General features: G+C 69.7%; 52 protein-coding genes and 1 tRNA gene. 19 read left to right on the top strand and 34 right to left on the bottom strand.

Annotated elements, in window-relative coordinates:
* From E3T48_RS02100 to E3T48_RS02075, 5 genes are all read right to left on the bottom strand, one after another.
* Positions 1–348 (bottom strand): DUF7059 domain-containing protein (locus tag E3T48_RS02100; RefSeq protein ID WP_420898340.1); only part of this gene is annotated, 348 nt, incomplete at its 3' end.
* Positions 349–806: 458 nt separating this feature from the next.
* Positions 807–1598, bottom strand: a complete 792-nt coding sequence (locus E3T48_RS02090) for a carbohydrate ABC transporter permease (RefSeq protein ID WP_134522224.1) — start codon at positions 1596–1598, stop codon at positions 807–809.
* Positions 1599–1716: 118 nt separating this feature from the next.
* The gene (locus E3T48_RS02085; protein WP_134522223.1) at positions 1717–2985 is read right to left on the bottom strand and encodes a carbohydrate ABC transporter permease; all 1269 of its coding nucleotides are present in this window, start codon (positions 2983–2985) and stop codon (positions 1717–1719) included.
* 10 nt (positions 2986–2995) lie between these two features.
* Positions 2996–4243 carry a sugar ABC transporter substrate-binding protein gene (locus E3T48_RS02080; protein ID WP_134522222.1) on the bottom strand — a complete coding sequence of 416 codons (1248 nt, stop codon included), beginning with the start codon at positions 4241–4243 and terminating at the stop codon, positions 2996–2998.
* Positions 4240–5364: a LacI family DNA-binding transcriptional regulator gene (locus tag E3T48_RS02075; protein ID WP_134522221.1), complete on the bottom strand. Its 1125-nt coding sequence runs from the start codon at positions 5362–5364 to the stop codon at positions 4240–4242. Before E3T48_RS02075 ends, E3T48_RS02080 begins: the two co-directional genes overlap by 4 nt.
* 169 nt (positions 5365–5533) lie before the next feature.
* Here E3T48_RS02075 and E3T48_RS02070 point away from each other — a divergent pair, with 169 nt between their 5' ends.
* The gene (locus tag E3T48_RS02070) at positions 5534–7609 is read left to right on the top strand and encodes a glycogen debranching N-terminal domain-containing protein (RefSeq protein ID WP_134522220.1); all 2076 of its coding nucleotides are present in this window, start codon (positions 5534–5536) and stop codon (positions 7607–7609) included.
* Between the two features lie 226 nt (positions 7610–7835).
* Here the strand turns inward: E3T48_RS02070 and E3T48_RS02065 are convergent, their stop codons facing one another.
* From E3T48_RS02065 to E3T48_RS02050, 4 genes are all read right to left on the bottom strand, one after another.
* Complete coding sequence (locus E3T48_RS02065) at positions 7836–8969, bottom strand: FAD-dependent oxidoreductase (RefSeq protein WP_134522219.1); 1134 nt, start codon at positions 8967–8969, stop codon at positions 7836–7838.
* Complete coding sequence (locus E3T48_RS02060) at positions 8962–9855, bottom strand: class I SAM-dependent methyltransferase (RefSeq protein ID WP_134522218.1); 894 nt, start codon at positions 9853–9855, stop codon at positions 8962–8964. The genes E3T48_RS02065 and E3T48_RS02060 overlap by 8 nt, the downstream gene beginning before the upstream one ends.
* A 6-nt stretch (positions 9856–9861) precedes the next feature.
* Positions 9862–11133 carry a type III polyketide synthase gene (locus tag E3T48_RS02055; RefSeq protein ID WP_241986539.1) on the bottom strand — a complete coding sequence of 424 codons (1272 nt, stop codon included), beginning with the start codon at positions 11131–11133 and terminating at the stop codon, positions 9862–9864.
* A gap of 141 nt (positions 11134–11274) precedes the next feature.
* The gene (locus tag E3T48_RS02050; protein WP_134522217.1) at positions 11275–12129 is read right to left on the bottom strand and encodes a phosphatase PAP2 family protein; all 855 of its coding nucleotides are present in this window, start codon (positions 12127–12129) and stop codon (positions 11275–11277) included.
* Positions 12130–12235: 106 nt separating this feature from the next.
* Between E3T48_RS02050 and E3T48_RS02045 the strand changes: the two genes are divergently transcribed.
* Positions 12236–12451 (top strand): hypothetical protein, encoded by a 216-nt coding sequence (locus E3T48_RS02045; RefSeq protein WP_134522216.1) that lies wholly within the window; start codon positions 12236–12238, stop codon positions 12449–12451.
* 194 nt (positions 12452–12645) lie between these two features.
* Positions 12646–13584 (top strand): phosphodiesterase, encoded by a 939-nt coding sequence (locus E3T48_RS02040; protein WP_174844120.1) that lies wholly within the window; start codon positions 12646–12648, stop codon positions 13582–13584.
* Here E3T48_RS02040 and E3T48_RS02035 read toward each other — a convergent pair.
* From E3T48_RS02035 to E3T48_RS02020, 4 genes are all read right to left on the bottom strand, one after another.
* Complete coding sequence (locus tag E3T48_RS02035) at positions 13514–15337, bottom strand: stealth family protein (RefSeq protein ID WP_241986537.1); 1824 nt, start codon at positions 15335–15337, stop codon at positions 13514–13516. The two genes, E3T48_RS02040 and E3T48_RS02035, sit on opposite strands and share 71 nt — an antisense overlap.
* A gap of 220 nt (positions 15338–15557) precedes the next feature.
* Positions 15558–15986, bottom strand: a complete 429-nt coding sequence (locus E3T48_RS02030; RefSeq protein ID WP_134522215.1) for a DUF1761 domain-containing protein — start codon at positions 15984–15986, stop codon at positions 15558–15560.
* A 62-nt stretch (positions 15987–16048) separates the two neighbouring features.
* On the bottom strand, positions 16049–16525 hold the full coding sequence (locus E3T48_RS02025; protein ID WP_134522214.1) for a DUF488 domain-containing protein: 477 nt from the start codon (positions 16523–16525) through the stop codon (positions 16049–16051).
* Positions 16522–18540 carry a thioredoxin domain-containing protein gene (locus E3T48_RS02020; RefSeq protein WP_134522213.1) on the bottom strand — a complete coding sequence of 673 codons (2019 nt, stop codon included), beginning with the start codon at positions 18538–18540 and terminating at the stop codon, positions 16522–16524. Before E3T48_RS02020 ends, E3T48_RS02025 begins: the two co-directional genes overlap by 4 nt.
* A 107-nt stretch (positions 18541–18647) precedes the next feature.
* Here E3T48_RS02020 and E3T48_RS02015 point away from each other — a divergent pair, with 107 nt between their 5' ends.
* The gene (locus E3T48_RS02015) at positions 18648–19175 is read left to right on the top strand and encodes a hypothetical protein (protein ID WP_134522212.1); all 528 of its coding nucleotides are present in this window, start codon (positions 18648–18650) and stop codon (positions 19173–19175) included.
* A gap of 184 nt (positions 19176–19359) precedes the next feature.
* Here the strand turns inward: E3T48_RS02015 and E3T48_RS02005 are convergent, their stop codons facing one another.
* Together E3T48_RS02005 and E3T48_RS02000 are read right to left on the bottom strand one after the other, a co-directional pair.
* Positions 19360–20193, bottom strand: coding sequence for an aldo/keto reductase (locus tag E3T48_RS02005; RefSeq protein WP_134522211.1), 834 nt, complete (start codon positions 20191–20193; stop codon positions 19360–19362).
* 76 nt (positions 20194–20269) lie between these two features.
* Entirely contained in the window at positions 20270–21028 is a 759-nt protein-coding gene (locus E3T48_RS02000; protein ID WP_134522210.1) for a helix-turn-helix transcriptional regulator, read from the bottom strand.
* A gap of 88 nt (positions 21029–21116) precedes the next feature.
* Here E3T48_RS02000 and hrpA point away from each other — a divergent pair, with 88 nt between their 5' ends.
* A complete protein-coding gene (gene hrpA, locus E3T48_RS01995) occupies positions 21117–25133 on the top strand; it encodes an ATP-dependent RNA helicase HrpA (RefSeq protein ID WP_134522209.1) in 4017 nt (1338 codons plus the stop codon).
* A gap of 218 nt (positions 25134–25351) precedes the next feature.
* On the opposite strand, the gene E3T48_RS01990 is transcribed toward hrpA, so the two are convergent.
* The 4 genes from E3T48_RS01990 to E3T48_RS01975 all read right to left on the bottom strand — a co-directional run bounded on the left by E3T48_RS01990 (position 25352) and on the right by E3T48_RS01975 (position 29244).
* Positions 25352–26152 (bottom strand): amino acid ABC transporter ATP-binding protein, encoded by an 801-nt coding sequence (locus E3T48_RS01990; protein WP_277613511.1) that lies wholly within the window; start codon positions 26150–26152, stop codon positions 25352–25354.
* Positions 26149–27165, bottom strand: coding sequence for an amino acid ABC transporter permease (locus tag E3T48_RS01985; RefSeq protein WP_420898339.1), 1017 nt, complete (start codon positions 27163–27165; stop codon positions 26149–26151). Before E3T48_RS01985 ends, E3T48_RS01990 begins: the two co-directional genes overlap by 4 nt.
* 3 nt (positions 27166–27168) lie before the next feature.
* Entirely contained in the window at positions 27169–28056 is an 888-nt protein-coding gene (locus E3T48_RS01980) for an ABC transporter substrate-binding protein (RefSeq protein ID WP_134522208.1), read from the bottom strand.
* A gap of 336 nt (positions 28057–28392) precedes the next feature.
* Positions 28393–29244, bottom strand: coding sequence for a sulfurtransferase (locus tag E3T48_RS01975; RefSeq protein WP_134522207.1), 852 nt, complete (start codon positions 29242–29244; stop codon positions 28393–28395).
* Positions 29245–29311: 67 nt separating this feature from the next.
* On the opposite strand from E3T48_RS01975, the gene E3T48_RS01970 reads away from it, so the two are divergent.
* From E3T48_RS01970 to E3T48_RS01960, 3 genes are all read left to right on the top strand, one after another.
* Positions 29312–30520, top strand: a complete 1209-nt coding sequence (locus E3T48_RS01970) for an MFS transporter (RefSeq protein ID WP_134522206.1) — start codon at positions 29312–29314, stop codon at positions 30518–30520.
* Between the two features lie 40 nt (positions 30521–30560).
* Entirely contained in the window at positions 30561–31385 is an 825-nt protein-coding gene (locus E3T48_RS01965) for an aldo/keto reductase (protein WP_134522205.1), read from the top strand.
* 152 nt (positions 31386–31537) lie between these two features.
* On the top strand, positions 31538–31732 hold the full coding sequence (locus E3T48_RS01960) for a hypothetical protein (RefSeq protein WP_134522204.1): 195 nt from the start codon (positions 31538–31540) through the stop codon (positions 31730–31732).
* A gap of 7 nt (positions 31733–31739) precedes the next feature.
* Here the strand turns inward: E3T48_RS01960 and E3T48_RS01955 are convergent, their stop codons facing one another.
* A complete protein-coding gene (locus E3T48_RS01955; RefSeq protein WP_134522203.1) occupies positions 31740–32726 on the bottom strand; it encodes an aldo/keto reductase in 987 nt (328 codons plus the stop codon).
* Between the two features lie 44 nt (positions 32727–32770).
* Positions 32771–33664 (bottom strand): alpha/beta fold hydrolase, encoded by an 894-nt coding sequence (locus E3T48_RS01950; protein ID WP_134522202.1) that lies wholly within the window; start codon positions 33662–33664, stop codon positions 32771–32773.
* Between the two features lie 114 nt (positions 33665–33778).
* On the opposite strand from E3T48_RS01950, the gene E3T48_RS01945 reads away from it, so the two are divergent.
* The 3 genes from E3T48_RS01945 to E3T48_RS01935 are packed head-to-tail and all read left to right on the top strand — an operon-like array spanning position 33779 to position 37140.
* Positions 33779–34624 carry a DUF4349 domain-containing protein gene (locus E3T48_RS01945; RefSeq protein WP_134522201.1) on the top strand — a complete coding sequence of 282 codons (846 nt, stop codon included), beginning with the start codon at positions 33779–33781 and terminating at the stop codon, positions 34622–34624.
* Positions 34625–34634: 10 nt separating this feature from the next.
* Complete coding sequence (locus tag E3T48_RS01940) at positions 34635–35801, top strand: acyl-CoA dehydrogenase family protein (RefSeq protein WP_174844119.1); 1167 nt, start codon at positions 34635–34637, stop codon at positions 35799–35801.
* A complete protein-coding gene (locus tag E3T48_RS01935) occupies positions 35794–37140 on the top strand; it encodes a threonine/serine exporter family protein (RefSeq protein WP_134522199.1) in 1347 nt (448 codons plus the stop codon). The genes E3T48_RS01940 and E3T48_RS01935 overlap by 8 nt, the downstream gene beginning before the upstream one ends.
* 118 nt (positions 37141–37258) lie before the next feature.
* Here the strand turns inward: E3T48_RS01935 and E3T48_RS01930 are convergent, their stop codons facing one another.
* Positions 37259–37501: a hypothetical protein gene (locus E3T48_RS01930; RefSeq protein ID WP_134522198.1), complete on the bottom strand. Its 243-nt coding sequence runs from the start codon at positions 37499–37501 to the stop codon at positions 37259–37261.
* 190 nt (positions 37502–37691) lie between these two features.
* On the opposite strand from E3T48_RS01930, the gene E3T48_RS17375 reads away from it, so the two are divergent.
* Together E3T48_RS17375 and E3T48_RS01925 are read left to right on the top strand one after the other, a co-directional pair.
* Positions 37692–37814: a hypothetical protein gene (locus E3T48_RS17375; protein WP_255453709.1), complete on the top strand. Its 123-nt coding sequence runs from the start codon at positions 37692–37694 to the stop codon at positions 37812–37814.
* A gap of 144 nt (positions 37815–37958) precedes the next feature.
* Positions 37959–38828 carry an alanyl-tRNA editing protein gene (locus tag E3T48_RS01925; RefSeq protein ID WP_134522197.1) on the top strand — a complete coding sequence of 290 codons (870 nt, stop codon included), beginning with the start codon at positions 37959–37961 and terminating at the stop codon, positions 38826–38828.
* Between the two features lie 44 nt (positions 38829–38872).
* On the opposite strand, the gene E3T48_RS01920 is transcribed toward E3T48_RS01925, so the two are convergent.
* Together E3T48_RS01920 and E3T48_RS01915 are read right to left on the bottom strand one after the other, a co-directional pair.
* Complete coding sequence (locus E3T48_RS01920) at positions 38873–39532, bottom strand: CoA transferase subunit B (protein WP_134522196.1); 660 nt, start codon at positions 39530–39532, stop codon at positions 38873–38875.
* Positions 39533–39568: 36 nt separating this feature from the next.
* Positions 39569–40285, bottom strand: a complete 717-nt coding sequence (locus E3T48_RS01915) for a CoA transferase subunit A (protein WP_134522195.1) — start codon at positions 40283–40285, stop codon at positions 39569–39571.
* A gap of 176 nt (positions 40286–40461) precedes the next feature.
* On the opposite strand from E3T48_RS01915, the gene E3T48_RS01910 reads away from it, so the two are divergent.
* A complete protein-coding gene (locus E3T48_RS01910; RefSeq protein ID WP_134522194.1) occupies positions 40462–41265 on the top strand; it encodes an IclR family transcriptional regulator in 804 nt (267 codons plus the stop codon).
* Between the two features lie 27 nt (positions 41266–41292).
* On the opposite strand, the gene E3T48_RS01905 is transcribed toward E3T48_RS01910, so the two are convergent.
* The 5 genes from E3T48_RS01905 to galU form a co-directional block, all read right to left on the bottom strand.
* Positions 41293–41937, bottom strand: a complete 645-nt coding sequence (locus E3T48_RS01905; RefSeq protein ID WP_134522193.1) for a TetR/AcrR family transcriptional regulator — start codon at positions 41935–41937, stop codon at positions 41293–41295.
* A gap of 318 nt (positions 41938–42255) precedes the next feature.
* Positions 42256–42328: transfer RNA gene (locus E3T48_RS01900), tRNA-Ala, on the bottom strand.
* A gap of 107 nt (positions 42329–42435) precedes the next feature.
* Positions 42436–43428, bottom strand: coding sequence for a hypothetical protein (locus E3T48_RS01895; protein ID WP_134522192.1), 993 nt, complete (start codon positions 43426–43428; stop codon positions 42436–42438).
* Positions 43429–43499: 71 nt separating this feature from the next.
* Entirely contained in the window at positions 43500–44159 is a 660-nt protein-coding gene (locus E3T48_RS01890) for a GNAT family N-acetyltransferase (protein WP_134522191.1), read from the bottom strand.
* A 68-nt stretch (positions 44160–44227) separates the two neighbouring features.
* Complete coding sequence (gene galU, locus E3T48_RS01885; protein WP_134522190.1) at positions 44228–45121, bottom strand: UTP--glucose-1-phosphate uridylyltransferase GalU; 894 nt, start codon at positions 45119–45121, stop codon at positions 44228–44230.
* 34 nt (positions 45122–45155) lie between these two features.
* Between galU and E3T48_RS01880 the strand changes: the two genes are divergently transcribed.
* The 3 genes from E3T48_RS01880 to mscL all read left to right on the top strand — a co-directional run bounded on the left by E3T48_RS01880 (position 45156) and on the right by mscL (position 46644).
* Positions 45156–45734, top strand: a complete 579-nt coding sequence (locus tag E3T48_RS01880) for a 5-formyltetrahydrofolate cyclo-ligase (protein WP_134522189.1) — start codon at positions 45156–45158, stop codon at positions 45732–45734.
* A gap of 98 nt (positions 45735–45832) precedes the next feature.
* On the top strand, positions 45833–46165 hold the full coding sequence (locus E3T48_RS01875; protein WP_134522188.1) for an FmdB family zinc ribbon protein: 333 nt from the start codon (positions 45833–45835) through the stop codon (positions 46163–46165).
* Positions 46166–46176: 11 nt separating this feature from the next.
* Positions 46177–46644 (top strand): large conductance mechanosensitive channel protein MscL, encoded by a 468-nt coding sequence (mscL, locus tag E3T48_RS01870; RefSeq protein ID WP_134522187.1) that lies wholly within the window; start codon positions 46177–46179, stop codon positions 46642–46644.
* Between the two features lie 105 nt (positions 46645–46749).
* Here mscL and E3T48_RS01865 read toward each other — a convergent pair whose 3' ends face one another.
* Both E3T48_RS01865 and E3T48_RS01860 read right to left on the bottom strand, forming a co-directional pair.
* The gene (locus tag E3T48_RS01865) at positions 46750–46974 is read right to left on the bottom strand and encodes a hypothetical protein (RefSeq protein ID WP_134522186.1); all 225 of its coding nucleotides are present in this window, start codon (positions 46972–46974) and stop codon (positions 46750–46752) included.
* Positions 46971–50699, bottom strand: a complete 3729-nt coding sequence (locus E3T48_RS01860) for an AAA family ATPase (protein ID WP_134522185.1) — start codon at positions 50697–50699, stop codon at positions 46971–46973. Before E3T48_RS01860 ends, E3T48_RS01865 begins: the two co-directional genes overlap by 4 nt.
* Positions 50700–50838: 139 nt before the next feature.
* Between E3T48_RS01860 and E3T48_RS01855 the strand changes: the two genes are divergently transcribed.
* Positions 50839–51831: an adenosine deaminase gene (locus tag E3T48_RS01855; RefSeq protein ID WP_134522184.1), complete on the top strand. Its 993-nt coding sequence runs from the start codon at positions 50839–50841 to the stop codon at positions 51829–51831.
* A 25-nt stretch (positions 51832–51856) separates the two neighbouring features.
* Here the strand turns inward: E3T48_RS01855 and E3T48_RS01850 are convergent, their stop codons facing one another.
* On the bottom strand, positions 51857–52873 hold the full coding sequence (locus E3T48_RS01850) for a magnesium and cobalt transport protein CorA (RefSeq protein ID WP_134522183.1): 1017 nt from the start codon (positions 52871–52873) through the stop codon (positions 51857–51859).
* Positions 52874–52963: 90 nt separating this feature from the next.
* Between E3T48_RS01850 and E3T48_RS01845 the strand changes: the two genes are divergently transcribed.
* Positions 52964–53659, top strand: a complete 696-nt coding sequence (locus tag E3T48_RS01845; protein ID WP_134522182.1) for a 4'-phosphopantetheinyl transferase family protein — start codon at positions 52964–52966, stop codon at positions 53657–53659.
* A gap of 5 nt (positions 53660–53664) precedes the next feature.
* Here E3T48_RS01845 and E3T48_RS01840 read toward each other — a convergent pair whose 3' ends face one another.
* Complete coding sequence (locus E3T48_RS01840) at positions 53665–55014, bottom strand: M1 family metallopeptidase (RefSeq protein ID WP_241986534.1); 1350 nt, start codon at positions 55012–55014, stop codon at positions 53665–53667.
* Positions 55002–56402: Pls/PosA family non-ribosomal peptide synthetase (locus tag E3T48_RS01835; RefSeq protein WP_338145214.1), on the bottom strand; the 1401-nt coding region annotated here is incomplete at its 5' end. The genes E3T48_RS01835 and E3T48_RS01840, both read right to left, overlap by 13 nt.

Below are 56402 nucleotides of genomic sequence, written 5' to 3'. Positions count from 1 at the left end.
GGGCGTCGCGCCCGTGTCGCCCCCGGCCGTGTCGGGCGTCGCGCCCGTGTCGCCGCCGGCCACCAGTCCGAGCGCCTCGGCGCCCGTGACCCCGAGCGAGGGAAGGGCTGCCGCGAGATCGGCGCGCGCCACCGGCAGGCCGAGCACGAAAAGCCACGCCAGGGTCGCGGACGGTTCGGCCCTCCCGAGCTTCGCCCGGAGAGCCGTGAGCGCCCGCTGGGCCGGAACCCGCTGGTTGCGGCGGAGCGCGGCATCCGCTTCGCTCCCCCACAGCCCGGTCAGCGCCGAGACGGAGTAGTGGGCGGCGTCGAGGTCGGCTCGGAGCTGGTCGACGAGTGCAGAAGTCACTGACCTATTCAACTGCACCGGAACCCCACCCGGGCTCAGTCCCTCCAGCGGCTGTCCTGTGCATAACTCCTGCACATTCCGGAGCCGGCACCCGGCCGGCCCGGAATTCCGGGCCGGATTCCGGGGCGACTCCCGGATTGCAGTAGTTATGCACGGGTGGGGACGGAATCGCCGCGCCCGGTCGGCGGGAACGGCCGCCGGGGCCGGGACGGGAACGGCGGGACGGGAAGGGCGGGACGGGAAGGGGCGGAGGTCAGCGGCGCTCCTCCGCGATGCTGTTGCCGCCGTCCACGACGATCGTCTGCCCGGTCACGTAGGAGGCACCCGGCGAGGCGAGCCAGGCGATGACGGGCCCTGGCGAAACATGCGTGCCGCCTTGCGGATGCCGCGCCGCGCAGACCTCCGGCCCGTGTTGCTCGCGCCGACGGCAGGAGCAACACGGGCCGGAAGGCGGGGCCTCAGCCCTTCTCGGAGCCTTCGGTGGTGTTGGTGAGCCGCTTCTGGAAGACGAAGAACATGATCGCGATCGGGATGGTCATCAGCACGGCGGCCGCCATCTTGAGCGGGAACTCGTTGCCCGAGCCGAGCTGACCCGAGAACAGCGAGGCGATACCCGTCGTGAGGGTGTTCGTCTCCGGGCTCTGCCTGGACACGATGAAGTGGCCGAATTCGTTCCACGAGCCCTGGAAGCTCAGGATGAACAGGGTCACCAGGGCCGGCCGCGCCATCGGCAGCACGATCGTCCAGAAGGTGCGGAAGACTCCGGCGCCGTCGAGACGGGCCGCTTCCTCCACCCCGCTGGGGATCGACTCGAAGAACTGCTTCATGATGAAGATGCCGGCCGCGTCAACAAGCAGCGGCACGATCATGCCCGCGTAGCTGTCGTACATGCCGAACTGCTTGAGGATGAGGAAGCGCGGGATGAGGAGCACCACCCCGGGGACGGCCATCACGGCGACGAGGGACGCGAAGATGAGGCTGCGCCCGCGGAACCGCAGCCGGCTCAGCGCGTAACCGGCCAGGGAGTCGAAGAACACCCGGCCGAGGGTGATCGTGATGGTCACGAAGATCGTGTTCATCGTCCACAGCGGCAGCGGGACATCCGTGAACAGCCGCTCGAACGACGCGAACGACCAGATCTGCGGGATCAGCCGGAGCGGGTCGTTGGTGGCCTCGTCATCGGTCTTGAACGCCGAGGACAACGTGATCAGGAACGGGTAGATGTAGACGAGGGCGAGCACGCCGAGCATGAGGTAGCTGAGCCCCGCGCCGGTGCGGAGCCGCCAGCCGATCGATCGCTTGCGCGGCGTGGGGGCCGGCGTCGGCTCGGAGGCCGCTGCGGCCGGGGCCTGGGGGTGGTCACGGCGTTCATTTGTCTTCTCCGGCCTGGTTCGAGGAGGCGCTTCCGGTGGAGGGTGGCGTTCCGTTCGAGGATCCCCTGGCCGAAGCGGATGCCACGGTGGTCGCCGCGACGACGACGGCACGATCCGCGGCGATCGCCCCCGCCAGAGCTCTGCTCACTCTGCCCTTGTCCTTCCGATCCCGCAGAACATACCGCTGCAGGGCGGTGAGCAGGATGATGATCACGAACAGGATGAAGGAGATCGCCGCACCCTGACCCCAGTTCAGCTGCTTGAACGAGGTGTCGTAAGCCAGGTAGGCAGGGGTCAGCAGGGTCTTGCCCGGCTTGCCGCCGCCGGTGAGGTAGATCTGGTCGAAGACCTGCCAGGTGCCGATCAACCCGAGCGTGAGCACGGTGAAGAGGGTCGGCTTGAGCATCGGCAGAGTGACAGAGAAGAACTTGCGGAACGGGCCGGCCCCGTCCATCAGGGCCGCCTCGTCGACCTCGGCGCCGATCGCCTGCATGGCCGCGATGAAGAGCAGCATGAAGGTTCCTGACGTGGTGAACACGGCGAGCAGGATGATGGCGCACATGGCCACGCTCGGCCCGCTCAGCCAGTCCCACCAGCTGACCCCGAGCATCCCGCCGCCCGTGAGCGCGCCCGGTGCCGAGGAGACGCCGAAGGCGCCGAGGATGATGTGCAGCACGCCGCGCGGGTCGGCGAACCAGACCGGGCCGCTCGCCCCGAAGAACCCGAGGATCTTGTTGACGGCACCGGTGGCGCCGAAGAGGAACAGCCAGATCGCGGTGATCGCGATCGAGCTGGTCACCGAGGGGAAGTAGAACGCGGTGCGAAAGAAGCCGCGGCCCTTGAGGATGCGCCGGTTCACCTGCACCGCAAGGAACAGGGCGAGCGCGGTCTGCAACGGAACCACGAGCAACACGTAGTAGACGTTGTTGCGGATGGATGTGCCGAAGTCCTTCTGGGCGAGGCCCGGATCGGAGAGCACCGCCTCGAAGTTCTTCGAACCGACGAAGCTGACCTGCGGGTTCAGCGGTGAGCCGAGCCCGCTCCAGTCGCTGACGCTCACCCAGATGGCGAGGAGCACCGGCACGACCAGGAAGACCCCGATGATGATGATCGGCGGAGTGATGAACAGCCAGCCGTACTTCGCCTCGCCGCGATGCACGCTCGATCGAGACGTGCCACGGCGGCGATTCGGGGCAGACCCTGCCCCACCGGATGCCGTTCCGGCATCCGTTGTTGGATTGGTGCTGCCCCGAATCGCGCTCATGATGTCCTGCCTACTTCTTGTTCGCTGCGTCGAGGGCGTCCTGCAGGTTCGTCTGCAACGCGCTCAGGATCGCCTTGGGGTCGCCCGTGCTCAGGCCCTGCAACTGCGAGTTGAAGTCGCCGATCACGGTGGATGCGCCGGCGAACGCGACCGGACTGACCGCGTAGTCATTGCTCTTGACGAACGACGCGTTCTGCGGGAACGTCGTCGAGTAGACCTTGGCGGCCGACTCGGTCGAGGGGATGACCCCGAACGCGTCGGAGAACTTCAGCTGCTGCTCGTCGGCGGTGAGGAACTTCACCAGGCTTTCGGCGGCCGCAGTCGTCTTGGACTGGGCCGGGATGCCCCAGCAGTTGCTGAAGGTGAAGGTCGACTGTCCGCCCGGGCCGGCGGGAAGTTCAACGGCCTTGTACTTCAGGTCGGGGTAGTCGGTCTTGAGCCCGCTGATCCAGGGACCCTCGATGACCATGGCGGCCTTGCCCTTGCCGAGCGCCTCTCCACTCCAGCCGGAGTCCAGGTCGGCCGGGAACTTGAGCACGCCGTCGGTGAGGAGCTTCTTCACCTCGGTGAGTCCGGCGAGGTTCTCGGCCGAGTCGGCCGTGACCTTCTTGCCGTCCTTGGACAGCATCGATCCGCCGGCCTGGTTCATGAACGTGCCGATCCGGCCATATTCGGCTCCGAAGGACAGCCCGGCCGTGTCGGCCGTGGTGAGCTTCTTCGCGACGGTCTCCAGACCGGCCCAGTCGGTGGGGATGTCCGCGTCGGTGAGCCCGGCCGCATCCCACTTCTCGGAGTTGATGATCAGGCCGAGGGTGGAGAAGTCCTTGGGCTCGCAGTAGAACTTGTCCTTGTAGCTGAACGCGCTCTTCAGGGCCGGGTAGAAGGCGTCCTTGTTCGCGGCCTTGTCGGCGTAGGGCTCCAGGTACTGCTTGCTCGCGTAGGTCTGGAACTGGTCCCAACCCATGTAGAACAGGTCGGGCGGGCTGCCGCCGGCGAAGCCCTGGCCCAGCTGCTGGGTGAGGTCGTTGGCCGCGACGACCTTGACGGTCGCCTTGTTCGTGGTGCCCCAGGCCGTGGCCGCGTCGGTCACGGCCTTCGTCTCGGCGTCGCCGCTCGAGCCGATCAGCACCGTGAGCTTCTGCCCGGCAACGTCGCCGCCGGCGCTGTCACTGCCACCGGACGAACAGGCGGCCAGGCTGGCCAACAGTCCGCCGGCCACCAGGACGGCACCCCAGCGTGCTCCTCGTTGTAGTTTCATTGTGATTCCTTTCCATCCTTGTGATTGCCGACCGCATTCTTGGTTGCGGTGGGGGTCGATCCCGCGTCAGGGGCCAGCAGCCGCAGCGGCTGCCGGATGACGAGGTGAGGTGTGATGAGCCGGTGACGAGTGTCCCCGGCGTCGGCGTCGCGGTGCACGAGGTCTCCCCCGGTCTCGCCGAGCAGAAGTTCGAGGGCGCCGCCGGCGACCTCGTCCAGGGTCTGGTCGACGCTGGAGAGGCCGATGGCCTGACCGACGGGCGAGTTGTCGAAGCCGATGATCGGCAGTTCGCTCCGGCCGACGGATGCCGCGGCGATCATCGCGCCGAGGGCGAGCGTGTCGCTCGCGCAGACCAGTCCGTCGATCCGGTCGTCGCTCTCGAGGAGTGCCATCACGGCATCCCTGGCGTCCTCGAGGCGGTCCTCCACACTCAGGTTGAGGGCGGCGAGGTCGCCGTCGCCCGGGGCCAGGCGCTCCTCCACGGCGGCCTGCCAGCCGCGGCGACGATCGTCGCCGGTGCCGGAGAGGCTCGGCCAGCCGACGAAGCCGATCCGGGAGGAGCCCTGGTCGATCAGGTGAACGGTCGCCTCGCGCATCCCCGCGAAACCATCCACGTCCACCCAGAGGTGCCTGGGGTTGTTCATGTCGTTCGCGCCCCACGGCCGGCCGAAGGTGACGAAGGGAACATCGTTCTCCACCAGCCATTCGGTGCGCGGGTCGCCGTGGAAGGTGGCGGTGAGCACGAACGCGTCGACGTCGGCGCCGGCGCGCAGCTTGCGGATCTGCTCGATCTCGGCGGCCGGGTCGGCCGCGGTGAAGAGCAGGACCCGGATGCCGCGGGCATCCGCCTGCTCGGTCAGGGCGTGCAGGAATCGGTCCAGCAGCGCGCCCGAGATACCGTTGGTCATCGGGTCGAGCCGGATGGCGATGGTGGAGGACTTGCGCATCCGCAGCCGACGGGCCGAGGCGTGCGGCCGGTAGGCCAGCTTGCGGATGGCCACCTCGACGCGCTTGCGGGTCGCCGGCTTGACGATCGCCGGCGTGTTCAGCACGTTGGACACGGTCTGCCTGGACACCTGGGCGGCACGAGCGACGTCTTCAATCGTCGGTAACCGGTCCACGGTGCCTCCTTGCGGTAAGTGGTGATTTGATCGTTCAAAAGTTTGATCGTTCAAATCTTGAGTGCTACGTTACCTGAATACGCGAATCTGTCAACAATCAATCGCACATCGGGCCTCGAATGCAGTACTCCAGGGCTCATCGAATCAATGAGGAGTCGTGAATCCACGCATGTCCGAGACATCGAAGCACCGCCAGCAGCCCCTGCTCCACGACGAGCTGGTGGCGCTGTCCGCGCCCACCCAGGTCTGGTCCTCCCCCGACGGATCGATGGGCAGCCGCCCCCTGCACGGCGTCTACCATTCCGACACCCGCATCGTGGGCGCCCTCACCCTCCTCGTGGACGGCCAGGTCCCCGAGATCATCTCGCACAGCGTGACGGATGCCGCCACGCTCCGCTTCGTCTCCCTGCTGCGCCACCTCGACGGCCGCGGCGCCGACCCCCGGGTGCTGCTCAACCGGGTGCGCCAGGTGCGCGACGGCCGGGTGACCGAGACGATCGAGCTCACCTCCGCGATCACCGACCCGATCGAGACGACCGTGACGCTCGAGCTCACGCCGTCGTTCGACATCATCCACGACGTCAAGGGCGGCGTGCGGACGCCCGACGTCGAGATCGCGTCCCTGCTGGACGACGCCGGGGTGCACTACTCCTCCGGCGGGGTCACGGCCTCGTTCACCTCCGCCGACGCCGACCTCGTCGTCGACGCGAACGGGCTGACCACCGCCAGCTGGAGCGTCACGATCCCCGCCCACGGCAGTGTCAGTGTGAGCTGGGAACTGGCCATCGTCGACCCGTCGGCCGTTGTGCGCGGCGCGAGCGGGGCATCCGAGTGGGCCGGCGTGACGGCCCGCGCCGACGACTCCCGCCTCGGCGCCTGGGTCGACACCGCCCTCAAGGACCTCGCGGGGCTGCGGATGGTCACCCGCGACCAGCCGGACGAGGTCTTCCTCGCCGCCGGCGCGCCGTGGTTCTTCACCCTCTTCGGCCGGGACTCGATCTGGGCCGCCCGGATGCTGCTGCCGCTCGGAACCGGCCTCGCCGCGTCGACCCTGCGCGTGCTCGCCGCCCTGCAGGGCACCGAGACGGTCGCCGCGACCGCCGAACAGCCGGGCAAGATCATGCACGAGCTGCGCCCGGGCACCCTCGACATGCCCGGCGAGGAGACCTCCCTGCCCCCGCTCTACTACGGCACGGTCGACGCGACCGCGCTGTGGATCACCCTGCTGCACGACGCGTGGAAGTGGGGCATGGCGGACGCCGAGGTCGAGGCGCTGCTGCCCAACCTCGAAACCGCCCTGGTCTGGATGCGCTCCTACGGCGACAGTGACGGGGACGGCTTCCTCGAATACGTCGATTCGACCGGGCACGGCCTGGCCAACCAGGGCTGGAAGGACTCCGGCGATTCCATCCAGTGGCGCGACGGCCGCCTCTCCGAAGGCCCGATCGCGCTCTGCGAGGTGCAGGCCTATGCCTACCAGGCTGCCATCGGCGGCGCCGAGCTGCTCGACCATTTCGGCCGCTCCGGCGGCGCGGACTGGCGCGACTGGGCTGCCGCGCTGAAGGTCCGCTTCAACGAGGCGTTCTGGATCGAGTCACCGGACGGCGCCTACCCGGCGGTCGCCCTCGACGCGCACAAGCAGAAGGTCGACACCGTGACCAGCAACATCGGCCACCTGCTCGGCACCGGCATCCTCGACGAGAAGGGCTCGCGCCTGGTCGCGCAGCGCCTGATCTCCCCTGAGCTGAGTTCCGGCTACGGCCTCCGCACCATGTCCACGGATTCCACGGGCTATTGGCCGCTGAGCTACCACGGCGGCTCGGTCTGGACCCACGACACCGCGATCGCGATCGCCGGCCTCGGCCGGGCCGGCTTCGGTGCGGAGGCAGCCATCCTGATCGAGGGGCTGCTGCGCACCGCGGAGGGCTTCGACTACCGGATGCCGGAACTCCACTCCGGTCACTCGACCGAAGAGTCCGCCGCGCCGATCCCGTACCCCGCGGCCTGCCGCCCGCAGGCCTGGTCGGCCGCGTCCGCGGTCGCCGTCCTCGGCACGATCCTGGGCCTCGAGCCCGACGCCCAGGCCGGCGAGCTCGGGGTCTCCCCCCTGCCGATCGCCGGGGGGCTCGACGTGCGCGGCCTCGTCTTCGGCGGCCGCAGCTTCGAGCTCGCAACGGATGCCTCCGGCGCGGTGAGCCGCAACACGCTGCTCGGGGCGGCATCCGTCGCCGTCGGCGGCGCGTAGGCCACCGCGACCGCGACTCCCCGATGCTGCGCCGAAGTCTGGCGAGCCTCACCTGCGTAACTCCTGCTATTTCTGCCTGTGGCCGATCCCGGCCCCGGGATTTCGGGCGAGTCCGGTGCCGGGCGTTCGGATTGCAGGAGTTATGCATGAGACGCAGCGCTGAACCATGGGTCGGTGAGGAAGAGCGGGCGACCGGGTTGGCCGGGGTTCAGCCGGGGGTACCCGGCTAGAGCCAGCGCATCGTGAACGCGCGGGCGAGGATCGCGCTCGCCGGCGGCACCGCGAGCGCGCGCACGAGGCCGTTCCGCGCCCGGAGGCGCAGGCCGTCCGCCGGACGCCCCATCGCCATGTTGAAGCCGGCCTGCCGCGCGGCCATCCGGGCGCTGCGTCGGCGGCGACGGTCGTAGTCGGCGAGAACGGATGCCGCGGCATCCGGTTCGCGGATCGCCCGTTCCAGCGCGGGGGCGAGCTGCAGCGCGTCGAGCCAGCCGAGGTTCATCCCCTGGCCGCCGATCGGGCTGATCTGATGGGCTGCGTCTCCGACCAGCACGACCCGCCCGGCCACCAGCCGCCTGGCCAGTCGCTGCTGCACGGCGAAGGAGCTCGCGGCCGACTCCGACGGGGGCAGCTCGATGCCGGTGCGGGTGCGGACGAGGGTTGCAAGGTCACCGCTCGTCGCATCCGTCAGCAGAGCCGGGGTCATCGCCACCCACCGGCGCCGGCCGCCGGGCAGCGGGAACGACTCGACCACCCCGCCCCGCTCGAAGAACAGGACCGCCTCACCGCCGTGCTCGCCGGTGTCGGCGAAGTCGCTCATCAGGTAGGTTTCGCCGCCGGTGCGGGCGGTGCAACGGATGCCGAGCAGGTCGCGCACCAGGCTGCGGGCGCCGTCGGCCGCCACGACATAGCGCGCCTCGAGGGTCTCGCCCACATCGGGGGCGACGTCGAGTGCGACCCGGTCGCCCCGGTCGTGCACCCCGGTCACGGTCACGCCACCGCGGAACCCGCCCGGCCGGAGCTCCGCGAACCGGGCGCGCAGCACCGCCTCGGTCTCGTACTGGGGCAGCGAGATGACACGCTCATAGCGGTCGGCGGTCTCGGCGAACCTCAGCCGACCGAGGCGTCGCCCGCCGGACCGCACCTCGCCGCCGCTGATACGGACCGCGCCCTCGATGATCGTCTCCGCGACGCCGAGCTGCCGCAGCGCCCGGAGCGACGGCGGGTGGATGCCGATGGCCCGGGAACGCATCGACGGCTCACTCCGCTGCTCCAGCACCTCGACGTCGAGGCCGCGCACGGCGAGCAGCCCGGCCAGCAGGATTCCGACCGGCCCCCCACCGACGACGATGACGTCACGCATCCGCAGCCCGGGCGCCCGGCGCCCCGACCCCCGTTACTCCGGCCCCCGTTACCCCGGCCCCCGCACCCGAGGCTGCCCGCTCCCCGATCGAGATCGACCTTTCCGGTCGAGCCCGCCCGGTGTGCGGGGCGGGTTCGACCGAAGAGGTAGATCTCGGCGGGGAGGGCGACGCGGATGCCGGCGGGGACGGGGGCGGCGCCCAGCGCAGCACGAGGCGCGACGGCCGTTCCCGGCTCACCCGCCAGCCGGGAGGGACGACGGCGCGCAGCTCGGCCGCGGTGAAACTACGCCGGATCGAGGTGAGGCCGTCGTCTCGGATGAACGAGCGGCGGAAGAACGGCCAGGTGGCCAGGCCGAAGCCGAGGTAGGCGAAGCGGCTGCGTTCGATGTCGCCGTGCAGTACCCGGCCGGCGGCCAGCCGCTCAGAGTCGACGAGCAGGCCGCCGAGTTGCGCGGCGGTCAGGTGGTGCAGCACGTGGTTGGAGACGACGAAGTCGAAGCGCGCGCCCTCGCCGACCAGCTCGGAGCTCAGCGCCCGCCGGAACGTGAGCCTCGGCAACGGAGGCAGGCCGGTCGCGTAGGCGTGCGCCCGCGCATCCGGGTCGATCGCGGTCACGGCCAGTCGCAACCCGTCACGGGCAGCCCAACGAGCGAGCGAACGGGCGACGTCTCCGCCGCCCGACCCGACATCCAGGAGGGTGCGCTCCACGGTCGTGGACAGCGCCGGGCGGATCTCACGCCGGTAGATCTCGCGCCAGCCCGACACGACCGCGTTCACGAGCCGGAAGTTCGCGTAGGTGCGGTCGAGCCGCTCCCGGTCGCAATCCGGGTCGTCCATCAGCTCGACGGCGTCGCTCGCGCGCAGCCGCAGCGACGGGATGCCCACGGTCGCCTAGCCGGCGGTGACGGTCATCAGCCCGGACTCGACGGTGAGCCCCGGCCCGAACGCCATCGCGCAGACCCGCTCCCCGTCGGCCGTGGCCGGGGCGTCGAGGATGGCCTTGAGCACGAACAGAACCGTGGCGCTACTCATATTCCCGTACTGGCGCAGGGTCTCCCGGGAGGGCACGAGCTGCGCCTCGCTCAGCCCGAGCTTGGCTTCGGTCTTGTCCAAGATGCTGCGCCCGCCCGGGTGGATCGCCCAGTGCGCGATCGCCGAACTCAGGGTCGCTGCGGCGACCCCCGCCGGAGTCCCGGCAGACCTCCCGGCAGGCACGGCGGCCGGCGCCCCGATCGGCGTCGACCCCGGCCCGCCGACGGCTGCCCCCACCAGTTCACGCTCCGGCTCCGCGGCGGGCGGCGCCAGCTCGGCCATGAGCGACTCATCCCGGGCGAAGAGCGGCGCGAGGGCCGCTTCGATGTGTTCGTCGATGATGTGCGGCACATACGTGCTCAGCACCATTTCGAAGCCTTCGTCGCCGATCTTCCACGCCATGTCGCCCTCGCCGACCGGGGTGATCACGGTCTCGAACAGGTCGAGGTTCAGAGCCTTCTCCCCCCGCCGCGGAACACGGGTGCTCACGAGACCGGCCGCGGCGCCGTCGGAGAACAAGGACGACGCGACGATCGTGTCCGGGTCGTCCGAGGTGCGCAGGTGCAGCGAGCACAGCTCGGCGCTGACGACGAGCACGACCGCGTCCGGGTCGGCCTCGACGAACTGCTTCGCCGTGCGCAGGGCGGGCATCGACGCGTAACAGCCCATGAAACCGAGGTGGTAGCGCTGCGTCGCCGGGCTCAGCCCCAGTTCGCGCACGAGCATGTAGTCGGGCCCGGGGGCATAGAAGCCGGTGCACGACACGGTGACGACGTGCGTGACGTCGGCGGCCTCGATGTCTGGGCAGGCGGCGAGCGCCCGGCGCCCTGCCTCGACGAACAGTTTGGTCGCCTCGACGATGTAGAGCTCGTTGCGTACCCGGGTGCCCGGCATGAGCAGCCGCTGCGTGGCCGCGTCGAAGAACTGCGGGTCGGCGGTGTCCGAGTCGAGGGTGAGCTCGTCGATCACGGTGTGCCGACGATCGATTCCCGAGAGGTTGAAGGACGCCGTCACCAGGCGTTGGGCCAGGCGGCTCAGCCCCGGCTGGGCCGCGAACACGTCGCGCACCTGGTCCTGCACCAGGATTGTCGGGGGGACGACGGTCTGCAGCGCTCTGAGAGTGACGGGCATAGCTCCCAGTGTTACACGCACCCCCGCACCGGCACACCCCCATATACCCCCGTGATAGGCCCATAAACCGTGACAGGCCGGGAGGTTCCGCCTGGACGCATCCTGCAGGCCGCCGCGGCCCGGCGCCGCGGTGAGAGAGGGTCAGGGCAGGCGGGAGAACAGCCGGGTTGCGGTGAGCGCCACGGTGAAACCGGCCGCGATGATCGCCGACACCCCGCCGATGTACGCGATCGGCGGCCCGGGCGTCGATCCGAACGCCTGGAAGTAGGTGACCAGGAACGCCGACACGGCGACCACGAGGAACGGCACCAGGATCCTCAGCTGAATCCGGGCGCCGGCGGCCGGCGGAGCCTTCATGGTGGTCGGGTCGTCGCCGCGCCACACGGTCAGCGCGACACCGCCGGCGCACCCCCACACCGCGACGACGAGCAGGGCCGCGATCACGTCGCTCGGCCGGTGCCAGCCGTTCGCGAGGGTCGACACGCCCGCGATGAGCGCGAAGGACGTGCCCGCAAGGGCGGTCAGCCAGCGGGTCCGAGGGCTGGAGACGAGGAAGACGGCGAGGGCGGATGCGGCGGCCACGGTCGTATGCCCCGACGGGAACGAATTGCCCGCGTAGCCGTCGACCCCGAGGTCCGGCCGGGTCAGCAGCCAGCCCTTGAGCACCTGGGTGGTCAGCACCGCACCGACCGCCGAGCCGACCGCCACGATCAGAGTGCGCAGGTTGCGACGAACGGCGGTGAGGATGCCGGTGATCACCACTCCCGCGATCACGGACACCATCGGCAGCGCATCGAGCACCTGCTGGGTGAACGGGGTCACGCTGCGCCGGCCGAACTCCGCCCCGTCGAACGCGAGCTGGTCCATGGTCTGGCCGGCGAGGGTGCGCACCGAAAACAGGTAGATCACGATTAAGACCGCGATCGAGCAGAAAGCACCCACGACATAACGGAGGGGGCTGGTGGTCGACGTGGTGCGCACATTCCAGCTTCGCATGCCTGAGGGCACAACCCATCACCCGGCCCCCGGCATCCGCCCGTCGTTCGCGCACAGCGTGCGGAAAACCCCTTGACTCGGCGCTTCGGCGGCGTAGCTTGGGAGAATGTTCAACTGGCACTGGGGCCGGACACGGACCGGCCGGAAATCCGGGGGCAGGCACGGCTTCGGCCTGGGCGGCTTCACCGGACTCGAGGGCGACTTCGAGGCGGAACGTCGGCGCGCCGCCGACGCATCCAATGAGCAGATCGAGCCGTACGAGCAGGACGAGATCGACAGGCCGAGCCTGCCAGGCTCTGCCCCCGGCCTGACCCACCCCTGAGCCGCCCCTCCGCCGCGACCGCAGGCCCGTGTCCTCGAAGCGGAAAGCGGTCGGGCCCGGGGGTTTTCCTCCGGGCCCCTTCCGCGTCGTTCGCGTGGCGTACACCGGATGTTCAAGAACTACTGATCGAATATACGGAGTAGCGTCAGCGCACTCAAGGAAGAGTGCTCCGAGTACCAACGAATGGAAGCTCCGTGAACATTCGCACGGCCGAATACCCCAGTCCGGACCATTTCCTGCTTCACCTCAGTGACACGCACCTGCTCGCGCGCGGCGACCGCCTGTACGACCGGGTCGACAGTGCCGCGCATCTCGCCGGGCTGTTCGCCGAGGTCGAGGCCTCGACCGGGCGGCCGGAGGCCATCATCATCACCGGCGATCTCGCCGACAAGGGTGAGCCGGATGCCTACCGCATGCTGCGTTCCATCGTCGAGCCGGCCGCGGCCAGACTCGGCTCCCGGGTGATCTGGGTGATGGGCAATCACGACGACCGGTCGGCGTTCCGCACGACGCTTCTCGGCGAGCCGGCGTCCACCGCGCCGATCGACCACGTCGACTTCATCGGCGGACTGCGCGTGATCACCCTGGACACCTCGGTTCCCGGCCACCACTACGGCGCCGTGAGCGAGGCCCAGCTGGCCTGGCTGGGGCGGGAGCTCAGCGTGCCCGCGCCGGACGGCACCATTCTCGCCATGCACCACCCGCCCGTCCCCAGTGTTCTCGACCTGGCCGTCTCGGTCGAGCTGCGCGGCCAGGCCGCCCTCGCCCGGGTGCTCCGCGGCACAGACGTGCGCAGCATCCTCGCCGGTCACCTGCACTATTCGTCGACGGCGATGTTCGCCGGCATCCCCGTGTCGGTCGCGTCGGCCACCTGCTACACCCAGGATCTCAACGTTCCGGTCGGCGGCACCCGCGGGCAGGACGGCGCACGCACCTTCAACCTCGTGCACGTCTACGCGGACACGGTGCTGCACTCGGTGGTGCCGCTCGGCAGCTACCCCGCACTGGAGTACATCGACGCCGCCGAGACCAGCAGGCGGCTGGCCGACTCCGGCGTCGAGATCATGCCCGCGGGTACTCTGCCAGCGTTCCGTGAGCCGCCGATGACCATGCCGATCCGGGTTCTGAGCTAGTCGCCGACGAGCCGACGCTGAGCCGGCCGTTCGCCTGGCTTTCCCGCTCCCACGGCGCCACGATCGGGAAGTAGCGCTCCAGGAAGTCGGTCACGGCGGCGCGTCGCACGTCGTCGGAGATCTCGGGGAAGCTGCCGTCGTTGAGGCAGAACATGTCCTGGTCGCGGCGTTTGCGCAGCTTGTTCATCTGGCGCAGCGCCAGCTTGAGCGTGGTCTCGATGTAGAGCGACCGCGCCTTGGTCTGCTCCACCGCGCGCCCGGTCATCAGGGCGTAGTAGTGGTAGAGCGAATTCGTGACCGAGATGTCGGTCGCCGAGCGGAACCGGCTGGCCGCGGTGCGGGCGAAGTCTTCGGGGAACTCGGCCTCGAGTTCGCGCAGCACGCTCTTGCGCAGCGGTGCGGCCGTGTGCTCGAGGTGGCGCGTGGTGACCTTGCCGAACCGTTCGCGCAGCAGCGCCCGGTTGACCCTGGCCGCGTTCTCGAATCCGCTCCGGGTCGGGTCGTTGTCGCCGAGGCCGATCCGGGTGGACGCCTCGACGAACTTGGTGATGCCGCCCGGAGAGAAGAAGAGCTCAGGGCCGACCGGGCGGCCGAAGAACATGTCGTCATTGGAATAGAGGAAATGCTCGGACAGTCCGGGGATGTGGTGCAGCTGGCTTTCGACCGCGTGCGAATTGTGCGTCGGCAGCGCGCTGGTGTCGGGGAAGAAGTCCTCGCTGCGCATGATGGTGACGCGCGGATGCTCGGCCAGCCACTCCGGCGCGGGCGAATCCGTGGCGATGAAGATGCGGCGCACCCACGGCGCGAACATGTAGACGCTGCGCAGCGCGTACTTGAGTTCGTCGATCTGGCGGAACCGGGCGTCGGACTCGTCGCCCTCGCCGACGACGTAGGCCTGCATGCGCTTGGCCCGCTCGCGCTGGAAGTCGCTGGACGAACCGTCGACCCAGGAGAAGACCAGGTCGATGTCGAAGCTGATGTCACTGGCCAGGTCGTCGAACATGTGCTGCAGGGTGCGCCAGCTGCGCCCGAACAGGGCGATCGTGGTCTCGCGGGCCTCGCCGCGCGGCATCCGGGTGCGCATCAGCGAGTTCTCGACCGGCGCGACGATCTCGTCCTCACCGAAGTACCACAGCTCGAATTGGAAGGCGGTCTCCGCGCCGTAGCGGAGCCGCCCGATCGGCTCGATCCGTGGACGGTAGACCCGGAAGACGGATGACCCCCGCAGCGTCGCGAGGGCGCCGTCGGCGAGCAGCAGCGGCTGGGTCAGGTCCCCGTCGAGCGGCTTCGCGTAAAAGGGCTCATTGGCGAACGCGGCGGCGAGGATTCGGGTGAGCTGCTTGCGGCGTTTGCGGTCGACGGCGATGACCGGGCGGTCGTGGTCGCCGCGCACGAGCAGGAAGTCGATTCCGGCCAGGTCGAGCGCGCCGGCGACGGCGAGCAGGTCTTTGACCATGGATTCGCGCGGGGTGAAGTGGCCGTTGACCAGGGCGATCTCGCCCTTGCGCACGACGAGGTCATCACGGTCGAAGCGGCGGGTGCGGGCATCGACGGCACGGAGCACCAGCTCGGGCTCGTTGCTGAGCGAGAGGACCGGGATCGAGGCGGTCTCGGACACCGACCGGCTCCGGGGGGCCGCGCCGTCAAGGTTCTCGGTCGGCGTTTCGAGCATGGAGGGGCCGGTGGCGTCAGATTCGGTGCTGCGTCCGGTTGGGGCGTGCCGGTCGGCAGTGGGGCGATTGTAATCAGCCATGGTCCTCCTCTGGAATTGGGAACACTCGTCTGCCAGGTTCACCAGCGGGGAGAGTGCGTCCGGTTTTGTCGCACGACCGCACACCCGTCCTGAAACCGAGTGCGAAGCAGCCGGCGGAACGCGGTGGCGCTGCTCTCAGTGTACGTCGCGGGACGGGCCGGGAACGCGACCGGCGACGGCCCCGAAACGGGGCCGCCGCCGGTGTTCACCTCGGGCGGGACTACAGGGCGCTGATGCCGAACAGTCCGATGATCAGGGCCATCAGCAGCAGGGTGACCAGTTCGTGCGCAATGTTGAGCACGGTGAGGCCCCAGGGGCGACGGTCGAAGGCGTCGTGGGTGGCCATCCGTGCCGCCGTGAAGCCGGCCCAGAGGATGACCGAGGTCAGCAGGGTGTTGGCGAGGAAGCCTCCGCCATAGAAGTTCTGCGCGATCGCGGCTGCACCGGCCAGCACCCACGCGGTGATGAAGCTGACGATGACCGTGAGGATGAGCGGCGCCGCCGACCCGGTGCGCATGCTCTCCTCGTCATGGCCGACCGCCTTCATCCAATAGGTGCCGAAGGCCCGTCGGGAATACCAGATCGAGCCGACGACCATGCTGGAGGCGGTTGCGAGCAGCACCGCCCAGATGTTGATTTCGGGAACCATGGTGAATCCTCTCGGCCGGCTCCGTGGCTGGAGCGGTTGACGCGTGTGCTGTTGGCTCGATGCTATGGGGTCGGCGGTGTGCCGGCAGGGAGGCTCCCGGGGGAAGTCCGGGCGTGTTCGCCGGCGGGCGGACCGGCGGCGGGCGGACTGGCGGCGGGCGGGGCGGTGCGGGTGGCCTCGAGGTACTCGCCGAGAATCCGGGCGTGGTTCACGAGGGGGTCCCTGGCGCCGTAGACGAGGGTGATGGCCGTTCCGGCGCGCGCGTTCGCGGCGACCAGGCTCCGCAACCGGGCGACAGCGACGGCGGCCGTCGGGTCCACGTCGAGTTCAGCTCTGTACCTGACGGCGAATTCGTCGATCCGGTCGGGGTCGTGATTCCACCAGGTGCGCAGGCCGGGGCTGGGAGCGACGTCCTTCAGCCACTCGTCGAGGTCTGCCCGCGCCCTGGAGACGCCCCGCGGCCAGAGTCGGTCCACCAGCACCCGGCTGCCGTCGGCCGTGGACGGGGCGTCGTAGACGCGCTTGATCCGGATGGTCATGCGCCCATTGTCGTCCCGGACGGCCGCCCGGTCGAGCCCGGCGTCCCGGCTGGAAGGTCGGCCGGGTCGGTCACCGGCAGGCTGCAGACGACGTCCCGGCACACGTAGGCGGCGGCCACGCCTGCGCGGGCGGTGCGGTCTCGGAACAAGCCGAAACCGGCCTCGGCGAAGGCCTTCGCCTGGGCCTCGGTGACTGCGGCGACGAGACCGGTCGCCCGCAGACGCGCGGCGACGAGCAGCCCGCCCGGGTTCCGATCGAGGGCGGCGGGCGGCGAGACGGGCCGGACGGGACCGGTGTCTGCTGGGCCGCCGTCTGGCGAGACGACGACCAGTTGCTCGACCGGGGCCAGCAACGCCGCGCTCAGGCGCAGAGCCGCACCGAACGCAAGTGGACGGGCCAGCATGGGCCCTCCCAGCACCGCCATCGCGGACTTGGCCGCGGCCAGGTAGCGCGGTTCCGCGGTGAGCAGGTGGAGCAGCCAGGCCGCCCCTGCGATGGCCGTCAGACCAGACGGGTACGCGCCCTCCGACGGGTCGACGGCGAGGTCCAGGCCCTGCGCTGCCAGCACGGGGTCGGCGCCGTTCGGCGCCCGGAACGTAAGCGGATCCTGAGCCGGCGGCAACGTCGCGTCAACGAGGTGGCGCGCCGCGACGGCATAGCGCACCTCCCCAGTGGCCAGGGCGAGTTCGAGGAGGCCGCGTGCGAACATCCCGTAGTCCTCCAGGGTCGCCTGCGCTCCCGAGACGCGACCCGAGGTGGACGCCCGCACGAGTCGGGTGCCACCTGGTGCAGGGTCGAGCAGATGCTGGTCGAGAAGCTTGTCGGCCGCGCCCGTGGCTGCCGCCCGGAGGCTGAGGTCGTCGAAGGCGAATCCGGCCCGGGCGAGGGCCGCGATGGCGAGGCCGTTCCAGCCCGTGAGCACCTTGGCGTCGAGTGCGGGCCTGGGTTGCCGCTTCCGGGCGTCCTCATCGAGGGTGTAGTAGCCGCCTTCGACGCGCAGCCCGTCCACGGTGCTCTCTGAATCCTGCCCGCTGGCGAAGCCTGCGCCCGGCAGCGCCAGCACCGACGTGAGGAAGCGGGCGATTCCCTCGGCCACGGCGCGTGCCCACGGCTCGCCGGTGAGCTTCCACGCCTGCGTGTAGAGGTCGAGGAGCTGGGCGTTGTCGTAGAGCATCCGTTCGTAGTGCGGCTCGCTCCAGTCCCGGTTGACCGCGTAGCGGAAGAAGCCGCCCTCGATCGGGTCCCGCAGCGGAGAGGCGCCGAGCCGTTTGAGGGTGCGCAGGGCAAGTGACCTCCCCTCGGCCCGATCGCCGGCGGTGCCCTCGGCCCGGTCGCCGGCGGTCCCCTCGGCCCGGTCAGCCCTGTCGAGCAGGAAGCCGAGGACAGGCGCCACCGGGAACTTGGGGGCGTCTCCGAAGCCGCCGTGGACCGGGTCTTCCTGGGCGACCAGGGTGGCGGCGGCCGCGCCGATGGCGGTCGCGTCCGGGCGCGCTCCGATGGTCATTCCCTGCCGGGAGGCCGTGGCCAGCGCCTCGGCAACCAGGTCCGCGCTCTCGGTGACCTCCATGCGGCGGGTAGTCCAGGCATCCGTCACCGCCTCGAGCACCTGTCGGAACGACGGATGCCCCGACATCGGCTGCGGCGGGAAGTAGGTTCCGACGTAGAAGGCCCGGCCCTCCGGGGTGACGAACACGTTCAGCGGCCAGCCCAGGCCGCCGACGAACGCGCTGGCCGCGGCCAGGTAGGCGGCGTCGACGTCGGGGTGTTCCTCCCGGTCGACTTTGACGCTCACGAAGTGCTCATTGAGATAGGAGGCAAGGTCGGGGTCGCTGAAGCTCTCCCGCGCCATGACATGGCACCAGTGGCAGGTCGAATAGCCGATCGAGACGAGCACGGGAACGTCGCGCGCGCGAGCCTCCTCGAACGCCTCCGCACCCCATCCCTGCCAGTCGACCGGGTTGTCGGCGTGTGAGCGCAGGTACGGACTGATCGCATCGGCAAGTCGGTTGGGCATGCCTCCATTGTGCGCCGAGACCGCTTCCGGTGAGGCGGTCGGCACCCCGGCCACTGGATCTCCCGTTCGGGGGTGGTTAGGCTGGCACTGACAGTGGGGGGCTGCACGTGACGTTGAAGACAGTGGCCGGTCGCCTGGAAACCGCGGCCGAGACCGACCTGGGACTGGTGATCGCACTGCGCGCCGCCTACCGGGGCCGGCACGATGTGCAGGATGCGCTCTGGTGGCGGGCGCACCCGCTCAGCCGCACCCCGGGAGGCCGCCCCGATCCCCTCGTCGGCCTCGGCGCCGAGCAGGCCGCCGTGTACTCGCGCACCCGGATCGATGGACCGCTGAGCGAGGTCGCGGACCCCGACACCGGCGAGCCGGTCAGCGCCACCATCGGCGAGCACCGGCTGCGGGAGCTCACCCGGCTGCTGGCACAGGATGCCGCAGCCCTCGACCTGGTGCTGGTCAGCTTCCGGGCCTGGCCCGGTGCCGGCTACGAGAACGACGACCGGGACACCGACGTGGAGCCGAGGCGCGGGGCCCGCACGAACCGGCGCCCGGTGCGCGGCATCCTGCTCGTCGGCGCCGGAGCCACGGCGGGACTCCTCATCGGCGTGGCCACGACGCTGGCACTCCGTACCCCATAGCAGCCGAAGATCGAGACGACGATGAACATGATCAGGCGCCCGGCCTGGCCGAGCAGGTCGACCGGGTTGGGGGTGCCGAAGACGGCGCCGACGACGCACCGCTGGCGGGAATCAGCCATCGCGACCACCGCCGGCGCCGTCACGGTCACCGGCATATCGTTGGTAGCAGCTGAGGAGACTCGCCCTAGTTCACGTCGTTGGGGTGGGAGCTGACCCGGCCCGCGCGCTCCAGGGAGGAGATGGTGGCGAGCTCGGTGCGGCTGAGCTCGAAGTCGAAGACGTCGAGGTTCTCGATCATCCGCGCACGCCGGTTCGACTTGGGGAAGAGTATGTTTCCGGTTTGCAGGTGCCACCGGATCACGACCTGCGCGGGCGTCTTCCCGTGCGCCTCTGCCGCGACCGCCACGACGGGCTCCTCGAGGAGCGGGTACTTGCCCTGGCCGAGCGGCCCCCAGGCCTCGACCGCGATTCCCTGCGCCCGGGCGAACTCGGTCAGCTCGCGCTGCTGGTGCGCCGGGTGCAGTTCGATCTGGTTGACGGCCGGCACGATGTCCGTCTCGATGAGCAGGCGGTCGAGGTGCGGCACGAGAAAGTTGGAGACGCCGATCGAGCGGGCCCGGCCGGACTCGCGGATCTGCTCGAGCGCCTTCCAGCTTTCGACGTAGCGGTCTTTCGCGGGCGTCGGCCAGTGGATCAGGTAGAGGTCGACATAGTCCAGGCCGAGCTTCTCCAGACTCTCGTCGAACGCGTCGAACGCGGACTCGGTGCCCTGCCGGTCGTTCCACAGCTTGGTCGTGACGAACAGGTCGGCGCGGGAGATTCCGGATGCCGCGAGCGCGAAACCGACTCCCTCCTCATTGCCGTAGATGGCGGCGGTGTCGATGTGCCGATAGCCCACCTGCAGCGCGTCGGAGACGATGCGCTGCGTCTCCTCCGGCTCCACCTTGAACACGCCGAAACCGAGCTGCGGAATGGTGTGGCCGTCATTGAGGGTGAGGGTGGGAACAGGAGTCTTCATGGCCCCACCCTAGGGGCCGCGCCCGAACGGAGAGTGAACGCGGCAACTCCCCCGGCCACTCCGGCGACGCACCCGGCTACTCCCGAGACGCACCCCCGGCGGACGGCCACGAACCACGCAGCCGAACCTGGCACAGCTCCGGGCCCACGAAGGGGAGCAGCAGGGTGCCCTCCGGGTCGTGTCCGAGGTCCCGGACGATGCCCCGGATGAGGCCCAGGTGGACGGAGCAGATCACCTCGGGGGACGCCCGGGCGTCGGCGCGGAACGGGCAGGCCACGAGGTTGATGACGGTAGCCTCGACCGCGCCACCAGCGACAGCGACAGCATCTGAATCGCCCGCGCCTGCGTCGTCCTCCTCACCGGCCTCATCCGAAACCTCCACAACGGGGTCGAAACCCAGCCGGTCCAGGATCTGCAGGAGGGGCAGTGCGCCCTCGCCGGCGCGCCCGGCGAGCTCCCCGGCGAAGGCGTCGGCCCAGTGCTCGCCGGCCCGAATCGACCTCGCCCGCCCGCCGTCGACATCCTCAGCCAGAGCGCCGGCCAGGGCCTGGCCCAGGTCGTGCCTGGCCGAGTCCTCCCGGGCGGCCGGACCGATGCTGAAGAGGATGCGCGGCCGCCCGCGTGTGCCGGCCCGCTCCACGGAACGCCGGATCAGCCCGGCGCCCTCGAGCTGTTCGAGGTGGAACCGGGCGGTCGTGATATGCATTCCGACCCGAGTCGCCACGGCGGCCGCATCGAACGGATTGGGTGACCCCATGAGCAGTTCGAGCACCTGCCGGCGCGCGTCGGAGGCGAGGGCGGCGTGCCGTCCTCCGTGCCCAACCTCCGGGTTCATGCATTGATGCTAACATCGTGCGGTTAAAGTGGGGCACGGCGGGCGGCGCACCCGGACGTCGCACGGCTTGGAATACGATGGAAGGCTCATGATCCCCGTCGTCATCACCTTCCCGCCCGAGCTCCCGGTCAGCCAGCGCCGCGAGGATATCGCGCGCGCCATCCGGGACAACCAGGTGGTGATCGTCGCCGGAGCGACCGGCTCAGGCAAGACCACCCAGCTGCCGAAGATCTGCCTCGAACTCGGCCGCACCAGCATCGGCCACACCCAGCCGCGCCGCCTCGCCGCCCGCACCATCGCCGAGCGAATTGCGGAGGAACTGGGCCAGGAGGTCGGCCAGACCGTCGGCTACCAGGTGCGCTTCACCGACCAGGTCGGGCCGGAGACCCGGATCAAGCTGATGACCGACGGCATCCTGCTCAACGAGATGCACCGCGACCGGATGCTGCGCAAGTACGACACGATCATCATCGACGAGGCGCACGAGCGCAGCCTCAACATCGACTTCCTGCTCGGTTACCTGCGCCAGCTCCTGCCGCAGCGCCCCGACCTCAAGCTCATCATCACCTCGGCCACGATCGACCCGCAGAGCTTCGCCGAGCATTTCGCGGCCGCCGACGGCACGCCGGCCCCGATCATCGAGGTTTCCGGCCGCACCTACCCGGTCGAGATCCGCTACCGCCCGCTCGTCGCAGAGGCGATGGACGACGACGAACTGACGGATGCCGCGCCCGCCGTCGACCGCGATTACATCGAGGGCATCTCCGCCGCGCTCGACGAGCTCGACCGGGAGTCCAGCGGCGACGTGCTCGTCTTCCTCAGCGGTGAGACCGAGATCCGTGACGCGGCCGACGCCCTGCAGGGCAAGTTCGCCGCCGCCGGGCGCGGCAGCCCCACCGAGGTGCTCCCCCTCTACGGCCGGCTCTCCGCCGCCGACCAGCACAAGGTGTTCCAGCGCTCGGCCGTGGCCGGGGTGCGGCGCCGGATCGTGCTCGCGACCAACGTGGCCGAGACCAGCCTGACCGTTCCGGGCATCCGTTATGTCATTGACGCCGGGACCGCCCGGATCAGCCGGTACAGCGTGCGCTCGAAGGTGCAGCGGCTGCCGATCGAGGCGATCAGTCAGGCCTCGGCGAACCAGCGCTCCGGCCGGAGCGGGCGCACCAGCGACGGCATCGCGATCCGGCTGTATTCGGAGGAGGACTTCACCCGGCGGCCCGAGTTCACCGAGCCGGAGGTCCTGCGCACCAACCTCGCCGCCGTCATCCTGCAGATGATCTCGCTCGGCCTTGGCGACATCGCCGCGTTCCCGTTCCTGACCCCGCCCGACTCCCGCGGCATCAAGGACGGCCTCGACCTGCTCGCCGAGCTCGGCGCGGTCGCCCCGGGCACCGGCGGTGGCAAGGCGAGCGGCGGCGTCAGTACCGACAAGACCGCCAGGCTCACCCGGATCGGCCAGCAGCTCGCGAAGCTGCCGATCGACCCCCGGTTCGGCCGGATGGTGGTGGAGTCGAAGACCCAGGGCACCAGCCGCGAGGTGATGGCGATCGTCGCCGGGCTCACCATCCAGGACCCGCGCGAACGCCCGCTCGAACGCCGCGCCCAGGCCGACCAGCAACACGCCCGGTTCGCGGACCCGACCAGCGACTTCCTCGGCCTGCTCAACCTCTGGAACTACCTTGAGACCCAGCAGAAGGAGCTCGGCTCCAGCGCCTTCCGGCGCCTGTGCAAGAACGAGTTCCTCAACTACCTGCGGGTGCGCGAGTGGCAGGACGTCTACAAGCAGCTCCGGCAGATGGCGAAACCGCTCGGCCTGGCTGTGTTTGACTCCAAAGCTGGCGGAGAGGCGAGCGTGAACCCCGACGGCATCCACCGCTCCCTGCTCGCCGGGCTGCTCTCGCATCTCGGCCTCAAGGACACCGCCAAGAAGGACTACATCGGCGCTCGCCAGCAACGCTTCGTGATCTTCCCCGGTTCATCCCTGGCGAAGAAGCAGCCGAACGCCGTGATGAGCGCCGAACTGGTCGAGACCAGCCGCCTGTTCGCCCGGATGAACGCCGTCATCGACCCGGCCTGGGCCGAACCGCTCGCGGGCGACCTCTGCAAACGGAGCTTCTCGGAGCCGCACTGGGAGAAGAAGCAGGGCGCGGTCGTCGCCTACGAGCGGGTCACCCTCTACGGGGTGCCGATCGTGCCGCGCCGCCGCATCCAGTTCGCCCGAGTCGACCCCGCGTACGCCCGTGACCTGTTCATCCGGCACGCCCTGGTCGAGGGCGAGTGGGACCTCGACCGGGTCGACCAGCGGGTCACCGCGTTCGACCGGGCCAACAAGAAGCTGCGCACCGAACTGGCCGAGCTGGAGGAGCGCACCCGGCGGCGGGACATCCTGTTCGACGACGAGGCCGTGTTCGAGTTCTATCAGACGCGTATCCCGGCGGATGTCTGTTCCACCCGAACCTTCGAAACCTGGTGGCGCTCGGCCAGGGCGGCGACCCCCGACCTGCTCACGATGACGGCCGAAGCGCTCGCGCCCGAGGACGCGCCGGAAATCGACGAGGCCGTCTTCCCGCCGGTCTGGCACCAGGGCGACCAGCGGTTCAGCCTCCGCTACCGGTTCGAGCCGGGCGAGGAGGACGACGGCGTCACCGTGCAGATCCCGCTGGCGCTGCTGGCCCGGCTGTCCCCTGCCGGCTTCGACTGGCAGGTGCCCGGGCTCCGCGCCGAGCTGGTCACCGCTCTGATCAAGTCGCTGCCGAAGAGCATCCGGCGCAACGTCGTGCCGGCGGCCGACTGGGCGGCGCGCCTGCTCACCGAGCTGCCGCCCGCCCCCTCGCTGGTCGAGCCCTCGCTGGTCGAGCCCCCGGTGGTCGAGCCCGTCGAGACCAGACGCCCGGTGGTCGAGCCCGTCGAGACCAGACGCCCGGTGGTCGAGCCCGTCGAGACCAGACGCCCGGTGGTCGAGCCCGTCGAGACCAGACGCCCGGTGGTCGAGCCTGTCGAGACCCCCTTCACCGAGACCCTCGCCGCCCTGATCCAGCGGCTGACCTACGTTCCGGTCACCGCGGGCGACTTCGACCAGGACCGGGTGGCGGCGCACCTCAGGATGACGTTCCGGATCGTCGACGAACGCGGCCGCCCGCTGGCCTCGGGCAAGGATCTGCGGGAGCTGCAACGCCGCCTGGGCAGCCGGGCCCGCGAAAGCGTGGCGAAGGCATCCGCGGCCACCCCCGCCAACGCGATCGAGCGCACCGGGCTGACCACCTGGGATTTCGCGGAGCTGCCCCGCTTCATCGACACCAAGCAGGGCGACAACACGATCCGCGGCTACCCGACCCTGGTCGACGAGGGCCAGTCGGTGGCGATCCGGATGATGAGCACCGAGGCCGAGCAGGCCCGGACCCTGCCCGGCGGGGTGCGCCGCCTGCTCCTGCTGGCCACCCCCTCGCCGGTCGCCTACGTGCAGCAGCACCTCACCGGGGCCGAAAAGCTCAGCCTCGCCACCAGCCCGTACCGGTCGACCCAGGCGCTGTTCGACGACTGCCTGGCCGCGAGCGTCGACGACGTGCTGTTCCGGGTGAAGCCCGGCGGGCAGGTGTTCATGAAGGCCGAATTCGACACCATCCGGGACCGGGTCTCCGGCGTGGTCATGGACTCGATGTTCGAGGCCGTCGGCCTTCTCGCGCGCATCCTCACGGCGTCCCGGGCCGCAGACAAGGCACTCAAGGCATCCACCAGTATGGCCCTGCTTCCGGCGTTGACGGATGCCCGCGCCCAGCTGGCCGGGCTGGTCTACCCCGGCTTCGTCAGCGCCACCGGCCTCGCCCAGCTCCGGCACCTGCCGCGCTACCTCGGCGGGATCAGCTCACGGATCGTGAAGCTCGGCGACAACCCGAGCCGCGACCGGGTCTGGATGAACGAGAGCCAGGCTGCGACCACGCGGTACACGGATGCCGGCGGCCGGATCCCCCTGGCCCCCGACTCCCCGGCGAACCTGGTGCGCGCCCGCTGGATGATCGAGGAACTGCGGATCAGCCTCTTCGCCCAGGAGCTGAAGGCCGCGGAGTCCGTCTCCCTGCAGCGCATCCACAAGGTGCTCACGAGCTGACCTTCTCCCGGCCGCTCGCCCGTCCCTCCTTTCGCACCTCGCCGAGCTCACCTCGCCGAGCTCACCTCGCCGAGCGCACCTCGCCGAGCTCACCTCGCCGAGATCGACCTTTTCGGTCGAACCCGTCACGTGCGCGAGTCGGTCTCGACCGAAAAGATAGAACTCGACGAGATCTAGTCGGACGAGATCGCCAGGCATCCGCTGACCGGATCTACCGGCTACAGCACCTTGGAGAGGAACGCCTGGGTGCGCCGGTGCTGCGGATTGGTCAGCACCTCGTCGGGGTCGCCGGCCTCGACGACCACCCCGCCGTCCATGAAGACGAGCGAATCGGCCACCTCCTTGGCGAATCCCATCTCGTGGGTGACCACGATCATGGTCATGCCCGACTTGGCCAGGCCCTTCATCACGTCGAGCACCTCGCCGACGAGCTCGGGGTCGAGAGCGCTGGTCGGCTCGTCGAAGAGCATCAGTTTGGGCTCCATCGCGAGTGCCCTGGCGATGGCGACCCGCTGCTGCTGGCCGCCGGATAGGTGCGCCGGGTAGTAGTCGGCGCGTTCGGCCAGTCCCACCCGGGCGAGCAGGTCGCGCGCGGTCTGCTCGACTTGGGCCTTGGGCAGTCCCTTCACCCGGATCGGCGCCTCCATCACGTTCTGCAGCGCCGTCATGTGCGGGAAGAGGTTGAAACGCTGGAAGACCATGCCGATGTCGCGGCGCTGCTTGGCCGCTTCCTTCGGCGCCATCTCATAGAGCTTGCCGTGGGACTCGCGGTAGCCGATCAGTTCACCGTCGACGCTCAACCGACCCGCGGAGAGCACCTCGAGGTGGTTGATGCAGCGCAGGAAGGTGGACTTGCCCGACCCGCTCGGGCCGACCAGGCACATCACCTCCCCGCGCTTTACCTCGAGGGAGATGCTCTTGAGCACCTCGTTCGAGCCGAAGCTCTTCGAGACCTGCTCGGCCAGCACCATCGGCACCTCCGGGCGGGATTGCGCCATCGGCACGTTCATGGCGCTCATCGCGTACCTCCAGGTGCGTTTTTCGGTGGAACGATCACTGCGGGCGGGTCGGAACCGACGACGGGCATCACGCCCGTGAATGCGCCAGTGGCCGTGCCTGGGTCCTTCTTCTCCGTCTGGCGGTCGCCGACCCCGCGCGCGAACCTCTTCTCGAGGAAGTACTGACCCACCATCAGGATCGAGGTGAAGAGCAGATACCACAGTGACGCAACGATGAGCAGCGGGATCGGATTGAATGTTTCGGCGGAAATGTCTCTGGACCGGGTGAACAGCTCCGTACTGAGCGGCACCGCGGTGACCAGCGACGTGGTCTTCAGCATGCTGATGACCTCGTTCCCGGTCGGCGGGATGATCACCCGCATCGACTGCGGCAGGATGACCCTGGTCATCGTCTGCGCCCAGCTCATGCCGAGTGCGGTGGCCGCTTCCTCCTGGCCGCGGTCCACCGCGAGCAGTCCGGCGCGCACGATCTCCGCCATGTAGGCGGCCTCGTTGAGTGACAGGCCGATCACGGCGATGGTGAACAGGCTCAGCAGGTCACCCGTCTGAAACGACAGCCACGGCTCGGTGAACGGGATTCCGATGTCGATCCTCGAGTAGATCAGCGAGATCAGACCCCAGATCGTCAGCTGCACGTAGACCGGTGTGCCGCGGAAGACCCAGAGATAGAACCAGGCCACGCTCTTCACCACGGGGTTCGGCGAGAGCCGCATCACGGCCAGGATCACACCGAGGACGATTGCGATCACCATTGAATAGACCGTCAGCGCGATCGTGACGACGGCGGCCTGCGAGATCCGCCGGTCGAAGAGGTACTTGCCCACCGACGGCCAGTCGTAGGCCGGGCGGAAGGCCGCATCGATCATCAAGAGCGCGAAGACCACGACGATCAGGACCGCGAAGACCATGCGCCACGGATGCCGCAACCTGATCGCCTTGATCGGCACGGAGGCCGGTTCGGGCGCCGGCGGGGTTGCCCCCGCCGACGCGCCGGTGCGTTCTGTGGTGCTCACGGGCTAACCGTTCGCGGCTGCGTTGATCGTGATCGTGTCGATGCCGCCGTCGGCCACACCCCACTTGTCAAGGATCTTGCCGTACGAACCGTCGTCGACCATCGACTGGAGGGCGGCCTGCACTGCCTTGGTGAGGTCGGAGTTCTTCTTGACCACGATGCCGTACGGCGCCACGTCGAAGGTCTTGCCCGCGAGCTGCAGCTTGCCCTTGGTCTGCTCGATCGCGTAGAGGGTGACAGGCGAGTCGGCACTGAGGGCGTCGGCCTGGCCGAGCACGACCGCGTTGGTGGCGGCATCCTGCGTGTCGAACTTGAGCTTGTCGATCGGCGGCTTGCCGGCGGCGACGCAGGCGTCGCTCTTGGCCGGGACCTCGTCGGTGTCCTCGAAGGTGGTGGCCTGCACGGCGACCTTCAGACCGCAGGCGTTGTCGGGGTCGACCTCCTTGCCCTTGGCGGAGGCCCACTGGATGCCGGCCGTGTAGTAGTTGACGAAGTCGACCTGCTTCTCCCGCTCGACGGTGTCGGTGAACGACGACTCTCCGATGTCGGCCTTGCCGCCGGTGACGCTCGGGATGATGTTGTCGAACTTGGCGACCTGGAACTCCGCCTTCAGGCCGAGCTTGCCCGCAACGGCGCTGGCGATCTCGATGCCCCAGCCGATCGGCGCGCCGGCCTCGTCCTTGAACTCGTTGGGGGCGTAGGTCGGGTCGGTGCCGACGACGAGCTTGCCCTTCTTGGCGATGTCGGCGGGAAGCAGTGCCGCGGCCTTGTCGTCCTTCGTCACGCTGGCGGAGCTCGAGCCGCCGGTGGCCGGGGTGGAGTTGTTCACGCAGCCGGTGAGCGTCAGGGCGGCCACGGCGGCCAGGGCGGGGAGGAGGTATTTGGGGCGCATTGCGAGGCCTTCTTCATGGTTGTCGGATGTTGCGGGTTCGTCATTGAGGTCCGTGAGCGGTTTGCGACAAATGCGAGCATATAACACCTCGATGACGCGGATTCCGTGCGCAGATAACGTTTTGAACCGGCTATCCCGAGCGTCGGACCTACCCTGGACCAGTATGGCCGCCGTGTGTTTCGCGCGGATTTCGCAGCGACCGGGTCGATCCAGGGCGACCGTTCGAGATGGAGTTTTTCGCGACTCGCCGCGGCGCGTGGCCGCTCTCGCGGCGTGTCGGCAGAATCTCCGTTCCGACCGTGACGCCCCATGCCTGAGCGGGCTGCCGCGGATCGCCTATCCCGTCGTCGGCGGCGCCTCACCGGTCTCGACCGGGCGATCCGGCAGGTTGGACCACTGCGACCACGAGCCCGGGTAGAGGTAGGGCACGAATCCGGCGATTGCCAGCGCCGCGGCCTCGTGCGCGGCGGTGACGCCCGACCCGCAGTAGACGCCGACCGGCCGCATCGCGGTCACGCCCAGCGCCTCGAACCGCTCGCGCAGCTCCTCGGCCGGCCGGAATCGCCCGTCGGCCCTGAGGTTGTCGCTGGTCGGGGCGCTGATCGCCCCGGGGATGTGACCCGCCCGCGGGTCGATCGGTTCCGTCTCGCCGCGGTAGCGGGCCCCGGCGCGAGCGTCGAGGAGGATGCCGGTGCGGGCGATCGCGGCGGCGGTGTCCGCGTCGATGGTCGCGAGCGCGCCGTAGGCCAGGTGCACCGTGCCGGCCACGGGCCGCGCCTCGTCGCCCCCGGCCAGGGGAAGGCCCGCCGAGCGCCACGCGGCCAGCGCGCCGTCGAGCAGCAGCACGTCGCCCATCCCCGCGTGCCGCAGCAGCCACCACGCCCTCGCCGCCGACTGGGAGCCGAGGTCGTCGTAGACCACGACGGTGTCGCCGTCGTGGAGTCCCCACCGCCTGGCCGCGGCCTGCAGATCGGCGACGACCGGCAGCGGATGCCGTCCCTCCTCCGGGGCGCCATGCCCCGCGAGCTCGGTGTCGAGGTCGACATAGACTGCGCCGGGGATGTGACCGGCGCGATACTCGCCGAGACCGGGCGGGCCTCCCAGTCTCCAACGCACGTCGAGCACGCGGATATCGTCCCGCCCATCCAGTCGGCGGGACAGGTCATCGGCCGAAATCAGAGTGTGCACGAATCAACGCTAGTCCGTGTGCACCGTAAGGGGGCCGGCGCGCCCGCGGCCATAGACTTGAGTAATTGTGAGCAGCTACTGGACCCTTCTGAAGACCCCGGGCGTTGCTCGCGTCATCGCCGCACAGCTCACCGCCAGGTTCCCGTTCGGGATGCTCTCGCTGGCGTTCCTGATCCACATCGAGCGGGTCTACGACTCCTACGGCGCTGCGGGCCTCGTGCTCGGCGCCATGAGCATCGGCCAGGCCGTCGCCGGACCGCTCACCAGCCGGCTGATGGGCCGCTGGGGCATGCGCCCCGTCATCGTGTCGACCCTGATCGTCTGCGCGACCTCGATCATCGTGATGGCCCTAGTCCCGCTGCCGATCCCCGGCCTGATGGCGATCGGCCTCGTCGCGGGCCTGTCGACGCCCCCGATCCAGCCGGCCGTGCGCACCATCTACCCGAAGATCGTCAACTCCCGCCAGCTCACCCCGTTGTTCTCCCTGGATGCATCGGCCCAGGAGATCATCTGGGTGCTCGGCCCGGTGATCGCCATCTTCGTGGCCATCCAGGTCAGCTCGGTCGCCGGCATCCTGCTCGCCGCCGCGTTCCTGATCGGCGGCGGGATCTGGTTCGTGGCCCTGCCAGAGGTCGGACGGGTGCGCATCCCCCGCAGCCGACGAAAGCTCGGCGCCGTGCTCAAACGCCCGCCGGTGATGCTCAGCACCATCGTCGGCTTCATGCTCGTGGCCGCCTGCGCCGCGGTCGAGGCGGGCGTCGTCGCCGCGTTCGGCCACGGCAGCTCCGACTCCGGCTGGGTGCTCGGCATCTTCGCGGCCGGGTCGCTCGTCGGCGGGCTCGCCCTCGGGCACGCGCCGATCGGGCCGTGGGCGCTCGCCGGACGGATGCTCATCGTCACCGTCGGCCTCGGCCTCGCCACCCTCGGCCTCAACTTCTGGTGGCTCGCCGGCACCCTCCTGCTCGCCGGCATCGGCATCGCCCCCGCGTTCGCCGTGCTCTTCGGCATCGTCTCCGCGAGCGTCAAGTTCAGCGACACCGCCGAGGCCTACGGCTGGGTCGGCACCGGCCAGCTGATGGGCGCCGCGATGGGCTCGGCCATCGCCGGTTTCATGATCGACCACAGCGGGGCGGGCGCGGCGATCCTGGTCGCGGCGGGCTTCGCGGCGCTCGGAACCCTGATCCCCGCGATCGGACGCCGCTGGCACCCTGACCTGCGCGGTCGGGACGCGAGCCCGATCCCCGACACCGCCCCGATCCAGGTCCAGGTCTCCTAACCCGTTCGGCGCGGCAGACGGACGGCGGTTTAATGGAGGGATGACCCTCTCACCCTTGCTTCGGCTCAACGACGGACACAGCATCCCGCAGCTCGGCCTGGGTGTGTACAAGGTTCCGGATGCCACGGCCGCCGACACGGTGCAGGTCGCCCTCGAGGCGGGCTACCGTCACATCGACACGGCCGCGCTCTACGAGAACGAGACGGGTGTCGGCCAGGGCATCGCCCGGTCCGGGCTGCCCCGGGACGAGGTGTTCGTGACCACGAAGGTGTGGAACGACCGCCACGGCTACGACGAGACGCTGCGCGCCTTCGACGAGAGCCTCGGCAAGCTCGGCCTCGACTACGTCGACCTGTACCTGATCCACTGGCCGGCACCGCGGCAGGACCGGTACGTGGAGACGTGGCGCGCCCTCGAGCACCTGCGCGCCGGGGGGCGGGCTCGCTCGATCGGGGTGTCCAACTTCCACACCCACCACCTGGACCGCCTGCTCGCCGAGGGCGCCCTGGCGCCGGCGATCAACCAGGTCGAGCTTCACCCCTGGCTGGCGCAGTCGGCGGTGCGCGAGTACGACACGGCCCATGGCATCCTGACCGAGGCCTGGTCGCCGCTGGCCCGCGGCCGTGCGATCGGGAACCCGGCCCTGGACCGAATCGGGGCGCGGCACGGCAAGTCGGCCGCCCAGGTGGCCATCCGCTGGCACCTCCAGCTCGGCAACGTCGTCATCCCGAAGTCGGTGACACCGGTGCGCATTCGCGAGAACCTGGACGTGTTCGATTTCGCCCTCGACGCGGGCGATCTGGCCGCGATCGGCGCCCTCGACTCCGCCGAGCGCACCGGAAAGGACCCGGACGACCTGGACTGACGACGGGATTGCCGGGGCGCCCCGTGATTGAGCCCGCCCCGGTGATTGAGCCCGCCCCGGTGATTGAGCCCGCCCCGGTGATTGAGCCCGCCCCGGTGATTGAGCCCGCCCCGGTGATTGAGCCCGCCCCGGTGATTGAGCCTGCCGAAATCATGCCACCGGGTCTCGACAAGCTCGACCACCGAGGCACGCTCGACCACCGGGTCTCGACAAGCTCGACCACCGAGGCACGCTCGACCACCGGGTCTCGACACGCTCGACCACCGGGGCACGCTCGACCACCGGGTCTCGACAAGCTCGACCACCGGGGCACGCTCGACCACCGCGGCCGCGAACGCGACCAGTGACGGGCCGCTACCAGCGCGGGTGGATCTGGTCGCGCAGCATCCGGTCGTAGATGTCCTGCACGCCTTCGTTGAACTCGAGGCTGAGCTGCGGGACGGAGCCGGCCGCCGCGTTGCCCTCGGCCTGGGCCACCGACCGGGCGCCGGGGATGACCGAGCTCACACCGTCGATCTGCGCGACCCAGGCCAACGCCGCCTGCGCAGGGGTGAGGCCGTCCGGCACGATCGCCGCGAACTCCGCCGCGGCCTTGAGGCCGGTCTCATAGTCGACCCCGGAGAAGGTCTCCCCCACGTCGAAGGCGCTGCCGTCGCGGTTGTAGTTGCGGTGGTCGTTCGCCGCGAACGCGGTGTCGCGCGTGTACTTCCCGGTCAGCAGGCCGCTCGCGAGAGGAACCCGGGCAATGATGCCGACGCCCGCAGCGCGCGCGGCCGGCACGACCTCTTCGAGCGGCTTGAGCCGGAACGCGTTGAGGATGATTTGCACGGTGGCAAGGCCTGGCCGGGTGATGGCGGCGAGGGCCTCGTCGCAGGTCTCCACGCTCACGCCGTAGCTGGCGATCGCGCCCTCGGCGACCAGGGTGTCGAGCGCGTCGTAGACCTCGTCAGACTCGACCACGGCGCTCGGCGGGCAGTGCAGCTGCACGAGGTGCAGGGTGTCCATGCCCAGGTTGGCGCGCGACCGGTCGGTCCAGGCCCGGAAATTTGCGAGCACGTAGTTCTCGGCGAGCTGGTCGACCCGGCGGCCCATCTTCGTTGCCACGGTGACACGATCGCCGGCCGGGCTGGCCGCGAGGAAGCGGCCGATGATCTGCTCGCTGCGGCCGTCGCCGTACACGTCCGCGGTGTCGAAGAAGGTGACTCCGGCGTCGACGGATGCCGCGAGCACGGTCGTCGCGTCGGCCTCCGTCACGTCGCCCCAGTCCGCTCCGAGCTGCCAGGTGCCGAGGCCGATCACGGAGACGGTGCGGCCGGTCTTGCCCAGTATGCGAGTGTCCATGCGTCCAGCCTATCCACCGGCGGCCGGTGGGCCACACCGTCAGGTCAGCGGTTTGCGGGCGGTTCCCCGGGCGGTTCTCCGGCCGGCACCGCGGCCCTCGACACCGAGGTCTCCGCCGCGGTGCCCGCGTCGATCACTCCCACGAGCGCTCTCGCCAGGCGCGGCCGAATCAGGTGGTCGTTGGCCTCGACCCGATGCATGGTGACGTGGCGCATCCGTTCGATCACCGTCATGCTGCCCAGCGCGATGAACGCGTCAAGGGTGCCGTAGACCACATCGACCGGCACCCTGAGACTGGCGATGTCGCTGACCACCGTTTGGGACTCGATGCAGTGCTCGAGGGATTTCACGAACGGGGTCCAGTTGCGCTCGGAGATCTCGAAGATCCCCTTGGGGAGCAGCCGGGAGATGATGGCCGCGTTGCTGATCGTGAAGTCCTTGTTCAGGCGCAGGAAGTCGTAGGCGCGCAGGTAGGCGCTCACCCGCGCCCGCACCCAGCGGTCGCCGATGTCCGAGGGCGAGAGGTAGACCGGCGGCCCGACCAGCACGACCCGGGCGACCTGGCTGCGCCGGGACATCCGGGTGCGCGGCAGCGACGCGAAGCGGGCAACGATCAGGCTGCCGAGCGAGTGGCCGACGAGGATGAACGGGTCGCGCAGTCTCAGGGACCGGATCGTGGCGTCGAGCGAATCGACGTGGTCTTCGAGCCGGTATTCGCAGCCGTCGGGGGCCGGAGACTCGCCGAAGCCGAGGATGTCGACGGTGATCACCCGGTGCCCGGGCACGAGCAGGGGCACGACCTCCCGGAAGGTCACCGACGACGACGCGATGCCGTGGACCAGGATCACCACCGGGCCGGTGCCCTCGTCGGTGGCGATGTGCAGGAGGGGCGGGCGTCGCCGACGGAGCCATTCGATCAGAGCCGTCCACCAGGTCATGGTTCCAGTATCCCCGCCCGGGCCGGGTCCGTTCAGGCGGCCGAGATGCGATTGTGATTCGACTCCCAGAGTGCATCCAGTCTGTGACATCCGCCGTGACCCTACAGTGGGGCCATGAAGCGAATATCCGTTGCCGCATTGGCCGTCGCCGTCCTGCTGCTGGCCGGTTGTTCCGCGCAGGGTTCTTCGACGTCGGGGTCCGACTCCGGCGGCGTCGTCGGAGCCCCCCAGCCGGTCTCTCCCGACTCCGCCGTCAAGGACGGCACCACGGGCGAGGTCAAGTACTCCAACCGCGATGTGATCACGACCGGTTCGGTGTCGATCACGGTGAAGGACCCGATCAAGTCGGCCCAGGATGCCGTCACCATCACCGAGCAGGCGGGCGGACGCGTCGACAGCCGCACCGAGAACCCGGCCACCCCGAACCAGCCGGCGAGCGCCAACCTGACCCTGCGCATCCCCTCAAACGAACTCGACCGTACCGTCGCCGAGCTGAAGAAACTCGGCACCGTCAATTTCGTCTCCTTGAATGCATCCGATATCACTCAACAGACCCAGGACCTCGATGCCCGGATCACCTCACTGAAAACCTCGGTCGACCGCCTGCTCACCCTGATGCAGCAGGCAACCAACACCACCGACCTGATCGCCATCGAAGGCGCCCTGTCCGCCAGACAGAGTGAGCTGGAGGGCCTGGAGTCCCAGCGCGATTACTTGTCGGATCAGGTCGATTTCTCCACCGTCAGCCTCGAGCTGTACTCCACCGGAACGGTCGCTCCCGGCTCCCCCGACAGCTTCTGGACCGCAATCGTCGCCGGCTGGAACGCCCTCGTCGCGGCCCTGGGCGGCGCCCTGATCGGAATCGGCTTCGTCCTGCCGTGGCTGCTCGCGCTCGGCGCGGTCGCGGCAATCGTGCTGCTGATCGTCTGGCTGTCGACGAGGAAGCGCAAGGCTGCCTAGGCTGGAGTCTGTGACGACGTCCGACAGCCTCTCCCCGCTCGGCGACGACGTCCTCGAACGGATCCGCTCCCGCGCCCCCGGGCACGACCAGGCCAACACGTTCCCGGCCGAGGATCTGTCCGACCTCGCCGCCTGCGGCTACCTGCGCGCCCTCGTTCCGATCGAATTCGGCGGCCTCGGCCGGAGCCTCCGCGACGTCGCCCGCGACCAGGTGCGCCTCGCCGCCCACGCCCCGGCGACGGCCCTCGCGGTCAACATGCACATGGTCTGGACCGGCGTCGCCCGAACCCTGCACGACCGAGGCGACACGTCGCTCTCCTTCCTCCTGCGAGAGGCCGGCACCGGCGAGGTGTTCGGTTTCGGCGTGAGCGAGCCGGGCAACGACCTGGTCCTCACCGGTTCGATCACGGATGCCCGCCCGCAGCCCGGCGGCGGCTACCGGTTCACCGGCACCAAGATCTTCACCACTCTCTCCCCCGCCTGGACCAGGCTCGGCACCATGGGACTGGACACGACCTCCCCCGACGCACCCAAGATCGTCTGGGCCTTCCTCGACCGCAGCGACCCCGGCATCAGCCGCAAGGACGACTGGGACACCCTCGGCATGCGCGCCAGCCAGAGCCAGACCACCGTGCTCGACGGCGCCCTCGCCCTGGCCGACCGGGTGTTCCGGCGGCTCGACCCCGGGCCCAGCCGCGACCCCCTGATCTTCGCGATCTTCGCCAACTTCGAGATCCTCCTCGCCGCCGTGTACACCGGGATCGGCCGCCGCGCCGTCGAGCTCGCCGTCGAGGCGGCCGAGCGCCGCACCTCTCTGCGGCACGACGGCCGCAGCCTGGCCCAGGACCCGGACATCCGGTGGCGCGTCGCGGAGGCCGCCATCCTGATGGACGGCATCTACCCGCAGATCGACGCCCTGGCCGCCGATGTCGACGCCCTCGCCGACCACGGCCCCCAGTGGTTCGCCCTGCTCTCCGGCCTCAAGCACCGCGCCACCGAGACCGCACGCCTCACCGTGGACCAGGCCATCCGCGTGACCGGGGGCAGCAGCTACTACGCGGGCAACGAGCTCGGGCGTCTCTACCGGGACGTGCTCGCCGGCCTGTTCCACCCGTCCGACGCCGAATCCGCGCACGCCACCGTCGCCGCGGCCTGGCTGGGACCGCTCGATGTCTGATCCGACGACCAGCATCGGCGTCTTCGACAACGCCGCGTACACCCGCTCGGTGCTCGACCTCACGATGCGCCTGGCCGAGGTCATCTTCGCCGCCGGCGCCGGCGCCGAGGACGCGACGGCCGCGATGGAGGCCATCACCCGCGCCTACGGGCTGAAGGGCACCGAGGCAAACATCACCCACACGATCATCACGCTCACCCACGAAGACCCGGGCACGCACGAGTCGATCACCCGCAGCCGTAACGTGAAGTACCGTTCGCTCAACTACGGCAAGCTCACCGCCACGTCCGAATTGATCGTGGACCTCCTCGAGACGCCGATGGATGTCGCGGACGCCCGCAAGGCCCTCGCCACCATCGTGAGCGCCAAGCCCCAGGTCCCCGCTCTCTACCGGCGCCTGGGCTGGAGCCTCGTCGGGGCCGGGGCCGCCGTGCTCATCGGCGGCGGGCCGATCGTGCTCGCGGCGGCGTTCGTCGCCACCTTCTTCATCGACATGATCACGACCGCCCTCGACCGGCGCCAGGCGCCCCTGTTCTACCAGAACGTCGTCGGCGGCGCGATCGGCCCGATCGTGGCCGCGATCGTGGCCCTGATCGACCCGACGGCCAACCCGTCCCTCGTCGTGATCGCGACCATCATCATGCTCCTCGCCGGGGTGACCACCTTCGGCGCAGTGCACGACACCCTCTCCGGGTTCTACCTGACCGGCACGGCGCGGCTGATGGAGGCGCTCCTGATCACCGGCGGGCTGGTCACCGGCGTCGCCGGCGCGTCCCTGCTGCTCGCCCGGTTCGGCCTCCAGCTGAGGGTGGATGCCACCCTGACGCCGACCCTGGCCGACCTGCCGGCGTTGCTGACGGCATCCGTTGTCATCGTGATCGGTTTCGGCCTGGCCGTACAGGTGCCCTGGCGCGCCTTCTGGGTGGTGTGCGTGCTCGGCGCGGTCGCCGAATTCCTCTATCTGGCGGCGGCGTCGTCCGGGTTCGGTCTGGTCTGGTCGTCGGGTGCGAGCGCGATCGGCGTCGGCCTGGCCGCTGCGGTCGCTGCCCGAATCGTGCGCACTCCCCCGCTGGTCATCATCGTCACCTCGCTCGTGCCGCTCGTGCCCGGGCTGATCCTGTTCCGCGGACTGCTTCAGCTTTCCGACGGTGACATCAACGGGCTGCTCAGCCTGTTGACCGCGGGCGCGGTCGCGGTCGCCCTCGCGGCCGGGGCCATCCTCTCCCAGTACGTCGTCCAGTTCGTCTGGGGTCCGGCAAGGCGCCTGCAGCGCCGATTCGTCGGCCCGCTGATGGCCCTGCCCGTGCGGCTCAGCCGCAGTCCGGGCAAGCGAATCTAGCCGTCCGGTGGTCGAGCCGCCCGGTGGTCGAGCCTGTCGAGACCTGGTCGGCGGGGTCTCGACAAGCTCGACCACCGGGGCAACTCGACCACCGGGGCAGCTCGACCACCGGTAGTCCCTAGTTGGGCACGTCCGCTTCGCCCGCTGCGTCGTGCAGGTCTTCGACGTAGCGGTAGGAGATCGGCTCCTCGGTCACATGCCCGATCTTGAATACGCGGCGCACGGTGGCGCCGTCTTCGGTCACCTCGAGGGTGACGGTCTGCTGGTAGCCGCCGTCGACGTATTCCAAATCACGCTCCGTGCCGGCCGCGATCGGGTTGGCACCGTAGAAGATTGCTCGGTAGGTGGTCTTCTCGTTCATGATCTCCCAATCTGTGTCGGTCAGGTTGTGCCGGTCAGGATCGCTCCGTCACGGGGTCGTCGGCTCGCTGAAGACAGACTACGACGCAGACGCACCGTTGCACAGGGAGGAACCGGAAGATGCCGATTCGGGCGAATCCGCGTAGGGTCGAAGAAACGGTGCCGCTGGGGCTCGGATCGAAGGAGTACACATGGCTGACAAATCGCCCAAAAAAGACGCGACTAAGAAGGTCGCCGGGAAGTCCTTGAAGGAAAAGCGCGCCGACAAGCACGCCAAGTCCAACGAAACGGCTGAAAAGGCCCGCAAGGCCTAGCGCCTCCTCCAGCATTGACGAGGGTGCCGCCACGTGTGTACGCGGCGGCACCCTTGTGTGTACGCCCGGTTGCTTCCGCTTGTGTGCCACCGCCGATTGTGTGCCAGCGCCGCTCGTGAACGGCCCGCTCGAAAGGACCCGCTCGTGACGTTGCCCCTCGAGGACACCCTGGTCGGGTACCCCTCCGGCGAGACCGTGAATTCCACCACCGTCCTGCACTCCGAGCCCCTGCCCGACGGTCGCCTCGCGGTGATACTGGAGCGCACCTGCGTGCACCCGGTCGACGCCGGCTGGCCCGACCAGGGCGCCGACCGCGCCCTCATCCGCGTTGCCGGAGCCGAACTGCCCGTGCTGGACTGCGTCGTCGGGGCGACGGACGGGGGCACGCTGCATCTCGGCCGCGACATCCCTGTCGGCAAGGGCACGGAGGGCTGGGCCTTCGTCGTCGTGCACCTCCTGGCCGGCGACGCCGTCATCGCCGAGGGCGAGACGGCCGAGGTGGTCGTCGACGCCGGCTACCGCGGCCGGCTCTCCGCGGGGCACACCGGATGCCACCTGGCCTCACTGGCGCTCAACCGCGCGCTCGCCGACCGGTGGAAGAAGGAGACCCGGGCCGACGGCCTCGGCAACCCCGACTTCGACGGCCTCGCCATCGACGTGTCCCTGATCGGCGAGAACGGGTCCACCGACACCTACCGGCTCGGCAAATCCCTGCGCCGCAAGGGCTTCGTGACCGAAGGCTTCGTCGACGGCCTCGCCGAGGTGCAGGCCCAGGTGAACGCGAGCCTGGCCGGATGGGTGGCCACGGGGGCGGGTGTGCGGATCGACCGCGACGGCGATCGCCTCAACGACCGCCGGTACTGGGTGCTCGAGCTGCCCGGGCACACCGTGCGGATTCCATGCGGCGGCACGCATCCGTCGTCGCTGGCAGATGTTGGTTCCGCGCGGGTCGAGTTGTCGACCGCTGACGTCGACGGCGCCACCGTGCTGACCATGGCCACGTTCGTCGGCTGACCGGCCCCGGCCGGTGGGGAGCACGTCCGTGCCGAATCGTTCCTTCAGACTCCTTCGCCCGCCACCTCCGGTAGTGGGACGCTGAACGCCGACTCGGTCTTGCTGCGGATCTCCTCGACGGACACACCGGGCGCCAGGCGGCGCAGGACGAGGCCGGCGTCGGTGACGTCGAACACGGCCAGGTCGGAGATGATCCGGTCCACCACCCCGACCCCGGTCAGTGGGAGGGTGCAGGTCTCGACGATCTTCGGGGAGCCGTCCCTGGCCACGTGCTCGGTCAGCACGATGACACGGGGTGTCCCGGCGACCAGGTCCATCGCCCCTCCCATTCCCTTGACCATCTTTCCGGGGATGGTCCAGTTTGCGAGGTCGCCGGAGCCGGAGACCTGCATCGCGCCGAGGATGGCGACCTTCACGTGCCCACCGCGGATCATGCCGAACGACGTCGCCGAGTCGAAGATCGACGCCCCCGGCAGCAGAGTCACGGTCTGCTTGCCGGCGTTGATCAGGTCGGCGTCCTCCTCCCCCTCGTAGGGGAAGGGCCCCATCCCGAGCAGGCCGTTCTCGCTCTGCAGCGTGACGCGGATGCCGGCCGGCAGGTTGTTGGCGACGAGGGTCGGGATGCCGATGCCCAGGTTGACGTAGTCGCCGTCGCTCAGTTCTTCGGCCGCGATCGCGGCCATCTCGTCTCTGGTCCAGGTCATACTCGTGTGCTCCTTGATCGAAAAACTCGGGCAGGGTCAGGCAGGCATCTGGGCGGGCCGGGGCCGCACTGTGCGCTGCTCGATGTTCTTGGTGCGATCGGTCGCCTGCACCAGGCGCTGCACGTAGACCCCGGGGGTCACGACGTGGTTCGGGTCGATCTCACCCGGCGGCACGATGTGCTCGGCCTCGGCGACGGTGATTCGACCGGCCGTCGCCACGATCGGGTTGAAGTTGCGGGCGGTGTAGCGGTAGACGAGGTTGCCCTCGGTGTCCGCGAGATGCGCGTGCACCAGCGCGACGTCCGCGATGATGGCCCGTTCCTGCAGATAGGTGACGCCGTCGAACTCGGCGAGCGGTTTCCCCTCGGCGATCAGGGTGCCCACCCCGGTCTTCGTATAGAAGGCCGGGATGCCGGCGCCGCCGGCCCGCAGTCGCTCTGCGAGCGTCCCCTGGGGGCTGAACTCCACCTCCAGCTGTCCGGCGAGAAGCTGCTCGGCGAAGAGCTTGTTCTCGCCCACGTAGGAAGCGATCACCTTCCGGACCTGGCCGGCGTCGAGCAGACGGCCAAGGCCGAGACCGTCGACGCCCATGTTGTTGGACACGATTGTCAGGCCGGTCACCCCGGATGCCCGCACCGCGTCGATCAGGTCGGCCGGGATCCCGCTGAGTCCGAATCCGCCGACGGCCAGCACCATCCCGTCGCGCAGCAGATCGCCGAGCGCGTCGGCGGCGCTTGCCACAACCTTGGACATGGAATTCTCCTCATCGAGCATTCTGCGCATCCACTTTGTGGACACGTCGTCTATCGGCCATGCTAGGTGGCGGACTGAACTACTGTCAATGGACCTCAATCAATACGAAAAGTTGTCATTCACCCCGTGAACAGTAGACTCGCGTGTATCCACATTATGGACAAAGTGAGGCAACCATGACCGGGAACCAGGGAATCCCCGTGCAGGGCGCGCAGGTGGTCGGGCGGATCGCACTCCTGCTCCGACTGGCGGGACGCAACCCCGCCGGCACCCCCCTCGCCGAGATCGTGCGGGACTCAGGTCTCACCCGGCCGACCGTGCACCGCCTGCTCAGCTCGCTGGCGGCCGAAGGCATCCTCGACCACGACCCCGCCACCCACACCTGGCACTACGGTCCGGAGATCTTCGTGATGGGGGCGGTCGCCGCCCAGCGTTACCCGATCGAGGAGCTGGCACGGCCCAGCCTGCAGCGCCTGGCCGAAGAAACCGGGGAGAGCGCGTTCCTGTCCATTCGGCGCGGCGCGGAGACCGTCTGCCTCCTGCGGGAAGAGGGCAGCTTCCCGATCCGCTCCTTCGTATTGCACGAGGGCGTGCGTTTCCCTCTCGGCGTCGCCTCGGCCGGGATCGCAATCCTGGCCTTCCTCCCCGGGGCCGAGGTCGAGCAACTGCTCGTGCAGGACGAGGCCTTCGTCGCCCGCTGGGGCGGGCAGCACTCGGCGGACGCCATCCGAGCAAATCTGGCCCGGACACGGGTGACGGGGTATTCGGTGAACCCCGGGCTCATCTTCGAGGGCAGCTGGGGCATGGGCGCCGCGATCTTCGATCGCGCCAATCGGCCGGCCTGGGCGCTCTCCCTCACCGGGATCGAGCCCAGATTCCGCCCGGAGCGGCAAAGGGTGCTCGGTCAGCTGCTGCTCGAGGAGGCCAACCGGATCACCCGGCTTCTGCAGAAACCGGGCCTTCCCGGCCACCAGGCCTGAGCCGACCGCGCCGCGCCGCATTCGGCCTCAGAGATACCGATCCGGCGCCACGGCCCCCAGCGTCACGAGGGCGCGGGCCAGCATCTCCTCGATTCGCTCGGGGAGGTCCTCGCGCGCGGAGAGGCGATTGGAGATCTCCTGGACTCCGGAGAAATAGGCCACGAGATGCCAGGCCTCACGGTCGGGGTCGAGGCCCGGATGAATCTCCCCGGCGACCTCGGCCTCCCTGAGCAACCCGCCGATACGCGCAATCCAGCCCACGTAGGGCGTCGGCAGGGTGACGGGAATCAGGTGATACTCCCGCATGAGCCGCACGGCGGCCCGCACCATCACATCGTCGCGGAACGCACCCGCGACACTGCGAATCGAGGCCACCACGGCCTCCAGGCCGTGAGCCGAGTCGACGCCGAGCAGATTGGCGAATGGCGCCTCGGAGAACGCGGAGCGCACAATCGCCAGTGCCATGTCCGACTTCGCTTTGAAATGGTATTGGACCAGGCCCTTCCCGGTCGCCGACTTCTCGGCGATCAGGGCGATCGAGGCGCCGGCATAGCCGCGGTCGGCGAATTCGATTGCCGCGGCGGCGAGAATGCGCTCGCGCGTTTCCATCGAGCGCGCATCGCTGCGAATCACCAGAACCTCCCGAGAATCGTCACGGCCGGCGCGGTTCAAGCGTAGCCAACATCGCCGGTGGGCCAAACGTGTTGTACGATCGTACTAGTTCCGTGGTGAGATTCGATACTCGAATGACCCTGGGGGGTTCAAGGGCCCGGAACGAGGTCGCCCCAGTCAGGCTCAGGCCCGGCTGGGGCGGTCCTCATTCCCCTTCGCCGAGTCAGGTGGTCGGCCAAGGCGGAGAATTTTGCGACGCGCCGACTGGGCGGGCGAGAATCCCGGCGTGTTGCGAAATTCTCCGGTTGAACCGGCGGCCGCGTGCGATGAGACGAGGAAAGCCCCCGGTCTCCCGGGGGCTTTCCTCGTCGTACTCGGTGGAGCTAAGGAGATTCGAACTCCTGACCTTCTCATTGCGAACGAGACGCGCTACCAACTGCGCCATAGCCCCTTACCGCTTATGCAGAATATCACGCGCGGGGACCGCGTTCGAGCAGACCGGCCGTCGCGTCGCGAATCCGGCCGTCCCCGGGCGGAAGAGTCCGGCGGAGTGGAGGGTCAACCGACGGCGCGGCGGCGGCGCAGCACGGCATCGAGGTCTGTCATTCCCGGTGCCGTCTCGCCGACCACGCCCATGGACGCGAAGCGATTCGACGCTGCGGAGACGGCGGGCGCCGCTGACTCCACGGCGGCCGGCGCGGCCTCGCGCCCGCCGCCGCGCCTCAGCGGCGTCACGGCCACCGCGAGTTGGGCGGCGCGCCTGGCCACCTCGGCCTCCGCAGCGGCCTTGCGGAGTCCGGCCGCCGCATCCGCTGACGCCATGGCCGTCTGGGCGATCGTGCCGGGGGCCAGATGGAGGGGGCGCGGAAGCGGCTGGGGCGTCCAGGTGGGCGTGGCCACCGGAACCTCGTCGAATTGCACGGGTTCGAATCGCTGGCCGGCCCTGGTCGGCGCGGCCGCGTGGTCACTGCCGGCGCCGCCGCTGCGGAGCCGGGCCGAGTGCCGGGTGGTGCGGGCCAGTCGCGAGAGGGCGCCGAAGGCAAGAGTCGCCGCGGCGGCCCCGACCGTGGTCAGCGCCCAGGTGCCGCCGGCGGCGGCGGCGAGCGCACCGCTGACCACGAGCACGACACCGATCAGCAGGACAAGCGTGGACAGCGCACGAACGCGACGAAGTCGCCGGGAGCGCAGGAGTTGAGCTGAGATGGGAGGTTCCCGCCTTTCCGAACGGTTGGCGGCGGCAAGCGCCGCAGTGGCACGACGCTCGGCGGAAGCGGCTCCCGCCACGGCACGCGCCTCGGCCCTGGCATCATCTTCGGCCTGGGCCAGCAGCTTGCGCTGGGTGACCACGGTGCGGGCGTTCGCTTCGAGGCGAACCTGCTGGGGCACCTCGGAGGTCTCCGCGAGGATGCGGAGGGTCTGTTGCAGGCGCACGGCATTTCTCTCGGTGGTGACAAACTGGCGCCGCCTGGCCCAGGTCGGCATGAGATACGTCACCCAGAGGGCGGCGGCGACCGCCACCATCACTCCCCCGCCCAGGACCTCGCTGCTCATGCTGTCTACGCTAGGAGCGCAGTGGCCATCCGGAGCTGATTACGAGGGCGTGTCACCGAGATTGGCCGAATTCATCGGTCGCTGACCGGCAACGGATGCGCCGCCGCCGCCCGGTCCAGCACGCTCACCATGGCCGCCTCCGAGGACACCGCTCCCTCGCGCCAGCGCCGCAGCACGCCCTGGCGCACTTCTTCGGCGACGAGGGCGAAGCAGTAGTGGTCGCGCCAGTCACCGTTGATGTGGATGTACCGGCGTCGCAGTCCCTCGTACCGGAACCCGAGCTTCTCGACCACCCGCAGGGAGGGGGCGTTCTCCGGCCGGATGCAGATCTCCATCCGGTGCAGGCCGAGCTGCCCGAAACAGTAGTCGGTGGCCAGGGCCACGGCGATCGGCGTGATCGCCTTGCCGGCGAATCGTTCTCCCACCCAATAACCGATGGTCGCCGACGACAGGGACCCCCAGGTGATCGATGACACGTTCAGTTGGCCGGCGAGTTCGCCCTCATTCTCGATCAGGAAGGGCAGGCCGTGTCCGCTGCGCGCGTGTGCGAGCAGGCTGCGGATGCTGGACCGCGTGTCGAAGGACATCGGCGCGTACGGGCTGGTGGCCTCCCACTGGCGCAGCCAGCCGCGGTTCTCCATCAGCGCGTGCTCCAACGCCTTGTCATCGCGCAGCCGCACGGGGCGCAACGTGACGTCACCCTCGTGAAGCGTCGGAATCGCGATCGCCACTGCCTGCCCGTCTTCTCATGCCCGATGTGTGTCACAAATGTAGCCGACCCAGTGGGGGCCGTCGCGCCTCAGTCGAGGGTGGCGACGAAGTCGTGCAGCCAGGGGCGGAGGTCAGGGCCGAGGTCGTCGCGGTCGACGGCGAGTTGCACGATGGCTTTGATGTAGTCGAGGCGGTCGCCGGTGTCGTACCGGCGGCCTCGGAAGATGACGCCGTAGACGCCGCCGGTCGCCTCCGGGGTGACCGCCATCTCCTGCAGGGCGTCGGTGAGCTGGATCTCGTTGCCCTTGCCCGGCTGGGTGTGCTCCAGCACGCCGAACACCTCGGGGCGGAGCACGTAGCGGCCGATGATGGCCAGGTTCGATGGGGCATCCGCCGCAGTGGGCTTCTCGACCAGGCCGGTCACCCGCACCACGTCGGGGTCGTCGGTCGGCTCGACCGCGGCCGCTCCGTAGAGCTGGATCTGCGACGGGTCCACCTCCATCAGCGCGATGATGCTGGCGTTCCGCTTGCCCTGCTCGGTGAGCATCTTGGCCAGCAGCGGGTCGCGGGCATCGATGATGTCGTCACCGAGCAGCACGGCGAACGGCTGGTCTCCGACGTGCATCCTGGCGCGGAGCACCGCATGGCCGAGGCCCAGCGGGTCGCCCTGGCGCACGTAGTGCATGTCGGCGAGGGTCGTGGCGTGGTTGACCTTCTCCAGGCGGCTCTGGTCGCCCTTCTTCTCCAGGATCGCCTCGAGCTCGGTCATCCGGTCGAAGTGGTTTTCGAGGGCATTCTTGTTGCGCCCGGTGATCATCAGGACGTCGTGGAGGCCCGCCTCGACGGCCTCCTCGACGACGTACTGGATGGCCGGCTTGTCGACCACGGGGAGCATCTCCTTGGGCATCGCCTTGGTGGCGGGCAGGAAACGGGTCCCCAGGCCAGCGGCGGGGATGACGGCCTTAGTGATTCGTGTACCCATGCCCCTTACGCTATCGGCATCTAGGATGACTTGTATGGACTCCGACATCGCTCACCGAAAGCGGGCGCTCCGCGCCGAGTTGCGGGAGCGCCGCCAGAACATGACGTCGGCGGAACGGGATGCCGCCACGGCCGGATTCACCGAGAACCTGCAGAACACCGTGCTCGACCTGTCCGCCCGGTCGATTTCCTGCTATCTCTCCGCCCGCACCGAGCCGAACACCCGCCCGTTCGTGAACTGGGCCGAGGCCCAGGGCATCAGGGTGCTGTTCCCGGTCTCCCGTGACGACGGACTTCTCGACTGGACCGTCGGGGAGGACGAGACCGAGGTCGAGGGCCTCGCCGGTGTTCCGGAAGCGGCCGGCGAGCTGCTGGGTCCGATCGCGATCAACGATGTCGACCTCATCATCGTGCCGGCCGCCGCCGTCGACCGCACCGGCCTGCGAATGGGCTGGGGCCGCGGCTACTACGACAAGACCCTCGGGTCGATGGAGAAGTGCCCGCCGGTCTACGCCGTCGTCTTCGACGGCGAGTACCTCGACGAGGTGCCCCGCGAGGTGCACGACCAGCCCGTCGACGGCCTGGTCACCCCCACCAGAATCATCGCGTTCTGATCCCCGAACCATTCTCACAACACGCTCTTCTCACAACACATCCACAATCGGAGACCACGGTCCGCGCTCGCGGTCCGGGTCCCACAGCCGGAGTTCCAGTGCCTACCTATTCCTACCGTTGCACCGAGTGCGACACCGCCTTCGATATCCAGCAGGCCTTCACCGATGACACGCTGACCGACTGCCCCAACTGCGGCGGAAAGCTCCGCAAAGTGTTCTCGTCGATCGGCGTGAGCTTCACCGGGTCCGGCTTCTACCAGAACGATGCCCGTTCCGACGCGAAGTCCGCCCAGCAAGCCAAGTCGAAACCGTCTCCCGCCCCGGCGGAGAAGAGCCAACCTGCGCCCGCGAAAACGGAGACGAAGTCTCCCGCAGGCGCCGCCTCCTCGCCCACTACCATCAAGAGCGCGGCGACTCCGGCCGCCACCTGAGAGGTTCGACAATGATCAACGGTTTCAAGCAATTCATCATGCGTGGCAACGTCATCGACCTCGCGGTCGCGGTCGTCATCGGTGCGGCGTTCACGGCGGTCGTGAACGCAATCGTCTCCGCGATATTCAACCCGATCATCGCGGCCATCTTCAACTCCGACGATCTGAAGACTTCTCTTGGGGTCCCCCTCCCTGGTGGTGGCGTCCTCGCCTTCGGCGAGGTCCTCGCCGCCATCATCAACTTCCTGCTGATCGCCGCCGTGGTCTACTTCGTCTTCGTGCTGCCGATCAACCGGATGAAGGAGGCCCAGGAGAACCGTCGCGCCGCCCTGGCTCCTCCCGGCGCCGAGACCGCGGCTCCGCTCACCGAACTCGACCTGCTCGCCGAGATCCGCGACCTGCTCGCCTCCGAATCGCCGCAGCCGCAATCGCAGCCGCACACGCAAACGCAGCCGCAGCCACCTCGCCCGACGTTGTAACGGACGCAGCAGTCCAGCTCGCCGCCGCGCCCGTTTCGGCACCCCGCTACCGCCCCGGCCGTCGCGTCCTGCCGAATCGGGCGCGGTTGCGCGCGCTGCCGACCGTTACCAGTGCGGCGGACGATCCTGGCGAAGCCGGTCGTCGTTCTCGCTCCGGGCGGCCTTGGCGTTGCCGCTTTCGGGTGCGACGCCGCCCTCTTCGCGGAGCACCGGAGGGCGCGGGTCCGGATCGGTGTCCGGCGCGGGCATCAATCTGGCGCGCCGCGCCCGACCCGATGCTTTCACGACGGCCTGCCTGGGTTCGGGGTTCGCCGGGACGTCCCCGCTCATTCGATCGGGGGTCGCTTGACCCCGGCCAGGGCGGCCACCCGCGCGGCGACCGCGTCCGGATTGCTGAACAGTTCGAAGCTGTGCACGCGCAGGTAGTGCCAGCCCAGGCGCCGCAGCACCTCGGGGCGGAGCCTCAGCGACTCGCGGAGGCTCGACCGGCCGACCACGGCATCCGTCTCGACCACGACGGCACGGCCGGCGTGGGAGCCGGCCAGGGCCAGCTTGCCGCGGTGGCCGAGGGACACGGTCAGGCCGAGGCGTTCGAGGCGGCGTGCCAGGTCGACGAGCATGGCCTCGCTCGCGTCGGGAACCTGCGCCTCGCCTCGGCGGGCCTCGGTCTCGCTGAGCACCTGGGACAGGGCGAGGATGCCGTGCCGCTGGCGATCCTCGTCGATGTCGGCCGGGCGGAAGCACGAGACGATGTCCATCGCCCGCCTCGCCCGGGTCATGCCGATCGCCAGGAGCCGCTCGCCGCCCGGCTCACCGAGCGAGCCGAAGTTGGTGAGCAGGCGCCCGTGCGGGGTGCGGCCGTAGCCGATGGAGAAGATGACCCGGTCGCGGCTCTGCGCCACGGCCTGCTCGAGAGTGAGCACGGTGAACGGCTCGGCCCGGTCCTTCAGGATGAAGTCGGACAGGTCGGTGCGCTTGGAGAACGCGGAGAGCACCGCCTGGTGCACCCGCACGGAGTGGCGGGCGCTGGCCGTGATGACCATGAGCGATTCCCGGGGGCGCTTGACGGCGTGGTCCATGACGAGTTCGACGACCTTGGCCACCTCAGCGTCGACGCTCTCGACGGCGCCGCTGTCGGCATCCGGCATGCCATGCCCGCCGGCGACGTAGTTGAGGGTGAGGCTGCCGTGGCCGAGGAAGCTGCCGGCCCAGGGCAGGGAATCGATCCGGCCGCCGTAGAAGCGGTGGTTGACGAGCTCGGCGAGGTCCTCGCCGCCGGCCCGGTAGCTGCGGGTGAGAGTGAGGGTGGGCAGCAGTTCGCCGAGGCGGGCGAGGGCGGAGTCGGCATGGAGGGCGTCGACGCTGGTGTCCTGGCCTGACCTGTCGTCGCCTGACTCGCTGATCCCGGTCTCGAAGGCGGACGGGGTCTGGGTCACCGGGTCGCCGAAGGCCACGATCTGCTTGCCGCGGCGGATGGCGCCGACGTTCTCGGCGAAGGTGGTCGCGCCCGCGTCCACGAGCAGCACCGTGTCGAAGCTCATCAGGTCGTCGAGGCCGGCAACCTCGTAGGGGGAGGCCAGCCAGACGGGCGCGAGGACCCGGCCCAGGTGCGGCGCCGCCTTGTGCAGCCGGGTGGGTGTCGCCCGGTCGGCCCGGAGCAGACGACGGAGGTTGTCGGCTTCCTCGGGCCAGTCGACGACGCCGATCTTCCAGGTTTCGGCGAGCAGCCAGGCCAGCAGCTGGCCGGTCGTGGAGGCGTGGGCGTCGTCGACGAGTTTGAAGTCGGCCTCGAGGCGGTCGAGCACCTGGGTGTTCGCGTTCAGGAGGGCCTTGTCGCCGCTGAGCATCGTCTCCAGCACGGACTGCCACCAGGCCAGTTCGAGTTCGCCGGCGACGTCCTTCTCCGAGACGTGGCGCTGGGACAGGTCGGTCATCAGAGGGTCGAGGTTGTGTTCGCGCAGGGCGGCGAGCAGCGCGGTGCGTTCGTGCAGGTTGGCGAGCACCTCGCTCTCGGCCGCCAGCCCGGAGATCGTGTAGATGAGCTCCTTGATCGGCCGGGCGGACAGCTGCCGGGTGGTGCCGGCCGTGCCGAGCGGTATGTCGAGGCTCGCCAGGTCTTCGGAGACGCGCTGGAAGGCGACGTGGACATCCGAGATCCCGACCGGAACCTCGGGGGTGACCCCGGCGACGACGTAGCGCTGCCAGAGCGTGCGCTGCTGCTGGATTCGCCGCAGGCTCTCGTTCATGTCGCTGACGTGCACGCCCGGGCGCAGGTACTCCTCGGCGAGCTTGCGCAGCCGGCGACGGCTCGACGAGGGCATCTCCGGGGATTCCCGGCGCGACCCGGTGGCGGCGATCAGCTCGGTCAGCGACCGGTCGAAGACCGCGGGCTGGAACTTGTCGAGAGTCTCCCGGATGTCCAGGAGCAGCCGCAGGTAGATCCCGAGTTCGGCTATCGTCTCGAACGGGCGCAACCGGGTCTGGCCGACGAGGCCGGCCGCCCGCTCGAGCAGTCGCGGCAGCTCGACCTGGTTGACCCGCTTGGCCAGCTGATGAGCCGCGGACGCGTCCGCGGTCGAGGTGAAGGAGGCGCCGTACCAGGGCGAGTCCCCCGGCCCGTAACGGAACTCACCGAGCGCGGCGGCCTTGATCAGCGTCGCGGCGGCGGCGGCGCGCCCCTGGGCCAGCCGCTCGAGGGCGCGACGGTCGAGCCGGGCCGTGGTCGAGGGCGGCGACGGAAGCTGGGCGAGGCGGGCGAGTTCGCCGAGGGCGTCGAGCACCGAGACGCCGAGGGTGCTGTCCCGGCGGGTGAGGGCCGAGCGGTAGTCGAGCAGCACCTTGCGCAGGCGCACGAGGGCGTCGTCAACGTCGCCGACCATCGGCTGCGCGGCCTTCTCGTTGCGGGTGATCGACTGGATCAGGTCGCGGCGCAGGGTGCGGGGGGTGACGGCGACGCCGGGCAGCCCCACCTGCACGAGTCGGTGGGCGATGCCGTCGAGGCTGGACCGCCTGGCGCTGACCACGAGCACGCGCTTGTGCTGGGAGATGAGCGAACCGATCGCGTTGACGATGGTCTGCGTGCCGCCGGTGCCCGGCAGGGTCTTCACGACGAGGGAGTTGCCGGCCGCGATCTGTGCGACGACGTTCTCCTGCTCGGAGTCCGCGTCGAGGAGAAGGGTGTCGGTGGCCGGCGGGCGGGAGTCCTGGCCGATCGGCACGACCGGGTGGTAGGCGGTCTCGATGGCGCGGCGCGCGTTCTGGTTGCCGGCGACGGCGTCGAGCAGCGGATGCTCCAACCGGGCCGCGTCGGCGGCCAGCGCCCGCCCGACGTCGGCGAACGACGAGGCGACAAGGCGCGGGACCACGTTGAACCAGGGCAGATGTGAGGTGAGGCCGCGCAGCCGGTCGATCACGGGCTGCGGTTTGAAGGCGCCGTTGGTCACCGCGAGCGCGACGAACGCGTCGGCATCCAGCGTGATCTGGAACTGGTCATGCAGCGCACGCGCCAGCTCGGGGTTGAGGAACGGCGCCCCCTTGAGCTTGAGTTCGAAGTCGCGCCCGTATCGGCGGATCGCGAGTGGGCGCAACAGAATGGGCGCGGTGTAGTCGACGTCGCCGTGGCGCCATTCGGCCAGGCCGATCGCAAGGTGCACCGACTCGATTCCGCGCATGGAGCGCAGTTCGATCCCCTTCTGGGTGATCTCCCCGGCCGCCAGGCGCGCGTTGCGCAGCGCGAGCTCGTCGCGGATCAGGTTGGAGAGCAGGGTGGTCTTGCCGGTGATGAATTGCGGCAGCCCGCCGGGGTGGGTGGCGCTCAGCTCGATCCGGGTGCGCGGGCCGTCGCTGAAGTGCAGCAGCGGCGAACGGCCGCCGACGCCGGCGAGTTCGTCACGCCAGCGCAGCCAGGCCGGGTCTGCCACATTGCCCACCGAGAGGGCCGGGTCGCCGAGGCTGACCGCATGCGCCGAGGCAAGATTGTGCGGGTCGGCGGGGGAAGCATCCTGAATTTCCGACAGGATGCCGTCATCATCTGGTTTTCTATCGAGGCGCCACACATCGACACCCTAAGTCAGACTCGCCCGATTCCCGGTGAGGCGGCCCGGGTTTCGCCGGATTCCGCGGAAATTATCGGACCGGGAGCGCCCCGGGCCAGGGTGTACGGCGTCCGGGGCATCGTCTTGGGAGAATGGGGCAATGAAACTCCCTTTGGTCGAACTCCACCTGCACATCGAGGGCACCCTCGAACCCGAACTCCTTTTCGACCTGGCCGCACGCAACGGCGTCACCCTGCCCTGGGCGTCCCTGCCCGAACTGCGCGCGCAGTACGAGTTCGACGACCTGCAGTCCTTCCTGAACCTCTACTACCGCAACCTCGACGTGCTGCGCGAACGGGTCGACTTCGACGACCTGACCCGCGCCTACCTCGAGCGGGCACGGACGGCGGGGGTGCGCCACGCGGAGATCTTCGTCGACCCGCAGGCCCACACCAGCCGGGGCATCCCGCTGCTCACCGCCCTCGGCGGGGTGCGGGACGCCCTCGACGCGTCGGAGGCGGACTGGGGCATCAGCACCAAGCTGACCGTGACCTTCCTCCGGGACCGGCCGGCCGCCGAGGCGATGGCCATGCTCGGGGAGATCCTGGCCGGTGACTTCCGGATCGACGGCATCGGCCTCGACTCCGCCGAGGTCGGCTACCCGCCGGAGCTGTTCACCGAGGTCTTCGAGCTGGCCCGCGCGAACGGACTGCACCTCGTGGCGCACGCGGGCGAGGAGGGCCCGCCCGCCTACGTCTGGCAGGCCCTCGACCTGCTCGGCGTGGAGCGGATCGACCACGGCATCCGCAGCCTGGAGGACGAGCTGCTCCTGGACCGGCTGGTGCGGGACCGGATACCGCTGACCGTCTGCCCGTTTTCGAACGTGCGCCTGCGGGTGATCGACACCCTCGCCGACCACCCGATCGTGCGGATGCTCGACCGCGGCCTGCTCGCCTGCATCAACTCCGACGACCCTGCCTACTTCGGCGGCTACATCGACGACAACCTCGCCGCGCTCGACCGCGAATTCGGGCTCGGCCCTGACCGGCTGGCCCTGCTCGCGCGGAACGGGATCGAGGCGTCGTTCCTGGCCGCGGCCGAAAAGGCGGCGCTGGGCGCCGAGGTCGACGCCTGGCGAGCGGCGCAGGGGTAGGCGCAGTCGGCGGCGGGCGCCAGGCTCAGAGCCAGCCGTTCTTCTTGAACACCCCGTAGAGGCCGAATCCCATGGTCAGCATGAGGCCGAGCGCGAACGGGTAGCCGAAGACCCATTTCAACTCCGGCATATGGGTGAAGTTCATGCCGTAGATCGTGCCGACGAGGGAGGGCGCGAACAGGATGGCCGCCCAGCTCGAGATCTTCTTGACCTCCTCGCTCTGGGCCAGGCTGGTTTCGGAGAGCCGCCGGGTCTCGTCGTTCTGCCGCTGGGAGACGAGGGTGCTGTGCACGATCAGGGCATTGTCGAGGAGCTGCCGGAACGCGTCGCCGCGCTCGGCGACGCGCAGGGTGTGGTCGAGCACGTCCCGCAGGTGGTGGTGCAGTTCGACGTCGACGCTGTACTTGTCGAAGCCGCGCTGCAGGGCCTCGAGCATGCCCACGAGAGGCTGGGTGGCGCGCTGGAACTCGATCACCTCACGGGAGAGGGCATAGATGCGCCGGGAAACCTCCTGGTCCCCGTCGAAGAGCTGGTCCTCGATCTCGTCGATGTCGTTTTCGAGCCCCGCGACGACGGGGCCGTACTCGTCGACGACCTGGTCGAGGATGGCATAGAGCACCGCCTCCGGCCCCAGCGCCAGCAGCTCTGGGGTCGACTCCATCCGTGCGCGCACCCTGGCCAGGTTCGGGGATTCGGCGTGGCGGATGGTGGCGACGAAATCCGGTCCGACGAAGACGTGCAGTTCGCCGAATTCGACCCGCTCCTCGTCGTCGATGTAGCGGGCCGGGCGCAGGACCACGAACAGGATGTCATCGAAGCGCTCGAGCTTGGCGCGCTGGTGGCCCTTGAGGGCGTCCTCCACGGCCAGGTGGTGCAGGCTGAATTCCGCGGCGACCGAGCGCACTTCCCGCTCCGACGGCCGGTACATGCCGATCCAGGCGAAGCCGTTGTTCGCCTTCATGACCTCGTAGGTCTCGTCCAGCGTCTTCGGGGTGGCGGCCCGGCGGCCGTCCACGTAGATCGCGTTGTCGATCAGTGCCATCGGTTCTCCTCCTGTGCAGGTTCCAGTGTCGCACCGGCGCGAACGGTGACGCGCCGGACACGGCACGCAGCGGGGCGCTAGCGTGGTGCCGTGACTGACGAACGAACGCCCGACGTCCTCGTCGTCCTGGGGCCGCGCGGCGAGACGGATGCCGCCGACCGCGCCTTCCTGCTGGCCGCCGCCGGCTGGGCCGTCGGTTCCGCCCCCGGGGCAATGTCACTCGACCGGCACTGCCCGACCTGCGGCGGCGCAGACCACGGCAGGCCCCTCGTTCGCCGTGCCGGCACCGCGGCCGGCACCGCGGCCGGCCCTGGGCGCCGGCTCGACGTCAGCCTCAGCCGGGCCGGTTCCCGGGTCGCGGTCGCGCTCTCGTTCGCCGGCCCCGTGGGGATCGACATCGAAAGCGTCGACGCGGTCGCCCGCGCCGGATTCGACGATGTGGCCTTCAACCAGGTCGAGCTGGCCGCGCTGGCCGAGGTGCCCGCCGAGGGCGCCGACCGGGCGCGGGCGACGATCTGGACCGGCAAGGAGGCCGCCCTCAAGGCGATCGGGGTCGGCCTGCGGGTGGACCCGCGCGCGCTCACCGTTTCCCTGCCGGGGTCCGGCGGGGTGGCCCAGCCGGAACTCAGTGCGGAACCGGGCGACGGGCTGCCCCGGCTGCTCCCCCGGCTCGTCCGCTTCGACGCCGGGTCCGGCCTGGCCGGCGCGGTCGCCGTGTTCACCACCGCCGGACCGGTCCTGCGCGTGCTCCCGGCCGGGAGCATCCGTGGCCGGCCGCCGCCCTGACCGGGTCAGAGCTTGGGCAGGGCGGTGCGGAACAGCCAGCGGTCGATGATATGGCGCACCTCACCGCTGCCCGTGTGCACGGTGAAGAACTCGACGAAGTCACCCGTCGACACCGAGCCATGCCGCCGGGCCACGGTGTACGCCCGCACGGCACCGAAGAACGCGTCGTTGCCGAGCGAGCGCCGCAGGGCGTGCAGGGCCAGGGCTCCGCGTTTGTAGACCCGGTCGTCGAACATGTCGTGCGGCCCGGGGTCTCCGACGATGATGTCGCGGGGCAGGGCATCGAGCTTGGCCCGGTGCCAGGCGGCGCTCTCGTCGGCCGTGCGGCCGCCGCTGGCCTCAGCCCACAGCCACTCGGCGTAGCAGGCGAACCCCTCGTGCAGCCAAATGTCCTTCCAGAGCGACACGGTGAGGCTGTTGCCGAACCATTGGTGGGCGAGTTCGTGCGCGATCAGCCGGTCGCTGCCGTGGAGTCCGTCGACGTGGTTGCGCCCGAAGATGGCGAGGCCGTGGGCCTCGAGGGGGATCTCGAGTTCGTCGTCGGTGACGACGACCGCGTACGCGTCGAACGGGTACGGCCCGAACAGGGTGCTGAACAGGGAGATCATCTCGCCAAGCCGGCCGAAGTCGACGCCGACCTCGTGGGCGAGGTTGGCCGGGAAGAAGATGCGCTGGGCGACCGGGGCGGCGGCAACGTCGGTGCGGCGGTACCGGCCGATCAGCACGGAGGCCAGGTAGGTGGCCATCGGCTCAGCGACCACGAAGGTCCAGGAGGTGCGCCCCGACCTGGACGACCGGGAGACCAGGTGTCCGTTGGCGACGACCGTGTACGGGTCCTCGCAGGTCACCCGGATCCGGAAGGACGCCTTGTTGCTCGGGTGGTCGTTGCACGGGAACCAGGAGGCCGCGCCGGTGGGCTGGCCGGCCACGAGCACGCCGTCGTCCAGCTCCTCCCAGCCGACCTCGCCCCAGATGCTGCGCAGCGGATGCGGCGTCCCCCGGTACCGCACGGTCACCTCGAACCTCTGGCCGGCCTCGATCGTGGTCGCCGCGGCGATCGTGAGTTTGCGCGCCGACTGGGCGACCTTCCGCGGCCGGACCCCGTCGACCGTGACCCGGTCGACGCTGAGACCGTCGAAATCGAGGCTGAACCGGTCGAGCCGCATCGAGGCCACGGCCGTGATGGTGGCGGTCGCCCGCAGTTGGTTCGTGGCCACCCGGTAGTCCAGGTCGAGGTCGTAGTGCACGGCACGGTAGCCGCCGTTCCCGTTCGAGGGGAGGTAGGCGTCGCCGGCGGACGCCGAGCCGAAGGTCTGGAGCGGGGTGTGAGGCATGGTGGGGATCAAGTCTGCCATGGCGGCCGGTGCCAGGGCGAAATGGGGTTCCCGGCCCAGAGCGACCCGGAGGGTACGCGTTCGCCGCGCATCACCAGGGAGGCGGGCCCGACGGTGGCGCCCTCATCCACTGCGGCCGCCGGGAGGATCACGCTGTGCGGGCCGAGGGTCGACCCGGCGCCGAGGCGCACCCGGTCGAGCTGCATGATCCGGTCGTGGAACAGGTGGGTCTGCACGACGCAGCCCCGGTTCACGGTCACCCCGTCGTCGATGGTGACGAGGTCTGCCTCGGGCAGCCAGTAGGTTTCGCACCACACCCCGTGGCCGATCCGGGCGCCAAGGCTGCGCAGCCAGACCGACAGCACGGGGGTGCCGGCGGCCTTGGCGGCGAACCAGGGCCGAGCCACCATCTCGACGAAGCAGTCCGAGACCTCGTTGCGCCAGATGAACGACGACCAGAGCGGATGCTCCGTCGCGTCGATCCGGCCGACCAGGCTCCACTTGGCCACCGTCGTGATCCCGGCCGCGACGGCGCCGGCGGCGAGCATGACGACCCCGGAGAGTGCGACCGTCCAGCCGAGGCCGAGACCGAGCCACAGCCCGTCGAGGGCGGCCAGCACGCCGAGAGCGATCAGGGCCGAGACGATCACCGGAACGATCCGCAACACTTCCCAGAGGGCGCGGGCGGTGCGGAGGCGGACCGGCGGCAGGAATGTGCGGGCCTCGTCGACATCCGTCACCGTGCGCCGCAGCCGCTCGGGCGGGTTGCCCAGCCAGGACGAGCCGCGCTTGGCCTTCCGGGGCGCGGAGGAGAGCACGGCGACGAGCCCGTTGCGGGGAACGGTGCGCCCCGGGCCGGCGATGCCACTGTTGCCGAGGAACGCCCGCCGCCCCACCTTGGCCCGGCCGATGCGCAGCCAGCCGCCGCCCAGCTCGTAGCAGGCCACCATGGTGTCGTCGGCGAGGAAGGCGGCCGGGGCGATGGTGGTCAGCGACGGGATCAGCAGCACGGTCGAGGCCTCCACGCCGGCGCCGACCTTCGCGCCGAGCAGCCGCAGCCAGACCGGGGTGAGCAGGCTCGCATAGATGGGGAACAGCAGGGTGCGGGCGCCGTCGAGGATGCGTTCGGTCATCCAGACCTGCCAGCCGATCCGGCTGCGCACCGGGTAGTACCCCTCCCGGAGGCCCACCCCCACCAGCCGGACCGCGGCGACGACGAGCGTCGCGTAGACCAGTCCGGCGACCACGACGGCGAGCGGGGTGGCCACGGCGGCCCGCCAGAGCGCGTCGGCGAGGGTGGCGGCGTCGCCGACGGCCGCACCCATCACGAGCACGCCGAGCGCTACGGCCGCGGCCGGGACGGCGGTCATTCCGACCGCCCCGGCCGCGAACGCGATCAGCCAGCGACG

The sequence above is a fragment of the Cryobacterium fucosi genome (assembly GCF_004403515.1).
Classification (GTDB): Bacteria; Actinomycetota; Actinomycetes; order Actinomycetales; family Microbacteriaceae; genus Cryobacterium; species Cryobacterium fucosi.
Note: the sequence above shows the minus strand (reverse complement) of the source record. Positions and strands in the feature narration are given on the sequence as shown.

Coding starts and splice junctions, on each gene's coding strand:
- E3T48_RS02090 (WP_134522224.1), bottom strand. CDS start 1,598: ATGCTCGGCGTGCTCGCCCTCGTCTACATCTACCCGTTCCTGATCACG.
- E3T48_RS02085 (WP_134522223.1), bottom strand. CDS start 2,985: ATGAGCGCGATTCGGGGCAGCACCAATCCAACAACGGATGCCGGAACG.
- E3T48_RS02080 (WP_134522222.1), bottom strand. CDS start 4,243: ATGAAACTACAACGAGGAGCACGCTGGGGTGCCGTCCTGGTGGCCGGC.
- E3T48_RS02070 (WP_134522220.1), top strand. CDS start 5,534: ATGTCCGAGACATCGAAGCACCGCCAGCAGCCCCTGCTCCACGACGAG.
- E3T48_RS02065 (WP_134522219.1), bottom strand. CDS start 8,969: ATGCGTGACGTCATCGTCGTCGGTGGGGGGCCGGTCGGAATCCTGCTG.
- E3T48_RS02055 (WP_241986539.1), bottom strand. CDS start 11,133: ATGCCCGTCACTCTCAGAGCGCTGCAGACCGTCGTCCCCCCGACAATC.
- E3T48_RS02050 (WP_134522217.1), bottom strand. CDS start 12,129: ATGCGAAGCTGGAATGTGCGCACCACGTCGACCACCAGCCCCCTCCGT.
- E3T48_RS02045 (WP_134522216.1), top strand. CDS start 12,236: ATGTTCAACTGGCACTGGGGCCGGACACGGACCGGCCGGAAATCCGGG.
- E3T48_RS02035 (WP_241986537.1), bottom strand. CDS start 15,337: ATGGCTGATTACAATCGCCCCACTGCCGACCGGCACGCCCCAACCGGA.
- E3T48_RS02030 (WP_134522215.1), bottom strand. CDS start 15,986: ATGGTTCCCGAAATCAACATCTGGGCGGTGCTGCTCGCAACCGCCTCC.
- E3T48_RS02025 (WP_134522214.1), bottom strand. CDS start 16,525: ATGACCATCCGGATCAAGCGCGTCTACGACGCCCCGTCCACGGCCGAC.
- E3T48_RS02020 (WP_134522213.1), bottom strand. CDS start 18,540: ATGCCCAACCGACTTGCCGATGCGATCAGTCCGTACCTGCGCTCACAC.
- E3T48_RS02005 (WP_134522211.1), bottom strand. CDS start 20,193: ATGAAGACTCCTGTTCCCACCCTCACCCTCAATGACGGCCACACCATT.
- E3T48_RS02000 (WP_134522210.1), bottom strand. CDS start 21,028: ATGAACCCGGAGGTTGGGCACGGAGGACGGCACGCCGCCCTCGCCTCC.
- hrpA (WP_134522209.1), top strand. CDS start 21,117: ATGATCCCCGTCGTCATCACCTTCCCGCCCGAGCTCCCGGTCAGCCAG.
- E3T48_RS01990 (WP_277613511.1), bottom strand. CDS start 26,152: ATGAGCGCCATGAACGTGCCGATGGCGCAATCCCGCCCGGAGGTGCCG.
- E3T48_RS01980 (WP_134522208.1), bottom strand. CDS start 28,056: ATGCGCCCCAAATACCTCCTCCCCGCCCTGGCCGCCGTGGCCGCCCTG.
- E3T48_RS01965 (WP_134522205.1), top strand. CDS start 30,561: ATGACCCTCTCACCCTTGCTTCGGCTCAACGACGGACACAGCATCCCG.
- E3T48_RS01960 (WP_134522204.1), top strand. CDS start 31,538: ATGCCACCGGGTCTCGACAAGCTCGACCACCGAGGCACGCTCGACCAC.
- E3T48_RS01955 (WP_134522203.1), bottom strand. CDS start 32,726: ATGGACACTCGCATACTGGGCAAGACCGGCCGCACCGTCTCCGTGATC.
- E3T48_RS01950 (WP_134522202.1), bottom strand. CDS start 33,664: ATGACCTGGTGGACGGCTCTGATCGAATGGCTCCGTCGGCGACGCCCG.
- E3T48_RS01945 (WP_134522201.1), top strand. CDS start 33,779: ATGAAGCGAATATCCGTTGCCGCATTGGCCGTCGCCGTCCTGCTGCTG.
- E3T48_RS01935 (WP_134522199.1), top strand. CDS start 35,794: ATGTCTGATCCGACGACCAGCATCGGCGTCTTCGACAACGCCGCGTAC.
- E3T48_RS01930 (WP_134522198.1), bottom strand. CDS start 37,501: ATGAACGAGAAGACCACCTACCGAGCAATCTTCTACGGTGCCAACCCG.
- E3T48_RS17375 (WP_255453709.1), top strand. CDS start 37,692: ATGGCTGACAAATCGCCCAAAAAAGACGCGACTAAGAAGGTCGCCGGG.
- E3T48_RS01920 (WP_134522196.1), bottom strand. CDS start 39,532: ATGACCTGGACCAGAGACGAGATGGCCGCGATCGCGGCCGAAGAACTG.
- E3T48_RS01915 (WP_134522195.1), bottom strand. CDS start 40,285: ATGTCCAAGGTTGTGGCAAGCGCCGCCGACGCGCTCGGCGATCTGCTG.
- E3T48_RS01910 (WP_134522194.1), top strand. CDS start 40,462: ATGACCGGGAACCAGGGAATCCCCGTGCAGGGCGCGCAGGTGGTCGGG.
- E3T48_RS01895 (WP_134522192.1), bottom strand. CDS start 43,428: ATGAGCAGCGAGGTCCTGGGCGGGGGAGTGATGGTGGCGGTCGCCGCC.
- galU (WP_134522190.1), bottom strand. CDS start 45,121: ATGGGTACACGAATCACTAAGGCCGTCATCCCCGCCGCTGGCCTGGGG.
- E3T48_RS01880 (WP_134522189.1), top strand. CDS start 45,156: ATGGACTCCGACATCGCTCACCGAAAGCGGGCGCTCCGCGCCGAGTTG.
- mscL (WP_134522187.1), top strand. CDS start 46,177: ATGATCAACGGTTTCAAGCAATTCATCATGCGTGGCAACGTCATCGAC.
- E3T48_RS01865 (WP_134522186.1), bottom strand. CDS start 46,974: ATGAGCGGGGACGTCCCGGCGAACCCCGAACCCAGGCAGGCCGTCGTG.
- E3T48_RS01855 (WP_134522184.1), top strand. CDS start 50,839: ATGAAACTCCCTTTGGTCGAACTCCACCTGCACATCGAGGGCACCCTC.
- E3T48_RS01850 (WP_134522183.1), bottom strand. CDS start 52,873: ATGGCACTGATCGACAACGCGATCTACGTGGACGGCCGCCGGGCCGCC.
- E3T48_RS01840 (WP_241986534.1), bottom strand. CDS start 55,014: ATGGCAGACTTGATCCCCACCATGCCTCACACCCCGCTCCAGACCTTC.